Origin of the sequence: Micromonospora sp. NPDC048170 (assembly GCF_040652795.1) — a bacterium.
Classification (GTDB): domain Bacteria; phylum Actinomycetota; class Actinomycetes; order Mycobacteriales; family Micromonosporaceae; genus Micromonospora.
Genome location: NZ_JBEZMR010000011.1, coordinates 113,448 through 171,118, shown reverse-complemented (window position 1 = coordinate 171,118; position 57,671 = coordinate 113,448). Strand labels below are relative to the sequence as shown.

Genomic DNA, 57,671 nt, shown 5'->3' with positions numbered 1-57,671 from the left:
AGGACGACCCGGCGGCCGGTGGCGGCACCCTGGTCATGATGGGCCTGCACGGGGTGGAGCTGCTGGTCGCGCTGCTCGGCCCGGCGGTGCGACTGGTCGGGGCCGCCGCCACCGTGCGCCGGCACCGGGGGCTGCGCTCGGAGGACACCGGCCTGCTGGCCGTGCAGTGGGACGACGGGGTGCCCGGCACGGTGGAGGTGCTCGGAGTCAGCGAGGGCGAGGCGTACGAGGTGACCGTGCACACCGCGGCCGGGGAGAGCCGGGTGGTGCTGCGCGGCGGTGCCGACGAGCTGGGTTACCGGGCCACCATCGAGGCGTTCGTGGGCATGGTCCGGGGCGCGCCGAGCCCGGTGCCGTGGGCGCAGACCCGCGCCGTACTGGACGTTCTCGCCTCGGCCCGCGCCTCGGTCTGACCCTCGCCGGCCCGCCCGGGCCGATCCCGCCGCCCCGGACGCCTTGACGCCCCCCTAGCCGGAAGTTACGGTCATGACCGTTACTTCGGAAGGGGCTTGGTGGCATGCGTACGGTGGCGGAACTGGAGGAGCGGCTGTCGCGCCCGCGGGGCGTCCTGGTGGACGACCTGCGCAAGCTCGACGGCGACATCCTGATCCTCGGGGCGGGCGGCAAACTGGGGCCGAGCCTGGTCCGGCTGGCACTGCGGGGCGTGGCAGAGGCGGGCACCGGCGCCAGGGTCGTCGCCGTGTCCCGCTTCTCCGAGGCGGGGCTGGCCGACGCGCTGCGGGACGAGGGCGCGGTGGTGGTCGAGGCCGACGTCACCGACGACGCGGCGCTGGCAGCGCTGCCCGACGCGGCCAACGTGGTCTTCCTGGTCGGGGCCAAGTTCGGCACCTCCGGCCGGGAGCACGCCACCTGGGCCACGAACACCTACCTGCCCGGGCGCGTCGCACAGCGCTTCGCCGGGTCCCGCCTGGTCGCGCTGAGCACCGGCAACGTCTACCCGCTGGTCCCGGTGACCTCGGGCGGCTGCGTCGAGCAGACACCGGTCCAGCCGGTCGGCGAGTACGCCATGTCCTGCCTGGGCCGCGAGCGCATCCTCACCCACTTCGCGCTGCGTGACGACACCCCGCTGGCCCTGATCCGGCTCAACTACGCCGTCGAGATGCGCTACGGCGTCCTCGTCGACATCGCCCGCGCCGTGCACGCCGGCGAGTCCGTGGACCTCACGATGGGGCACGCCAACATCGTCTGGCAGGGCTACGCCAACGAGGTCACCCTGCGCGCTCTGCACCACACGCGGACACCGCCGTTCGTGTTGAACCTGACCGGGCCGGAGCTGGTCTCCGTCCGGCAGGCCGCCACCGCGCTCGCCGCCCGGCTGGGCCGTGAGCCGGTCCTCACCGGCACCGAGGCGCCGACCGCGCTGCTGTCCAACGCCCAGCTCTGCCACCGGCTCTTCGGCTATCCCGACGTGCCGGTCGCCGAGCTGATCGACCTGACGGCGGAGTGGGTCGCCAACGGCCAGCCCCTGCTCGGCAAGCCGACCGGATTCCAGCGCCGCGACGGCAACTTCTAGGAGAGACCGTGTTGACCGCATCGAGCACCCGTCAGACCTCGGCCCTGGCCCGGTTCCGGCACGGCTGCGTCATCCCCGCGCACCCGCTGGCCCTGGACGCCGACCGCAAGCTCGACGAGCGCCGGCAGCGGGCGTTGACCCGCTACTACCTCGCCTCCGGCGCGGGCGGCATCGCCGTCGGCGTGCACACCACCCAGTTCGCCATCCACGATCCGCAGGTCGGGCTACTCGCCCCGGTGCTGGAACTGGCGGCCGAGACCGCGGCCGGCTCGGACGCGATCCTGGTCGCCGGAGCCTGCGGGGACACCGCCCAGGCGGTCGCCGAGGCGGAACTCGCCGCCTCGCTCGGCTACCACATGGTGCTGCTCTCGCCGTACGCGCCGCTGGACGAGGACGCCCTGGTCGAGCGGGCCCGCGCCGTCGGCGAGGTGCTGCCGGTGATCGGTTTCTACCTGCAACCGGCGGTCGGCGGTCGGGAGTTGTCCCGGGGCTTCTGGGCCAGGCTGGCCGCCCTCGAATCGGTGGTCGGCATCAAGGTGGCACCCTTCGACCGCTACCGCACGCTCGACGTGCTGCACGGCGTGTGCGCGGCCGGCCGCAACGGTGACCTGGCCCTCTACACCGGCAACGACGACCACATCCTCGCCGACCTCGTGGCCCCGCACCGGGTCGTCGTGGACGGTCGGGAGGCCGAGGTCGAGTTCGTCGGCGGGCTGCTCGGGCAGTGGGCGGTCTGGGCGGGCACCGCGGTGGCGCTGCTCGACGACGCCCGCCGGGCCCGGGCCGGCGACGACGTGGCGCTGCGCCGGCTGCTCACCCTCGACGGTCACCTGACCGACGCGAACGCGGCCATCTTCGATGCCGCCAACGGCTACCACGGCTGCATCCCCGGCATCCACGAGGTGCTGCGCCGGCAGGGCCTGCTGGCCGGCCGCTGGTGCCTGGACCCGACGGAGGAACTGTCCCCGGGTCAACTGGCCGAACTCGACCGGGTGCACCAGGCCTACCCGCACCTGCGCGACGACGACTTCGTCGCCGAGCACCTGGACGAGTGGCTGGCCTGACGGTGGACGGTCCGGTCCGCGCCCACCGGGGCGCGGACCGGGACCGCGTCACAGGGTCAGGCGGTAGAGGGTCAGCGGGCGTCCGCTGCTGCCGGAGGCGAGGTTGCCGGTCCGCTCGGCCAGACCGGCCAACTCCAGGCGGTGCAGCATCCGCCGGGCGGTGCGCTGCTGGACCTTGAGCTGGTCGGCGACCTCCCGGCTGGTCAGCGGCTCGTCACCGACCGCGGCACGCACCTCCCGCAGCCGCAGCAGGGTGGGCACGGACAGGCCGACCCGCTGGGCGATGATCCCCAGGTTCACCTCCGCCGGCTGCGGCGTCGGCGTGGTCGACTCCAGCACGATGTCGGTCTCGCCGCGCAGCGACAGCACCGCCGTGGTGGGACCCACCCGGCGGGCCCGGCTCAGTGCCCGGCGGGCCAGGTTCTCCGCCTCCGCCGCGCTGCGTCCGAGGCCGAAGCCGATCTGCACGGTGTCGTGCCGGTCGGCGAGGCGGCGCAGCATCGGCAGCGCGGTGAACCCGCCGGTGGCGTCGTGCAGCGGGCCGCGGGTGGTGACGATGAGGTACGTGTCGGGGGCGAACCGCGCGAGCGTGCCGCCGAGCGTGGCCACCTCCTTGAGCAGCCCGTCGTCGCCGTCGGAGAGGTTGGCCAGCCCGAGCGCGATCTGGGCGTCCTCCTGGGCCTGGCTGCCGACGTGCAGCAGGAGCTGGCGCAGCGCGGTGCGCACCGAGTGGTTCGACGGGGCGAGGCGGTACGCCGGCATCTCGTGGTGCAGCACCTCGTACACCGAGCTGATGCAGGTGACGGCGACGTCCGCGCCGGCCCGGCGCTGCCGGCGGTGGAAGGCGACCACGTCGTCGGAGCCGAGCCCGCTGCGGTACGGCAGCGACCGGACCCGGTCCACGGGCAGGTCGGCCTCACCGAAGGTGCCGGCGACGTCGGCGCCGGTGACGGTGTCGATCGACATCCGGGTGACGTCACGCCCCTCACGCAGCAGCCGCACCGCGGCCTGGAGCAGGGTCGCGCCGGTGTAGTCGACGAAGACGGCCGGGCGGTTCAGGGCGTTCGCCTCCCTGGCCAGGGTGTACGGCACGACGCCGGTGAAGAGCCACGCCTCCACCTGGCCGGCGTGGGCCTCCACGATCGCCGGGGCCTGCGACTCGTGGTCGTAGTGCAGCCGCCTGGCGGTGACGCCGGGCTGCTCCTCGCAGGTGACGGCCACGTCGTCGACCAGGTCGTGCGGGCCGACGACCCCGATCTCGATGGTCACCGCTGCCTCCTGTCAGGGTTGCATTGCTCGCAGCACAAGATTACGGTCAGGCCCGGTATTATCGAAACCCTGGGAGGGTGCGTGTTCTTCCCCAGCATGGCCGACGCCAGTGGCCGGACGATCGGCGCGGAGGAGTTGGCCGCGGTCAGCCGGGTGCTCCAGTCGGGCATGCTCAGCTCGGTCTGGGGCACTGAGGTCCGCGCCCTGGAGCGCGAGATGGCCGACCACCATGGAGTGTCGCACGCCGTGGCCGCCAGTTCGGGCACGGCGGCCCTGCACCTGGCGGTCGCGGCCGTCGCGCCGGACCCGGGCGACGAGATCATCACGTCTCCGATCAGCGACTTCGGCACAGTCGCGCCCATTCTCGCGCAGAACGCCGTGCCGGTGTTCGCCGACGTCGATCCGTACACCGGCAATCTGGACCCCGCGGCCGTCGCCGCCGCGATCGGGCCCCGCACCCGGGCGATCCTCGCGGTGCACCTCTTCGGCGCCGCCGCCGACCTGCGCGCGGTCGCCGACTCCGCCGGGGTGCCCCTGATCGAGGACTGCGCCCAGGCGTGGCTCACCCGCTATCCGGACGGCACCCTCGCCGGCACGGCCGGCGCGATCGGCTGCTTCAGCCTCCAGCAGTGGAAGCACATCACCTGCGGTGACGGCGGCCTCGCCGTCACCGACGACGCGACCCTGGCCCGCCGGATGCGGCTCTTCGCCGACAAGGGCTGGCCGCGCGACGAGGCCCGCCGGCACGTCGGTCTCGGCCTGAACTACCGGATGACCGAACTGGCGGGCGCCGTCGCCCGGGCCCAACTGGCGAAGCTTCCCGGGGTGCTGGCCGACCGGCGGCGCACCGCACGGCGGCTGGCTGCGGCGCTCGCCGACCTGCCCGGCGTGCGCCTGCCGGCGGACGTCGACGCGCACGCCTGGTGGCTGTTCCCGATCGTGCTCGACCCGCCGCTGACCAACCACGAGGTGGCCGGCAGGCTCTCCGCCGCCGGGATCCCCGCGCGGGCCGGCTACCTCGACCAGCCGCTGCACTACGCCCCGGCGCTGACCGAGGCCCCCGTCTACGGCACCTCCCGCTTCCCGCTCACCGTGCCGCCCGCCGACCGGCTGCCGACCTACGGACCGGGCGCGTTCCCGGTCGCCGAGCGGCTCGTCGCGCAGACCCTGCTGGTGATCGACTGGAACGAGCGGTACACCGACGCGCACGTCGACGAGATCGCCCGGGCCGTCCGCGCGGCGGTGACACCGTGATCGCGCCGGCCGCCGCCGCGCTGCGCGACCGGCTGCGGTGGCGCCTCGTCGCGGCCACCGCCACCCCGATGGACGCGGACCGGACGGTCGACGCCGAGGTGCTCGACCGTTACCTGCGCGGCCTGGTCGCCGACGGCGCGGACGCCCTCGCCGTCTGCGCCCACACCGGCCGCGGCCCCTACCTCGACGCGGCGACCCGCGACCTGGTCACCCGGCACGCCGTCGGGACCGGGGTGCCGGTGGTCGTCGGCGTGGGCGGCCGGCCGGGGGAACACACCGACGACGTCGCCGCGCAGGCCGCCCGGGCGGCCACCCTCGGTGCGGCCGGCGTCCTGGTGTTCCCCGTCGACGGCGACGCGGTCGCCCACCACGACGTCGTGTGGCGCGCGGCCGGCCTGCCGATGCTCGCCTTCGACCTCTACACCCGGCCGTACTCCGCGTCGAGGCTGGCCGCCCTGCTGGAGCACCCCGGCGTCGCCGGGGTGAAGGTGGCCCGGCTGCACGACGCGCTCGCCTGCCAGGCCGCCCTGGCGACGGCGCACCGGAGCGACCGGCTGGCGGTCACCGGCGAGGACCGGATGTTCGGGCCGTCGCTGATGTGGGGCGCCCAGGCCGCCCTGGTCGGCCTCGCCGCCGCCGCCGTGCCGGTCACCGCCGCGGTCCTGCGGGCGTACGCCGACGGCAGGCACGGCGACTTCGTCGCCGCCTCCGCCCGGCTCGACCGGCTCGCCGAGGTCACCTTCACCGACCCGATGGAGGGGTACGTGCGCCGAATGCTCCAGATCGCCGCCGACGAGGGCCGGATTCCGGCGACCCACGCCGTCGACCCGTACGGCCCGGTGCTGCCCGACGGCGACCGGGACCGGGTGCTCACGGTGGCGAGGCAGCGGTGAGCGGCAACCCGTTCGTGGCGGCCGACCTGCCACCCGTCACCTTCGACGTCGACGTCCTCGTCGGCCGGTACGCCGACCGGCCTGGCCCCTCCGGAGACCCCCGGGCCGTCGCCGCCACCCTCGCCGCGAACGGCATTGCGCGGGCGGCCGTGGCCAGCCTGCGGGGGGCGCTGTTCGACGTGCCCAGCGGCAACGACGAGGCCGCCGCGCTGACCGGCCCCGCCGTGCTGCCGGTCGGCGCGCTCGACCTGCGCGACCCGCTCGGCGCCGAACGGGAGGTCGTCCGGCTGGCCGAGCGCGGTTTCCGGGCCGTGCGGCTCTTCCCCGACGAGCAGCGCGTCGAGCCCGACTTCCCGTCCGTGCGGCACGTCGCCCGCCGGGCCGCCGAGGCCGGTCTGGTCATCCTCACCGGCGGGGACGTCCGCCGGTTCTGGCGACCGCTGCGCGGCGCGACCGTGGTCTTCCTCGACACGCACTTCTACCACCTGGGGGACTTCGTGGTGGCGGCCCGCGACGAGCCCGGCTTCCACACCTCCACCCGGCTGCTCAACTCGCCCGACGCGCTGGAGACCGTCGCCGCGCACGTGGGCGTCGAGCGCCTGCTCTACGGCTCCCGAACCCCGTTCTACGAGCCGGTCGTGCCGCGGCTGCGGCTGGCCCGCGGCGGTCTCGGGCCGACCGAGGTGGCTGCCGTGGCGGGCGGCAACGCGCGCCGGATCCTGGAGGGCCAGGAATGATCATCGATGTGCACGCACACTGGGGACCGTGGTTCTTCAGCATGGACGTCGCGGCGGTCGCCACCAACCTCGCGGTGATGGACCGCTACGGCATCGACCTCGCCGTCGTCTCCGCCACCGAGGCGGTCATCTACGACGTGGCCGCCGGCAACCGGGCGATGGCCCGGGTGCTGGAGACCAACGACCGCCTGCTCGGCTACCTGACGATCAACCCGCGCCGGCTCGACGACGCCGAACGGGACCTGCGCGAACTGCTCCCCACCGGCCGGTTCGTCGGCGTCAAGATCCACACCGACTACACCGCCTCCCCGGCGACCTCCCCGCAGGCGCGGGCGGCGCTGGAGCTCGTCGCCGCGCACGACCTGCCCGCCCTCGTCCACACCTGGGGGCCGAGCCCGCTCGAGCTGGCCCAGGCGGTCGCGGACATCCCCGGGCTGCGGGCCATCGCCGGGCACATGGGCGCCGACGGCTGGCGACACGCCATCGAGGCGGCGAACGCGGTGGACCGGCTCTGGCTGGAGCCCTGCTTCTCGCACACGGAGGCAGGCCGGTTCGCCGCGGTGGCGGCGGCGGTGAACCCACGGCGGCTGCTGTTCGGCACCGACGCCACGCTGATCGACCCGGCCGCGGCCTTCGGGGCGGTGCTCGCCGCCGACCTCGAACCGGAGCTGGCCGAGCGGGTGGCCTGGCGCAACGCGGCCGAGCTGTTCGGCCTCGACGTGTCGTAGGAGCGCGGTCCGCCGTCCGGCGGCACCGGAGGCCGCCGCGCCCACGGCCCGCAGTCGGTGGTGGCTCGCCGAGATCGCACGCTCGAAGGTGCGGGGTCCGCGTACCCGGCCGACGATGTGAATCTCGTGCGTGCCGTGACCGTGGAGGGCGCTGGGATGAAGCCGTTCCGTATCGAGATTCCGCAAGCCGAGATCGACGACCTGCGCCGACGCCTGGCCGACACGCGGTGGCCGCCCGAGCCGGCGACGGACGGCTGGGAACGAGGCGTGCCGCAGTCGTACCTGCGGGAGTTGGCCGACTACTGGCGCTCCGGATACGACTGGCGGGCGGCCGAGGCGTGGCTGAACGAGTATCCCCAGTTCGTCACGGAGATCGACGGCGCCGTGCTGCACTTCCTGCACGTACGGTCCCCGGAACCCGACGCGACGCCGCTCGTCCTCACCCACGGCTGGCCGGGAAGCTTCCTGGAGTACGTCGACCTCATCGGGCCGTTGACCGATCCGCGCGCCCACGGGGGTGACCCCGCGGACGCCTTCCACGTGGTGGTCCCGTCCCTGCCCGGGTACGGCTTCTCCGGTCCGCTCACCGAGACCGGCTGGGGCGTGCCCCGCATCGCCGGGGCGTGGGCCGAGCTGATGAACCGGCTCGGCTACGACCGCTACCTGGCGCAGGGCACCGACTTCGGCTCCTGGGTGACGGTCGCCCTCGCCATGGTCGACGTCGGGAACGCGATGGGGGCGCACGTCAACTTCCTCATCACGCCACCGCCCGGCGACCCCCGCGAGCTGGGCGCGCTCGACGAGGACACCGGCCGGCGCCTCGCCCGGCTGGCCCGGTTCGTGGACGACGAGTCCGGCTACATGAAGATCCAGGCCACTCGCCCCGTGACGCTCTCGTACGCCCTCACCGACTCGCCCGTCGGGCAGCTCGCGTGGATCGTGGAGAAGTTCAAGGAGTGGACCGACTCCGGCAAGAGCCCCGAGGACGCCGTCGACCGGGACCGCCTGCTCACCAACGTGTCGCTCTACTGGTTCACCCGGACCGCGGGCTCCTCCGCCCAGCTCTACCACGAGACGGCGGACATGCTCCCGGTCAGCGCCGCGCCCCGACAGCAGCCCCCGGTGCCGGTGCCGCTCGGGGTGGCGGTCTTCCCGCACGACCCCTCGCAACCCGTCCGGGCCTGGGCCGACCAGGCCTTCCCGAACATCGTGCAGTGGACCGAGTACGACCGCGGCGGTCACTTCCCGGGGCTGGAACAGCCGGGTCTCCTGGTCGACGACATCCGCCGATTCGCCCGGACCCTCGGCAGGGCCTGAGCGCAGGGCCGGTGACCTGCGAGCCGCCCCGGTCCTTCGGGGCGGCGACGCCGGCCTTCGCCGGTCCGACGCCGGCCCGGCCCCGGTGCCGGCGGTGAACTACCCCGTGGGCGACGCGGCGAGCCCGGTGCAGGCGCGCAGGTCCGCGTACTCGCGGAGGATGCGGGTCGCGTCCTGCCCATCCGCGAGCCGGGGCTGGCCGGTGCGCCGGGAGATCAGGGCCGGCACCAGCTCCGTCTCCACGATCTCCGAACCGCGCAGGGTCACCCGGAGCACGCCCGTGTCGTTGCTGTACGCGTCGTCCCGCCACCACACGAAGTTGCCCAGTCCGTACTGGACGAACGTCCTGCCGATCCAGCCGTCGCCGAGCAGCAGGTGGGCGTGGGTGCCGACGACGAGGTCAGCGCCCGCCCGGGCCATCTCGTCGGCGAAGGCGCGCGCCTCGCGGGGCGGGCACGCGTCACCCTCCGTGCCCCAGTGGACGTAGGCGACGACCACGTCGGCCCGCTGCCGCGCGGCTCGCACCGCCGCGACCGCGCGGGGCAGGTCCCGCGTCATCGCGATGCCGGCCCGGTTCTCCGTGGCCCGCCACTCCGACCACAACTCGTCGACCTGGCTGAAGGCGAGGAACGCGATCCGCGTACCGCTGACCCGGGTGATCCACGGCGCGTACGCCGCCGCCGCGTCGGCACCCGCGCCGACGGCCGGCACCCCGGCGGCCCTCGCCGCGTCCACGGTGTCGGCGAGTCCCTCCCGCCCGTAGTCAAGCGTGTGGTTGTTCGCGATCGACACGACGTCGACCCCGGCCGCCTTCACCGCGTCGTACGCGCTCGCCGGTGCCCGGAACAGGAACTGCTTCGGCTCGGCGGTGCCGCGGGTGGTGACCGCGGTCTCCAGGTTGACCATCGTGAGGTCGGCGGCCGACAGCGTCGACGAGATCGGCCCGAACGCGGTCGTCGGGGCGTCCAGCAGTCCCGTCGTACGGCCGGCGAAGTGCACGTCGCCCGCGAAGGCCAACGTGATCTCGGCGGGCCCGGCCTGCGACGAGGGGGCCGCCGCCTCGGCGGAGCGGGCGGGTGCTCCGGCCGGCGGGTCCGGCTCGGCCGGGCACGCGGTCAGTGCCAGGGCCAGGGTCGCCGCCGGCGCGACGAGGAGTCGTGACCACCTCACCTCAGGCAGCGTACGGCGTGCCGCCCGTCGCCGAGCCCTCTTGGCCGAGTTGGTCGGCGCCGTCCTTTCTCGCCGGTAGTTCGGCGCGCGGGTCCGTCGCACGTCGACTCGTCGACGGGCGGGGGGACACCTGACAGGATGTGCCCATGCGGGGCTGGCGGAAGCATGCGTTCGTCGTCGTCTGGGCGGTCCTGTCGGTGACCGCGTGCACGTCGTCACGGGACGCGGGCCATGCTCCCCGACCCTCGCCGGAAGCCACCGCCACGGTCGGCGCCGCCACCGGTGCGCCGGACTCGACACCTGGTGTGCCGGGCCAGGTGTCGTGTGGGGACTCGATCGATGCCGCGCCGCAGCCCCCGGACGGCTACCGGGTCGTCGCGGGGGACGTGGCGGTACCCACCCGGGCGGTTCTCCAGGCGGCGGAGTCGGGGGAGGCTGACCCCGCTGCGCGTCTGTTCGCCAAGTGGGGGCTGGTGGTGCGGTCCGGCGCGGTGGTCGATCTTCGGGTGGCAGCCGGCTGGGAGGACAGGGCGCGCATCGGTTGGGGTCATTCGGTCGTGCCCGTGGTGAGCACGCGCGTGGGCGCCTGCCCGCCGGCCGCCGGTCGGACGCAGTGGCTTGCCTTCGCCGGCGGGACCTGGGTCGCGCAGCCGGGCTGCGTGCCGATGGTGGTCAGTACGGGCGGGCGGCAGGCCCAGGTGCGGCTGGGCATCGGTGTGCCCTGCGACGACGGTCAGGTGCCGAGGCGCTGAGGCCTTCTTGTCGGCGACACGACCGGGCGCGTCGGCGTGGCGACCGGGGATCGGGCTCCCCGGGGCCGCCGCTGGTGCGGTGGCTCCGCTGGCCGTCGGCCGAGCGGGGCCAGCTCGGCTGATCCGGGCCGGCCCCGCTGTCCATCGGCGTGCCGGCCTACTTCTTCGGCAGCGGGAAGCGGGCCAGGTCGGTGCCGTGCATCCCCCAGGTCGCCTTGCCGTTCGGGGTGAAGTGGAACGACGGGTTGTTGTACCAGCCGCGCGGCACGTTGTCGTACAGCGTGCTCGTCGCACCGCCCGGGGCCGTCGGCAGCTCGCTGATGTCGTTGGTCCAGTGCACCCAGGAGAACACCCGGCCGTCGACCCCGTTGAACTGGCCGTACCCGCCGAGATCGCCTTCCATCACGATCGTGCGGGTGTGCAGGTCGTAGGCGAACCAGGCGCCGCGCGGGCGCCGACCCATGGCGTAGAGCAGGTTGCCCACCACGTGCAGGCTCTCGTACGACTGCCAGTCCGGCTTGATCTCCTCTCGCCACAGCAGCCTGCGGGTGACGATGTCCACCGCCGCCACCTGCGCGACCTTGCGGATCGGGCCGGTGGTGCCCTCGCCGTAGGTGTCGCCCGCGATGTAGGCGGTGGTGCCCTGTACCACCACGTCCATCACACTCTGCTCGGGCAGGAACTCGCGGTGCGCCTCGAAGCTGTTGGTGGCAAGGTCGACGAAGGTCAGCGCGCCCGTGTGTTTGGTGGTCTGCGGGCTGGATGCCACGATGAGCTGGTTGCGTCGCCGGTCGACGACGATCCGCTTGGTCCGTAGCTGCTCGTTGCCGAGCAGGCCGAGCACGCTGATCCGGTGGTTGTTCGGGTCGACGGCCACGATCTGGGTGCTCGGGTAGAGGCCTGCGTAGACCACGCCGGCCCTGCCCTCGGCCATCGCCTTGACCTCGCCGTTGATGTCGAACCGGTCGTTGGTGCCGGCCTCGGTGCGGTGCACCGTCATCGCGTAGTGGCCGCCGACCCAGATCGTGCCCCGGGTGTGCCGCATCATCGACTGGATGGTCTCCGGGTAGCCGAATCCCCGGGTGGCGGTCTGCCACACCTGGGCCGCGCCGCCCGGCGTCGCCTTCCACAGGTGCCCCAGCCCGCTGACGCCGAGCAGCGCGCCGCCGGGGAGCGGGGCGAGGAGTTGGTTCTCCACGTCGGCGAGGGGCTGCCCGACCTTGAGCAGGCCGTCGGCGGTCACCTCGTACAGGTTGGTGGTGAGTCGGGTGAGCGCGTAGACCTTGCCGTCGCTGCCGACGGTGACCTGGTCGACGTAGCGGTCCTCGGCGGGGATCTCCCGGGACACCCGGTCGGAGCCGTCCCGGCGGAAGGAGATCAGCTGCCGGCCGCTGGCGACGTAGACGACGCCGTCGGAGACGGCCATGTCGAGGATGCCGACCGGCGACGAGCTGAGGTGCGCGGTCAGGTCGGTTGCCGCGCCGCCGGCCTTCGGCCACGCCAGCAGGGTGCCGGGCGCGGCCGAGCCGCCGTAGACGTACTCGTCGTCGACCGCGACGGCCGCCGCGTACTGGGAGGTGGAGATGCGACCGTACGTCTCGATCGTCGCGTCGGCCAGGCGGATCCGCTTGACGGTGCAGTCCGGGTACGTGCCGATGTAGAGGTGCTCGCCGTGCACGACCATGTCGTAGTACCAGGTGGTGCTGCCCCCGGCCCGGGCCCAGGCCACCAGCTCCCTGGTCTGCGGGTCGAACCGGTAGACGTACGCGCTGCCCGCCGGCCCGATGTAGACGTACCGGCCGTCGGCGGCGAGCTTCTGCCCGCCGTTGCTCGCGATGGCGAGGTCGTCGATGCCGCGCATCTCGCCGGTGTTGACGTCGAACTCGCCCAGCCGCATCTTCCCGTCCGGTGTGTTGAACCGGGAGGTGATGAAGACGCGGTCGTCGATGACGGCGGCGCCGCGGACGGCTGCGGTCAAAGACGCCGGACCGAAACTGGTCGGGGCGAGCGCCTCATCGTCTTGCGCGAACGCCGGGGCTGCGAGCGTCGCCTGGCCAACTGCCAGGGCCGCGCCAGTGATGCAGGTACCGGCCAGGATTGATCGACGGCTGAGGGGCATCGTTGTCTCCGTTCGTCCGCGTCATTACGGTCGGGACCTTAATAACGGTCGAAGTGTGCCGTCAAGGGTTTGCCCCACTCGTCGGATCGACCTCCTGGCGCCCGGCGGGGCAGCCGGAGCGTCAGGAGGTCGACCCGGGCGGCACAGCCGGGACCGGCAGCCTGCCCGGGTTCGGGCATCCGCTGTTCCGCAGGGCGACCCGCGTGGCGCGACGCTGCTCGACCTCGTCGCGGACCTGCCGATCGGGGGCGACCTGCGGCGGGCCGTGGACGACCTGACCGCCACGGCGGCGCGGCAGGGCGCCCTGCCCAACGTCGACTTCGCGCTCGCCGTGCTGGCGCACGCGACCGGCATGGGGCCGGGCGCCGCCGAGGTGGTCTTCGCGGTCGCCCGGACGGCGGGCTGGATCGCGCACGTCAACGAGGAGTACGCCCAGCCGGCCAACCGGTTCCGCTGGAACAGCGGCTACACCGGGCCACCTCCCACCTCGCCGTGAACCCCGGCGCGGCCTGTCCTCGCGGGCCGGGCGGTCAGGTGGCGCGACGGCAGCGGTCAGCGAGGGCGCGGATCGCGTCGACGAGCTCCGGCGGGTCGGTCACGGTGAAGTCCACCCCGACTGACGTGACCATCCAGGCGAGGTCGGCAGCCGAACCGGCGCCGAGGTGCAGCAGACAGGTGTCGTCGTCGACGGGCTCCACGGCGCCCATCCCCGGCCACACCAGGTCGGCCACCGTCGCGGCCGGCCCGTGCACGGTGACTGTCGCCCGTACGGCCCAGGGGCCGGTGGCCAGCTGCCGCGACAGGTACGCGGTCACGTCGCCGTCGGGTGGCTCCCTCGGGGCGAAGCGTGGCCCGTTCGGGGTGCGGGCGCGCAGCCGGTCCACGCGGAACGTGCGCCAGTCGTCCCGGTCGGTGTCCCAGGCGACGAGATACCAGTGCCGGCCCCAGTTGACCAGGGTGTGCGGCTCGACGTCGCGTACCGTCGCGACGCCCTGGTGGTTGGTGTAGTCGAACCGCAGGCGCTCGCGGCGCGCCGTGGCCTCCGAGATGGCGAGCAGCACGTTCGGCTCGACCCCCGGGCCTCCGTCGGCGACCCGGACGGTGGCCTGTTGCAGGGTGGTGACCCGGTGACGCAGGCGGGACGGCAGCACCCGTTCCAGCTTGGCCAGCGCGCGCAGCGCGGTCTCCTCGATGCCGGTCACCGAGCTGGCCGTGGCGGTGCGCAGGCCGATGGCGACCGCGACCGCCTCGTCGTCGTCGAGCAGCAGCGGCGGCAGGGCGCCGCCGGCACCCAGCCGATATCCGGAGAGCCCCCGGGCGGCGTGCACCGGATAGCCCAGCTCGCGCAGCCGGTCCACGTCCCGGCGCACGGTGCGGGTGGTCACCCCGAGCCGGTCGGCGAGGTCGGCGCCGGACCGGTCCCGGTGCGTCTGCAACAACGACAGCAGCTTCAGCAGGCGGGCCGAGGTCTCCGACATGGGTACCAGGATGCCAGGCAGGTTAGGAACGTTACTGACCTAACCGGCTCCTAGCGTGATGGTCGTGACGAATTCCGATTCCGCGATCCGCCCCTTCCGCATCGCCATCCCGCAGGAACAATGGGACGACCTGACCGCCCGGCTGGCGAACACCCGCTGGCCGGTGCTGCCCGACGTCGGCTGGAGCCGCGGCGTGCCCGTGGCGTACCTGAAGGATCTGGCCGAGCACTGGCGCACCGGCTACGACTGGCGGGCCCACGAGGCGGAGCTGAACAGGATCCCGCAGTTCGTCACCGGGATCGACGGGCAGCGCGTCCACTTCCTGCACGTACGCTCGCCCGAGCCGGACGCGACGCCGCTGATGCTCCTGCACGGGTGGCCGGGCTCGATCCTGGAGTTCCTCGATGTCATCGGCCCGCTGACCGACCCGCGCGCACACGGCGGCGACCCGGCCGACGCGTTCCACCTCGTCGTCCCGTCCCTGCCCGGGTTCGGGTTCTCCACGCCGCTGGCCGGGCCGGGCTGGGGGAGCGAGACGATGGCCACGGCTATGGTGCGGCTGATGAGCCGGCTCGGCTACGAGCGCTACGGGGTGCAGGGCGGGGACACCGGCTCCTACGTCGCCCCGGCCATGGGCCGACAGGCCCCGGAGCACGTGCTCGGGGTCCACGTCAACGCGCTGGTCACCTACCCGATCGGCGTCGAGGGCGAACTCGACGGGCTCACCGACGCCGAGCAGCGGCGCCTGGCGGCGATGGAGAGCTACAACGACGGCTACCTGCAGATCCAGGCCAAGTCGCCGCACACGTTGGCGTACGGGCTGCACGACTCGCCGACCGGGCAGCTCGCCTGGATCGTCGAGATGTTCCACCGCCTGACCGATCGCCCCGCCGACGAGCCCCTCGACACCGTGGTCGACTCCGACCGGCTGCTGACCAACGTCAGCCTCTACTGGCTGGCGGGGGCGGGCGGATCGGCCGCGCAGGTCTACTACGAGGACATCACCGCGAACGCGTGGAGCGCCGGGGCGGGCGAGTGGGGAGACACCGGCGCGGACGGCGACGCCGCCGGCTGGGCGGCCCCCGCCGGCACGGTGCCCACCGGCGTGCTGGTGTCGACCGCGAAGGACGTCACGATCCGGCGGTTCGCCGAGCGCGAGCACCACGTGGTGCACTGGACGGAGTACGACCGGGGCGGGCATTTCTTCGCCCTGGAACAGCCCCGGCTGTTCACCGAGGACGTGCGCGACTTCTTCCGGAAGGTTCGCTGAGATGGACGCCCGCCGGCAGGATGCGTCTGCGAGGACGGAGGTGCTCGGCCGGCGGGCCCTCAACCGGTCCACGCTGCACCGGCAGCAGCTGCTGCGACGCGGCACGGACGGGGTGGTCGAGACGGTCGAGCGGATCGGCGGCCTCAACGCCCAGCAGCCGAACGACCCCTACCTCGCCCTCCACTCGCGGCTGGCCGGATTCGAGCTCGGCGACCTGACCCGGGCCGTCGAGGACGGCCGCCTGGTGCGCTCGTGCCTGCTGCGCGCCACCCAGCACCTGACGAGCTCCGGCGACTTCCGGTGGCTACGTTCGGTGCTGGACCCGATGCTGGCCCGGGTGCAGCGCAACACGTTCGGTCGGCGTACCGCCGGTGTCGACCTGGCCGAGCTCGTCGCCGACGCTCGGGCGATCCTGGCCGGCCGCACCCTGACCCGCGCCGAGCTCGGCCGGCGACTCGCCGAACGTCGCCCGGACGCCGACCGCACCGCGCTCGCGTGGTCCGCGCAGTACCTGCTCCCGTTGCTGCACCCCGCCCCGAGCGGCACCTGGGACACGCGTGGCGCGACCCCGCTCGTCCTGGCCCAGGAGCACCTCGGCCCGCTGGAGCGCCCCGACCCCCGGCGGCTGGTGTCGCGGTATCTGGCCGCGTTCGGGCCCGCGACGACCGCGGACCTGCGGGCCTGGTCGGGTGTCAGCGGGCTGCCGCAGGTCGTCGCCGGCATGGCCGGCGAGCTGCGCGGCTTCCGCGACGAATCGGGCCGCCGGCTGTACGACCTTCCCGATGCGCCCCGGCCCGACCCGGACACGCCGGCGCCCGTACGGCTGCTCGCCGGCTTCGACAACCTCCTGCTCGCGTACGCCGACCGGACCCGGATCATGACCGACGAGATCCGGCGCCGGGTGTGCGTGGGCGACCTGATCATGCCCACCGTGCTGGTCGACGGGGTCGTGGCCGGCACCTGGGAGCTGGACCGCGGCGCCGGGCTTGTCACCGTCGTGCCCTTCGCCCGGCTGCGACCGAACGACGCGGACGCGGTCACCGCCGAGGCGCACCGGGTGCTCCGGCTCGCCGCACCCGACACGACGCCGTACGAGGTGCGGATCGGGCCGGCCTGACCCGTGCGGGCGGCGGCCCGTCTAGAGCCGGTGCCTGACCCAGACGTTGGGCTCGACGTAGACGGCGTGGTCGTGCGTCACGTCGCAATGCACCGGCACGAGGGCCCCCGGCACGTGGACCGGCCCGCTGGTGTCGAACGGGAGGCCCGTCCAGCGACGCCAGTCCGCGAGGGTTCCGGTGATCGTCATCGACCGGGCGGCGACGCGCTCGATGCGTCCACCCGCGCGGACGTGCACCCGCAGCCACGGGTCGACCGGCAGGCCGTCCTCGCGGACCTGCGCCGCGTACCGCGTCATCGGCAGCTCGGGCCGGGTGTGCTTGCCGCTCGGGCGGACCGGCGCGACCAGCGTGTCGTAGCCCAGTTTCGCGACAGCCTCCCGCATGGCGGCGAGCATCAGGGCGGACAGCCCGGTGCCGCGCCGGTCGGGCCGGACACAGATCTCCAGCGCCGAGACCATGTTGGTGGCGGCGCCGGTGAGGCGGTTGACGGTGGCCCGCTGGATCGCCCGGTTCCAGCCACCGTCGGGAAGCTCCGGCTCCGTCCAACGCAACGGCACCGCGTACGCCCGGGCGACCACGCGCCCGGGATCGCCGGAGTCGACGGCCGCGAACACGAACTCGGGATACAGGTCGTGGGCGACGGTGTAGTAGACCGTACCCATCGGGTCCCACAGCATGAACGGCGGCCACGCCCCGTCGAAGTCCTCGTCGAGCGGAGCGGCGAGGTCGGGACGGTCGGCCAGGCTGACGATGTCGAGGGTCACGGCGGAAACGTAGGGGTTCGGTCGGTCACACGCACGCCATTTTCTGGGGCCTGTGGGCCGGGTCACGGGGGCCCTGATCGCCGAGACGGCGCCGCGACGAGGCCACCCGGGCTCCGGGAACTGGCCGGTACGCCGACGTTCGGACTATGGTGACGCCGTGATCGCCCCCGGCCCCTCCTGGCAGCCCCGCACCGCTGTTGAGCAGGGCATTCCCTCCCAGCCGCGGACGGCTGCGGGGGTCGGGGCGCGGACCCACCGCGCCGCGGGCGTGGTCACCCGTCGTGTCGTCGCCTGCCCGCGCCCGCCGGGGCGCCGTCGCGCCGATCGTCGAGCCGCCGACCCGGCGGGTGCCGCTCCGGCGCCGCCCGCCGCCACCCGGCCGAGATCCACGGGACCGGCACCGGCGGGCGGAGCGCACCAGCGCTCCGCCCCTTCTTTTCGTTGCGAGCAGGGAGAAGAACCGATCGTGTACGTCGTGAACAGGCAGAACGAGCTGGGTGTGCTGCGGATCGTCCTGGAGGAGCAGTACGAGCGGCACAGCACCCAGCTGGCGCTGCTGGACCGGCAGGCCCGCCGGATGCGTTCCGACGGCGGCGATCTCGGGGCCGCCTCCGCGTTGACCGCCGCCACCCGACGGGCGCTGGGTGACATCGCCCGGGCGCTGCACTATCTGGAACAGGGCCACTACGGCAGCTGCGAAGGGTGCGACCGCGACATCCCGATCGAAGAACTGGCGCACCGCCCGGCGACCCGGTTCTGCGTCACCTGCCAGCCCGCGGCTTTTCCGCGCGCCGCCCACAGCCGGCGCACGACGCCCACCACCGGCGGCGCCCCGCGCGAGGGCATGTGGCCGAAGGCCGGAGCACCCTCACGAAGCGATCGCTGTCGCCACCGGACCGGCCCCGCGGCGTAGGTGCCCGGGACACCGCGATCACGCGTGGCGCGCCGGCCGTCGGGCCGGATCGGTGACCGGCGCCGTCCGCGGCCTCTGGTCCGAGGTGGGCTCGGGCCAGAAGCCGCGGGTCGTTCCGCGGGCGGTGCCCGTCAGCGCAGCGGGTCGAAGGGGCGCAGCTGCACGGGCTGCCCGCCGCCGGTGATCTGCGCGGCGAGCAGCTCGCCGGTGAGCGGGCCGAGGGTGATGCCCCACATGCCGTGGCCGCCGGCGGCGAAGACGCGCGGTGACCTGGTCCGGCCGATCAGGGGAAGCCCGTCGGGGGTGCAGGGCCGGGAGCCGACCCACTCGTCGGTGCGGGCATCCAGGTCGGCGCCCCGCAGCAGCGGTCGCGCGGCCTCGGCGATGGCCGAGATGCGGCGCCGGTCCAGCGGCGCCTCGGCGCTGCGGAACTCCATCATCCCGGCGACGCGCAGCCGGTCGCCCAGCGGCGTGCAGGCCACCCGCTGCGCGGGGAAGTAGACCGGACCGGACGGCAGGTGCTCGATCGCGACGCTGAAGCTGTATCCGCGGCCGGCCTGCACGATGGTCCGGACGCCGAACCGCCGGGCCAGTTGACCGAGCCAGGTGCCGGTCGCCAGCACCACCGCGTCGTAGCGCTCGTCGGTGCCCTTGGCGGTCACCACCCGGACGCCGGTTCCCTCGTCGCGGACGTCCACGACGTCCACCCCGTCCACGATCGCCCCGCCCCGCGCCCGGACGGAGTCGGCCAGCGCGTGCACGTACTGCCCCGGGTTGATGTAGCGCTGGTCGTGCAGGCGGATGGCGGCACCGACGGTGTCCGACAGCGAGGGCTCCACCTCGCGTGCCTCGGCCCCGGTCAGGACGTCGAACTCGATTCCCTGGCCCGCGGCGTGGATGTGCGCCAGCTCGTCGAGCAGGACCGAGCGTTCGGCCTCGGTCCGGTACGCCGCCATGAACGACTTCGCCTCGTGCGTCGGCGCCGCGACCCCGCCGGCCGCCAGCGTGTCGAACGCCTCCAGAGCCTGCCGGTTCATCGGGATGAAGGCCCGCATCGCGGTCTGCCACTTCGACGGCGTGCTGTGTCGCGCGAAGCCCACCAGGAAGCGCAGCAGCCGGGGATCCGCACGCGGCGGCACGTAGACCGGCGAGGACGGGCTCAGCACGGCGCGCACCCCGTAGCGCAGCACCGCCGGCTCCGGCAGGGGAGTGGTGATGCCGGGGGTGAGCCAGCCCGCGTTGCCCCACGACGCGCCCGCCGCGACCCCCGTACGGTCGAGCACGGTGACCCGGACCCCCCGTTCCTGCAGGAACCAGGCGGTGGCCAGCCCGACCATCCCCGCGCCGACGACGGCGACGTGCTGGGGGGCGGGCACTGACTCGACGGGGGACATGTCTTCTTCTCCTTCAGGGGCAACCGGGATCGGCCAATCCTGTCCCCGCCAGGCCGGGAGGTCATTGTTCTCCCCGGCCAAGGATTTCCCTGGTGGTTGGCCGGAGCGGACAAGGCCGAGGCACAATCACGTCATGCTCACCGTGGCTGGCGTCGTGGAGGCGGCCGGCGCCGCCTTGCTCAAGATCGTCGTCCCCGCCGACGAGGCGGAGGTCCGCGACGTGACCCTCGCCGAACTCGACGATGCCACGACCGGCCAGAGCGGCGACCTCGTCCTCGGTGTGGGCATCTCGACACCGGAGCAGGCACTCACCGTCGTCGCCCGCTGCCGGGAGGCGGGCGCCGCCGGCCTCGTCCTCAAGCCGCCGCTGGCCGTGCACCCCGACGTGACGTCGGCCGCCGCCGAACGGCGCCTGACCCTGGTCGAGCTGCAGAGCCACGGCTCCTGGGCCCAGCTCGTCTGGCTGCTCCGCGGGGTGATCGACCGGGCCGTCGCGCCGGGCTCGCCGGAGACCGGGGAGCCCGGCGTGTACGACGAACTGTTCGCCCTCGCCGACGCGACCGCCGCGGTCGTCGACGCGCCGGTGACGATCGAGGACGCCCAGTCGCGGGTGCTCGCCTACTCGTCGCGGCAGGATCGTGCCGATCCGGCCCGCGTGTCGACGATCGTCGGACGCCGTGCCCCCGGCAACGTGATCGCCCACTTCCGTTCCCGTGGCGTCTTCCGCAAGCTCGCGACGGGCAGCGAGCTGATCTTCGTACCGCAGGGCCCGGACGGCACGTTGCCCCGGCTCATCATTCCGATCCGTGCCGGAGGCGAGCTGCTCGGCTCGATCTGGGCCGTCGTCGAGGGCCGGGTGCCGGACGGGCGGTTGCGCGATCTCCAGGGCACGGCGTCCGTGCTGGCCCTGCACCTGCTCCGCCTGCGCGTGCAGGCCGACGTCGCACGCCGGGTGTCGGCCGACCGCCTGCGGGCCGCCCTGCGGGCCCCCGGCAGGATCGGTCGGGAGGAGTTGGCCCTCCCCGAGGGGCCGTGGCGGGTCGTCGCGCTCGGCGGCACGGGGGAGATGGTCGACAACGTCGCCCTCTGGGAGTCGATCGCCCGCCGGCACGGCTGGCGCCAGCCGCTGCTCGCGGACGTCGGAGACGTCCTGTTCGCCGTCCTGGTCGACGAGGGCGGGTCGCCCGGGTCCCGGCGGTGGATGGAGAAGCTGATCCACGACGTCGCCGCGCACGACCCCGGGCTGCACGCCGCGTCCGGCGGGGTCGCCCGTGACCTGACGGACCTGCCGCGCTCGCGCGCCGAGGCGGCGGAGCTGCTCGCGTTGCGCGGTCCAACCGGGCAGCGGGGCCCGATGCTGCGGTTCGAGGACCAGTGGGCGGAGGTGGTCGTGCACCGGGTGGTCGGCGCGGTGCCCGGCGCCGACCTGCTGGTCGGTGGGCCGCTGCCCGATCTCGTGGCCCACGACCGGGAGCACGGCACCGACTACGTCGCCACGGTCGCCGCCTGGCTCGACCAGCAGGGCGACCCGAAGAGGGCCGCCCGGCAGTTGCACGTGCATCCCAACACGCTGCGGTATCGGCTGCGCCGGCTCACCGAGGTCGTCGCCGTCGATCTCGAGTCGCCGCGTACGCGGCTGGCGTTGCAGATCCAGCTCGCGGCGTTGGACCCCGTGCGGACCGCGCCCCGCCCGCCCGGGTAGGGACGCCGGTCGGCCGTGCCGGGGTCATCGCGGGGCCGGACCTCGCGTCGCTCAGGCGAGGCGGTGGTCGAGGGCGGTGTGGCGGCGCCCGGCGCCGACGGTACGGACGGCGGCGGCCAGGGCACGGCGGGACCCGACCAGGACGACCAGCTTCTTGGCCCGGGTGACGGCCGTGTAGAGCAGGTTGCGTTGCAGCATCATCCAGGCGCTCGTGGTCAGCGGAATGACGACGGCGGGGTACTCGGAGCCCTGCGAACGGTGGATGGTCATGGCGTACGCGTGGGCGAGTTCGTCGAGTTCGTCGAAGTCGTAGTCGATGTTCTCGTCCTCGTCGGTGCGTACGGTCAGGCTCTGCTCCTCGGTGCTGAGGGCGGTGACGATGCCGACGGTGCCGTTGAAGACGCCGGCCTGGCCCTTGTCGTAGTTGTTGCGGATCTGGGTGACCTTGTCGCCGACGCGGAACACCCGCCCACCCAGGCGGCGCTCGGGTTGCCCGTCACGTGCCGGGGTGAGCCGCTGCTGGAGCAGCGTGTTCAGGGCCGCCGCGCCGGCGGGGCCGCGGTGCATGGGGGCGAGGACCTGGACGTCGCGGCGCGGGTCGAGGCCGAAGCGGGCGGGGACCCGGGTGCAGGCGACGTCGACGGTCAGGGCGGCGGTGGCCTCGGTGTCGTCGCTGGCGAACAGGAAGAAGTCGCTGAGGCCCTGGAACAGGGGCGACCTGCCGGCGTTGATGCGGTGGGCGTTGGTGACGACCCCGGACTCCGCAGCCTGGCGGAAGACCTGCGTCAGCCGGACCCGGGGGATGGCCGGGGCGGCGAGCAGGTCCCGCAGGACCTCGCCGGCACCGACGGAGGGAAGCTGGTCGACGTCGCCGACGAGCAGCAGGTGCGCGCCGGGCGGTACGGCCTTGACGAGCTTGTTCGCGAGGATGAGGTCGAGCATGGAGGCCTCGTCGACGACGAGGAGGTCGACGTCGAGGGGGTTGTCCCGGTCGTGGCTGGCGTCTCCGCCGGGGCGTAGCTGCAACAGCCGGTGCACCGTGGCCGCCGGATGCCCGGTCAGCTCCGACAGCCGTTTCGCGGCGCGGCCCGTCGGCGCGACGAGGGTGACCTTGGCCCGCTTCGCGGCGGCGAGTTCGACGATCGAGCGGACGGTGAAGCTCTTGCCGCAGCCGGGACCACCGGTCAGCACGGCGACCCTGGAGGTGAGGGCGAGGCGGACCGCCTGTTCCTGCTCGGGGGCGAGGTCGGTGCCGGTACGGGCCTTCAGCCAGGCCAACGCCCGGCCCCAGTCGACGTCGGCGAAGTGGGGCAGCCGGTCGGCGCGGTCGCGCAGCAGCCGCAGCAGGGAGCCGGCCAGGGACTGCTCGGCGCGGTGGAACGGCACCAGGTAGACCGCCGCCGTCGGCTCGCCGTCCGGTCCGGGCAGCGTCTCGCGCACCACGCCCTCCTCGCCGACGAGTTCGTCGAGGCAGGCGGTGACGAGGTCGCCCGCCACGTCGAGGATCTTGGTGGCGTCGGCGACCAGTTGCGAGTCGGGCAGGTAGCAGTGCCCGCTGTCGGTGGCCTCGGAGAGGGTGTACTGGAGGCCCGCCTTGACCCGCTGCGGGCTGTCGTGCGGGATGCCGACGGCCTGGGCGATGGTGTCCGCGGTCTTGAACCCGATGCCCCACACGTCGGCCGCCAGCCGGTACGGCTCGTCGCGGACCACGGTGATGGAGGCCTCGCCGTACTGCTTGTAGATCCGTACGGCCAGGGAGGTGGACACGCCGACGCCCTGGAGGAAGACCATCACCTCCTTGATGGCCTTCTGCTCCTCCCACGCCGCGGTGATCTTCGCGGTGCGTTTCGGCCCCAGGCCGGGCACCTCGACCAAGCGGGCGGGCTCCTCCTCGATGACCCGAAGGGTGTCGAGTCCGAAGTGGGCGACGATCCGCTCGGCGAACACCGGACCGATGCCCTTGACCAGCCCGGAACCGAGGTACCGGCGGAGACCCTGGATCGTGGCCGGCAGGACCGTGCGGTACGAGTGCACCTCGAACTGCCGGCCGTACTGCGGATGCGACGACCACCACCCGGACAGCCGCAGGCTCTCCCCGGGTTGGGCTCCCAGCAGTGCGCCGACCACCGTGAGCAGGTCGGTGCCGCGGTCGGTGGACACCCGGGCGACGGTGTAGCCGGTCTCCTCGTTGACGTAGGTCAACCGCTCGAGTACCGCGTCCAGCACGGCCGACGGCGGGCGGGTGGGGGCAGTCACCCGCCCATACTGCCCTCTGCCGATGCGGGGGTGCCGTCGGCCCGGGCTCTGGCCGGCGCGGTCGGCTGACCGCCCCCTCAAAGCGGCCGTCCGGCGGCGGATTCCTTCGGACGCGGAACTGCCCAAGTCAGGCAGCCGTCATGACCCGCTGACCTTCGGCTGTTGGTGGTCCGTCAGCCGGAACCCGACGCCGCGCACCGCGTCGATGGCCACACCGGTGCCGAGCTCGTGGAGCTTACGGCGCAGCCGCTTCACCAGGGACTGCACGTCCGCCCTGCGTTCCCGCCCCTCGTCGCGCCAGACCGAGCGGTGCAGCTCCGCATAGCTCCACACCCGGACGGGCTCGGTGGTCAGGCAGGCCAGCAGGTCGTGCTCGAGCCGGGTCAGGCCGATCTCGCGGCCCCGGCTGCGGGCCGTCGAACGGGCCGAGTCGATCAGCAGCGTGTCGTCGTCGCCGGCGGTGGGCGTGCCGACGGTCCCCGCCGCGGCGGGCTCCGGGGCAAGTCGCGGCGGGGCCGCGATCAGCCTGCGCAGCTCGTCGAGGTCGGCGACCAGCAGCAGCGGCGCGACGCCGTCCAGGCGTTCCGCGAGTCGGATCCGTTCGGCCGGTGACGGCGTCACCGCGATCACCAGCGGAAACGGTTCGTCGGTCGGCTCTGGTCCGCCCGACGTCGTGCTTTCGTCGCGTGCCCCCACAGCACCCACCCGGAAACTAGGGACAGCTTCTGCCCATTCTCGTCAGGACCGTGACAATCATTGGCAAGCTCTCCGATCGCTGGCCAACGGTTAGTGACAAATTGCTTACGGCAAGTTCTTGATCGTCCTTTCTTGTCGATCATAGTGTCCAGACGGGCAGCCGGCGCGACCCGCGCGGTGCCTGGGGGGCATGCAGGGGTCGATTCCGGTTCAACCGAACGGAGACGAGTTCCTGCACCCTCCACCATGGCTCGTTCCACTCTGGGTCGTTCTGGAGGTGGCACCACCGATGTTCACACGTCCACCCACGAGGCGCTTGGCAAGGTCTCTGATCAGCGCCGGTGCGGCGCTGGTCCTCGCCGCGACAGGCCTGGCCGCGACCGGTACAGGCGCACAGGCCGCTCCGTCCGACAAGATCCGGCCGGAGCTCACCAAGGAACTCCAGGGCAAGACCGAGGGCGACTTCTGGATCCGCTTCAAGGACCGGGCGGATCTCGGCAAGGCCGCCGCGATCAAGGACTGGGCCAAGCGTGGCACCGCCGTCGCCGACGCGCTGAAGAAGACCGCCGCCGGCAGCCAGGCCAAGATCCGCGCTGAGCTCGACAGCTCGGGGACGAAGTACCAGACCTTCTGGGCGTCCAACGCGATCAGGGTCAGCGGCGGCTCCCTGGCGATGGCGCAGAGCTTCGCCGCGCACGCCGAGGTCGAGGGCCTGTACGCCCCGATCGCGTACGAGGTGCCCGAAGTCACCAAGGGCACCGACGAGAAGACGGTGAACGCCCTCGAATGGGGCATCGCGAACATCAACGCCGACGACGTCTGGTCCCAGTACGGCGTCAAGGGCGCCGGCATCACGGTGGCGAACATCGACACCGGGGTCCAGTTCAACCACCCGGCGCTGGTGAACTCCTACCGGGGCAACAACGGCGACGGCACGTTCGACCACAACTACAACTGGTTCGACGCCGCCGGGACCTGCGCCACCGCGCCCTGTGACACCAACGGCCACGGCACGCACACCATGGGCACGATGGCCGGCTCCGACGGCGCGAACCAGATCGGTGTCGCCCCCGAGGTCCGGTGGATCGCGGCGAACGGCTGCTGCCCCAGTGACGCGGCGCTGGTCACCTCCGGCGAGTGGATGCTCGAGCCGACCGACCTCAACGGTCAGAACCCGGACGCCAGCAAGCGGCCGAACATCATCAACAACTCGTGGGGGACGCGGCTGCCCTCCAACGACCCGTTCATGGAGGACGTGACGCTGGCCTGGGCCGCGTCGGGCATCTTCGGCGTCTGGTCCAACGGCAACAGCGGATCGGCGTGCCAGACCAGCGGCTCCCCGGGCAGCCTGGTCAGCAACTACTCGGCCGGTGCCTACGACGTCAACAACAACATCGCCAGCTTCTCCGCCCGAGGCGCCGGCCAGAACGGCGAGATCAAGCCCAACATCGCGGCGCCCGGCGTGAACGTCCGGTCGAGCATTCCGGGCAGCGGCTACGCCAGCTACAACGGCACCTCGATGGCCGCCCCGCACCTCGCGGGCGCGATCGCGCTGCTGTGGTCCGCCGCACCGGCGCTGGCCGGCGACGTCACCGCGACCCGGGCACTGCTCGACAACTCGGCGATCGACAAGGCCGACGCCCAGTGCGGCGGCACCGCCGACGACAACAACGTCTTCGGCGAGGGCCGGCTCGACGCGCTCGCGCTGCTCAGCGCCGCCCCGATCGGCGACACCGGCACCCTGGCCGGCAAGGTCACGGACGCGGCCACCGGCGGCCCGATCGCCGGCGCCACGGTGACCCTGACCGGCCCGGCTGACCGCGAGCTGGTCACCGGGGCCGACGGGACGTACTCGTCCCTGCTTCCGGTCGGCGACTACCAGGTCGCCGTGGCGGCGTTCGGCTACCAGGCCAAGACCACGCCGGCGGCGGTCGCCCGCAACGCGACCACGACGGTCGACGTGGCGCTGGCGGCGGTGCCGAGCGTCACCGTCAGCGGATCCGTCACCGACGGCTCCGGGCACGGCTGGCCGCTCTACGCGAAGGTGACCGTGGAGGGCCCCTCGGGCGTGTCCGACTACACCACGCCCGTCAACGGCCGCTACAGCCTCAAGCTGCCGGCCGGGAGCACGTACAACCTGAAGGTCGAGTCGCAGTACCCGGGCTACCAGACGGTGACCAAGCAGGTCGTGGTCGGCACGGGCAACGCCACGGCGAACGTGGCCGTGCCGGTGCAGACCAACGCCTGCACGACCGCGCCCGGCTACACGTTCGGATCGGACGGTGAGTACGAGACCTTCGACGGCAGCACCGTGCCGGCCGGCTGGTCCGTGGTGGACCACGCGGCCAGCGGCCAGGTCTGGAAGTTCACGGACGACGGCGCCCGCGGCAACCTGACCGGTGGCACCGGCAACTTCGCGATCATCGACAGCGACGAGTACGGCTCCGGTGGGAAGCAGGACACCTCCCTCGTCAGCCCCGTCGTCGACCTGACGGGCGTCGCGGCGCCGGTGATCCGGTTCAACCAGGACTACAACTGGCTGGGCAGCGACCGCGCCGACGTCGACCTCAGCCTCGACGGCGGGACCACGTGGACCAACGTGCTCCGGCAGGCGGCCGACGTCCGCGGTCCGAAGGTGACCGAGGTCGCGATCCCGCAGGCCGCCGGCCAGGCCCAGGCCCGGGTCCGGTTCCGCTACTACGACGCCTCGTACGAGTGGTGGTGGGCGGTCGACAACGTGCTGATCGGCAGCCAGCTCGTCTGCCAGCCGATCGACGGCGGCCTGGTGCTCGGCCACGTCCGCGACAAGAACGACAACGGCTACGTCAACGGCGCCACCGTCACCAGCGACGACCGGCCGACCGAGAAGGCCACCACCGTGGCGACCCCGGACGACCCGGGGCTGGCCGACGGCTTCTACTGGCTGTTCTCGTCGCTGACGGACACCCACAAGTTCACCGCCCGGGCCGGCAACTACGTCAGCCAGAGCAAGCAGGTCAACGTCCAGGCCGACTGGGCGACCGCGACGAACTTCCAGCTCGCGGCCGGGCGCCTGTCGATCAAGCCGGCGCAGGTCACCGGTACGGTCCGGATGCCCACCGGCAAGGTCACCAAGGCGTTCACGGTGACCAACACCGGCGGCGCCCCGGTCGAGGTCGAGTTCAGTGAGCGCGACGGCGGGTTCGAGCTGCTCCGGGCCGACGGGTCCCGGATGGGCAAGCAGGAGGTGCTCGGCTCCCGCGGCGCGCCAGAGCAGCGGCTCGAGGTCCCGACCTCGTTCGCCGCGAAGACGTCCGGCAAGTCGACGGCGGCGGCGTCGCCCGAGGTGGGTCCGCAGGCCGACCCCTGGACCGACATCGCCGACTACCCGGCGGTCGTGATGGACAACCGGGTGGTGAACCTGGGCGGCAAGGTGTACTCGATCGCCGGCGGCACCGGCTCGGTGTCCAGCGCGAAGAACTACGCCTACGACCCGATCGCGCAGACCTGGGCGCCGATCGCCGATCTGCCCGGCGCGCGTACCGCCATGACGGTGGGCGTCGTGGACGGGAAGATCATCGCGACCGGTGGCTGGGCGGCGGCCGGCCCCGACGGCACCACCTGGTCGTACGACCCGGCGGCCAACACCTGGACGGAGAAGGCCGACAACCCCGCGCCGCGCTCCGCCGCCGGTCAGGCGGTCGTGGGCGGCAAGCTGTACGCCATCGGTGGCTGCACCACGTCGTCCTGCACGCCGATGTCGAACGACGTCGTGCGGTACGACCCGGCCAGCGACAGCTGGGAGACCATGGCCGACTACCCGAAGTCGGTGGCCTTCGCCTCCTGCGGCGGGATCGACGGCATCGTCTACTGCACCGGAGGCAACGACGGCTCCGCGGCGCAGAAGGCCAGCTACGCCTTCGATCCGGGTGCCAACACCTGGACCGCCATCGCCGACGCGCCGGCCGACAACTGGGCCAGCTCGTTCGCCGTGGCCAACGGCAAGTTCCTCGTGGTCGGTGGCTCGCAGGGCGGCGCCATCACCAACGCAGGCTTCGCCTACGACCCGGCGACCAGCTCGTGGTCCAGCCTGCCGAACGCCAACACGGCGCGGTACCGCGGTGGCGCGGCGTGCGGCTTCTACAAGGTCGGTGGCTCGTCCGGCGGCTTCACCGCGACCCCCGACAGCGAGGCGCTGCCCGGGTTCGAGGAGTGCGCCGTCAGCACCGCCGACGTCAGCTGGATGACGATCGACAAGACGGCGGCCACCCTGGCGCCGGGCCAGGCTGTCACGGTCAACGTCGGCATGACGGCGAGCGTGGACCAGCCCGGCACCTACTCCGCCTCGGTCGCCATCAAGGAGAACACCCCGTACACGGTGGAGCCCGTGGCGGTGACGATGAACGTGCTGCAGCCGACGACGTGGGGCAAGCTGATGGGCACGGTCACCGGGACGAGCTGTCAGGGTGCCAGCTCGCCGATCTCCGGGGCCATCGTCCAGGTCGACTCGTGGGCGATGTCCTTCACCTTCGCCACCGACGCCGAGGGCAAGTACGCCTACTGGATGGACCGTCGGAACAACCCGTTGACGATGATCGTCGCCAAGGACGGCTGGAAGCCCCAGACCCGTCAGGCGAGGATCAACACCGCCACCCCCACGGTGGAGGACTTCGCGTTGTCTCCCGTGCGCTGCTGACACCAAGCGTCAACTGACAGGTACGGCCCGCCTGGTCTCCGACCAGGCGGGCCGTACCGCGTCCTAAGGACGATCAAAGAGGCAACGGGCACAGGGCCGCGGCCCTGTGCCGCCGGTCAGACGCTGTGGTGCCGGTGGGACTGCGGTGCTGCCCGTCAGAGCGGCGCGAGGCGGAAGCCGACCCCGCGGACCGCGTGGATCGTCGCCGAGGCGTCCAGCCGGGCCAGCTTGTGCCGCACCCTCCGCACGACCGAGTGCATGTCGGAGCCGCGGCCGAGGTGCACGTTGCCCCAGACCTCGAGGTGCAGCCGCTCGTAGGTCCAGACCTGGCCGGGCGCGCCGACCAGGCACCGCAGGAAGTCGTGCTCCAGCCGGGTCAGCTCGATCTCGCGGTCCAACCAGCGCAGCACGCGTCGGTCGGAGTCGACGCTCAGGACGGCCGGCGGCGGCGTCACGGCGCCCTGCGCGGGCTCGACTGTCAGGGGCCCTGTGGGCGGAGGTACCGGTGTGGGGCGGGGGGTTCCGGACTCGTCGAGGAACTTCCGTGCCTGATCGACGCTCGAGACGATCAGAAACGCCTCCGTCCCGCCGAGCAGACGCGCGAGCTGCCTGCGTTCGGCCGGCGAGGAAGCGATGCCGATGACCAACGGCGCGACTCCCCTCATTCCCACCCCTTCCGGTTTCCCACCCACTCCGGACGAATTCCGACACGACGCTGATCAATCAGCGCCCTGACCCTAGTGGTGTCTCGTCCCGCTTCGGTTAAAAACAGTGACACTTTGTCGTGGCTAAATTGCTTGCAATTCACGGGCGGAGTCGAGGTGTGGCCCTTCATGATGGCTTGACCTCATTCGACGGGATGTGTTCGGCCGGTCCACCGACCGACGATGTCCGGCAGGAGCGGTCGGGCTCGCGTCACGTGCGGTGAACCGTCGCTGCCGGCAGGCGCCGACGGTGGTTCGGGCATCGTCCCGATGCTCTTGGAGCGCTGCCGGACGAGGGCAGGGTCGGAAGCGTCGGGCCCAGGACGGCCACGGCCGGGCCGGGCGCGAGGGGACGGCGTGCGGGTGGGCGGAGCTGGCGGAACGACGACATGCCGGGTTGCCTCCTGCCAGCTCATGCCGAGGCTGTGGGGAAGGAGCAGGGGTGCCCGCACCCTCGGCCGTGGGATCGTGACGGGAAGCCGTTCATCGATGACGGCCTCAGTTCGGATTGCTGGAACTTAGCTACACGTCGATGAATCGTCAAGAAGGTTTGCTACATGGCCGGGATCCGGGACGACCGGTGTCGGGCGGCGCGGTGCTGTGCCCCGACGGCTGTGCCCTCGTGGGTGGAACCCCCGGGGCGCGGGCGGTGTCATGTGTACGTCCCCACCGGAGGTATCCCTGAACGACGAAGAGTTGGTCGCCCGCGCCGGGGCGGGTGACCTGGAGGCCTACGAGCTCCTGGTCTCCCGGCACACCGCATCCGCGTACCGGACGGCGGTGCTGCTCGGCGCGGGCCCGGACGCGGAGGACGTCGTCCAGGAGGCGTTCGTGAAGGGACACCGCAAGCTCTCGCGTTACCGGGGGGAGTCGTCGTTCCGGTCGTGGCTGATGGCGATCGTGGCGAACGAGACCCGCAACCTGCACCGGTCGCGCAGCCGGCGCGACGGGCTCGCCCTGCGCGCGGAGACGGCAAGGCCGGATTCGGAGATCGGCGAGGATGCCGCCGTCGAGGCCGTCCTCGCCGGGGAACGCCGCGCCACGTTGGTGCGGGCGCTGCGCCTGCTGCCGGTGAAGGACCGTGAGGTGATCGTGTGCCGGTTCTTCCTCGACCTCAGCGAGGACGAGACCGTGACCATGCTGGGCTGGCCGCGCGGCACGGTGAAGTCGCGGACCTCCCGGGCACTTGCGAAGCTTCGCGGCCTGCTCGACGTCGCGGAGGTGCACCGTGGATGACCTCGAACGCGAACTGCGTGATCTCTCCGCCTGGCTGGAGACGCCCGATCCGCCCGACGTGACCGCCCGGGTACGCGTACGGCTCGCCGCACCCGTGCGGAGGCGACGCCGGTGGCGCTACCTCCTCGCCGCGGCGCTCACCGCCGTGGTCGTGGCGGTGTTGCCGCCGGGACGAGCCGCTCTCGCCGACGCCGCGGCCGGGCTGCTGCGCTTCGCAGGCATCACGATCGCCACGACGCCCGAGCCGGCGCTTCCCACCGGCGCCGCCTCGCCGCTACCGACGCAGCGGTCCGTCGCCGTGGCCGAGGCGCAGCGGAAGGTGCGTTTTCCCGTCCGCACGCCGACGAAGCTGGGCCCGCCCGAGCAGGTGCTGGTCGCCGATCCGGACGACGCGGGTGCCTGCCGGGTGGTGACGCTGCTCTACCACGGGGGCGCGCTGCGCATCGACGCCTTCGACGGTGGTCTCGACACGGCCTTCCACAAGCAGGCGGCCGGACCGGGAACCACCCTGGTCCAGGTCAACGGTGGCTTCGCTGTCTGGATCGACGCCCCGCACCCGGTGGCCTACGTGGATCGCGCGGGCACCGTACGGGTGGAGACCGCACGGCTCGCCGCCGCGACCCTGATCTGGCAGCAGGCCGGCGTGAGCTACCGGATCGAGGGCGACCTCACCAGGCTCGAGGCGATCGAGATCGCCAGATCCCTGAGTTGAGGGCGGGTTCGCGCCGACCACCCGGAGGGCTCGGGTCGGGAACCCGGGGGAGCCGGCCGGTGTCCTGACAGTGGAGACGCACGATCCGGTCGTCGGGAGGGCATGAGATGGGTTCATGGCGCAGGGTGTCGCTGGGAGCGGTGGTGCTGTTGGCGGGGTGCACGACAGCCGGCCCGTCGGCCCCGCAGGTCGACGCCCGGGCCGTCACGGCGTCGGCGGGCGCGCCGACGGATGCCACGACGGGCTGCGGCTCCCGGGTCGAGACAGGGCCGCTGCCCGACTGGGCGGACGCCGGGTTCAGCGGGAGCACCCGGATGCCGCACGTCTTCGGCGCGAACGGCGAGATCGTCGCGGTGCTGTTCGGGCACCCGCTGGGGCTGGACGGGAAGAACAGGTCGAACAACAAGATCCTCTGGGTCGCCCGTCCCACCGCGACACCCTCCGACGCGGCCTCCCGGGCCGCCCTGGGGATCACCGCGACCCTGGACGGCACCGGAACGCGGGTGATCCGGGAGGTCGCCGGCGGTCCGGGCCCGTCGATCATCGACATGCCGCAGGCCGGCTGCTGGCGCCTCGAACTCCGCTGGTCCGGGCGTACCGACACGATGGAACTCGTCTACGGCGAGAGCTAGGCATCCCGTGACCGCCCCGCCCGGACCCGGTGGTGGACCTGGGGGAACACGTCGCTCTTCGCGGACGTCGTCACCGGGTGCGGGCGGCGGCGGGCGGAGTCACTGTCAGGGGGCGCAGCCGGCGAGGTCGGGGCTGGACGGGGTGCCGGTGGAGGGTCCGAAGAAGAGCAACGCGCAGGCGCTGAAGAAGGTCGGGTTCTCCTCGGCGATCCAGTGGCCCGTGTCGGGGGCCACGACGGTGCGGACATCGCTGGCCACCTGCTGGTACGAGGCGGCGACGGCCGGCCCGAAGACGGACTGCGCGCCCATGGCCATCACGGGAATGGTCAGTCGCTTCGTCTGGGCGTGGGCCTGGTTGTCGGCGGCGTCGGCCTTGAACGCCCGGTAGTACTCGTATCCCGCCGTCCGCCTGGCCGGGTCGGCATACGCGCGGTGGTAGACGTTGCGGTCGATCGCCTCCGGATGCTGCGCGCGGTCGAACAGCATTCCGAGATAGGTGGGGACGTCCTCGTTGTCCATGATGCGTTCCGGGACGGGCGCGGGTGCGGCGTTGAAGAGGAAGTGCCAGCTGATCCCGTAGAAGTTCTCCAACCCGAATCCGGGCAGCGGGCTTTCCACGACGCCGATCCGGGTGACCTCGGTGGGGAAGTCGCGGGCGTAGTTGTAGGCGACCATCGCGCCGAGGTCGTGACCGATCAGGGCCACCTGGGTGAAGCCGAGCTGGTTGACCGCCTGCCGGATCCGTCGTGCCGTGGTGGCCTTGTCGTAGCCGCCGGTCGGGACCGTGGAGGCGCCCAGGCCGGGCAGGTCGAACGTGATCACGGTGTGCTGTCGGGCGAGGGTGGGCAGCACCTTGTGCCACACCCACGACGTCTGCGGCCAGCCGTGCAGCAGCACCAGTGGTGAGCCGCTGCCGGTGGTGGAGTAGCGCAGGGTCGCGCCGTCGACGGTGACGTTGCCCTGTCGTACGGCATGACCGGCGGTGGTCGCGTCGGCCGGCTCCTGCGGCGGCGCGGGGGCGACGGCCGCGGCGCCGGCACCCGCCCCGCCCACGAGTGCCACACCGAGCGCGACCGCGACGACGATCCGCCTGCCCCGACGACGCGAATCGCGGCCGAGAGCCGTCTTCACCGCGGAACCCAACGCAGATAATTGCATGGACACTTCGCTTTCCGTGAGTTGGCGACCGCTTCGGACGGTCGGATCAAACAAAGCGGAAACGGCGGCGTTCACAAGCGCGCCCCGGAAGCCGGTCGAGCGGCTTGGGAAATGCTACAACGGATGTCAAGATGTCGATCGATTGTGGCGTTCCGGCGAAACTCGTCGGTCCGTACCGTCGGCACGGACGTCGATAGCCCGGCCCGAGGCGGACACGCTGCGGTGACGACCGCGAACCACCCGTGTCTCGGGGGCGCTTCAAGGGCCCCGGCCGAGGGCTCTCGCAGCTTTGCCGAGGCTCCACGGCGCATGGCAGGATATCGACCATGACAAGCGACGAGCAGGTGAAAGCGAGCCACCGCAACACCCCGACGAGCGACCAATTCCGCGCTTTCATCGCCTCCGGCTGGGCCCGTCCGGATGCGGCACCTGTCCCGCGCGCGGAGGTCGCCGACCACGCGGCCCGCCGCCGGGCGGCCTTGTCACGGCGGTTCCCGGGCGAGCGGCTCATCATCCCCGCCGGCGGCCTCAAGGTGCGCAGCAACGACACCGACTACACCTTCCGGCCGCACACGGCCTTCGCCTGGCTGACCGGGCTCGGCTTCGACAGCGAGCCCGACAGCGTCCTGGTGCTGGATCCGAAGCCCGAGGGCCACGAGGCCATCCTGTTCTTCCGGCCGCTCGCCCCGCGCGACAGCGAGGAGTTCTTCGCGGACTCCCGGTTCGGCGAGTTCTGGGTCGGGCCCCGCCCCACGATGGGCGAGGTCGAGCAGCGGTTGGGCATCGGCACCCGGCACATCGACGCGCTGCCGGACGTCCTGGCCAAGGACGCCGGCGCGACCGTCGTGCGTGTCGTGCGCGGGGCCGACGGCGAGCTCGCCCGGCTCGTCGACGAGACCCGGGCACAGGCGGAGACGTCCACGTCGGTCACCCAGCAGCACGAGGCGGACGAGGAACTGGCCCGCCACCTTTCGGGGATGCGACTGCTCAAGGACGAGTGGGAGGTGGGCGAGATGCGCAAGGCGATCGCCGCCACCCACCGGGGCTTCGAGGCGATCATCGCCGGGCTGCCCGAGGCCGTCGGCAAGGAGCGCGGCGAGCGGTGGGTCGAGGGGCTCTTCGGCCTGTACGCCCGGCACGACGGCAACGGGGTCGGCTACGAGACGATCTGCGCGTCCGGCGACCACGCCAACACCATCCACTGGACGAAGAACACCGGGCCGGTCCGCGACGGCGACCTCATCCTGGTCGACGCCGGTGTCGAGGTCGACTCCCTCTACACCGCCGACATCACGCGCACCCTCCCGGTGACCGGTCGCTTCACGGACGTGCAGCGCAAGATCTACGAGGCGGTCCTGGAGGCGCAGGAGGCCGGCATGGCGGCGGTGAAGCCGGGCAACAGGTTCAGCGACATCCACGCCGCCGCGAACGTGGTCATCGCCCGGCGGCTGCACGAGTGGGGGCTGCTGCCGGAGGGGGTGACCCTCGAGCAGACGCTGGACCGCGAGCGTGGCGGCTGGCACCGGCGGTGGATGGTCCACGGCACGTCCCACCACCTCGGCATGGACGTGCACGACTGCCAGATGCTGCTGCGTGAGGAGTACATGGACGGCGAGCTGAAGCCCGGGATGATCCTCACCGTCGAGCCCGGTCTGTACTTCAAGGCGGACGACCTGCTGGCGCCGGAGGAGTTCCGCGGCATCGGCGTCCGCATCGAGGACAACGTGCTGGTCACCGAGGACGGTCACGAGAACCTGTCGTCGGCCATGCCGCGTACCGCCGACGACGTCGAGGCCTGGATCGACCGGGTGCGCGCGGGTGCGTGAGCCCGTCCGCGGGACGCCGGCCGGCACGTACGGGCGCTGAACGCCCGACCGTGCCGGCCCCTGCTGCCGGCGTGGACCGCTGACACCTGTCGGGCACCGGGATCCGGTGCCCGACAGGCGGCGGTACGGGCGCGGCGACCCACACCTGGTCGGTGCCGCAGGCCGATGTCCCCGTCGCCGCCCGCCCGGTCGGCGGCGGGCGCTCAGCCGCCGTGGAAGGTGCAGCCGATCCTCGCGCCGCCGGCCATGCTGACCACCCCGACCCCCGGGTCGGTGCTGCCGCGCACGAGGCAGCCGGCGTACCCGTCCTCGTCCACGACATCGCGGTCGGCCAGATAGACCCCCCAGTTGAGATAGAGGTCCTGCACGCCACCGGCACCGTCGGGAAACGGTTCGGCGGCGGGCTGGACCCGGCGTTGCAGCACGAACGGGCCGCCCACCGCGGAGTCGAGCCGGGACTGCCACTCGGCCCCGCTCACCGCCCAGCCGGCGAGGACGCCGTTGCCGCCGTGCAGCAGCGTCGGCTTCAGGATCAGCTCGCCCTGCCGGGCCCGGGCGTAGGCGAGCAGGTCGACCTCGGCACCCTCGGGATCGGTGCCGCGCGGGCGTACGTGCCGGGTCCACGGCAGGATCCGGTCGATGCAGGCCAGCTCGTCGTCGTCGAACAGGCCCCGGTGCCGGTCGTCGGAGAGCATGGCCAGGGTGCCCTTGTTGCCGTAGAGCTCGGCGTCCAGGCGGCTGAGCAGGCCGACCTTCTCCTGCTCCACGGCGACCAGCAGCGGCTCCACCTGGGCCGCCACCGCCGCGTCGGTCAGGTCCTCGGGCAGGAAGTACCGCAGGACGACGTCGACGGCGCGCCCTGCCACCGTCGGCCGGCCGTGCGGGTACGTGAACTGGCCGAGGTGGCAGGCGATCCCCTCGATCCCGTACCCGGTCAGCATCTCGGCGAGTGCCTCGAGGCGGGACCCGACGACCGAGAAGTTCTCCGTCGTGTCCACCACGGCGACGACCGGCGGCCGGTCCGTGGGGATCGTCGCGGCGCACTCCGCGTACATCGTCCGCACGATGCAGCCCAGCGTGTCCCGGTACCGCAGCCGGTGTCGCCGCACGAACTCCCGCAGCGGCGGGTACGCCAGCATCGCCCGGTTGATGTCGGCGCACTCGAAGCCGCCGAGCGCGCTGGTGACGTTGAATTCGAGCAGGCGGAATCCCGCGCCGTCGTGGTAGAGGTCGGCGCGACCCAGCGGGACGAGCGACCCGGTGCGGGCGCCGCGCGTGATCAGCGCCGTCTGCCGGGGATCCATGCCGACCGCCCGGGCCAGTGCGGTGAGGTCTCCGTCGAAGACCCGCTCCGGTAGGGCGCGCAGCAGGTCGTAGACGGTGCGGAGGTCCCGGGCGACGGTCCGGCTCTCGGTCTCGCTGAGGAAGGCGGGGCCGGTCATGAACCGGTCCTGGTACGGCTCGAGGGTGGCCGACTCCCGGGCGGCGGCGGTCGGGTCGTCGGGCGACGCGCTCCGGGCGAGGTGCTCGACGTACGCGCGGCCCAGGGGCGACCTGCTCAGTGCGGGCGGGTGGGTGGTCGTCATGGAGTGTCCTTTCGGGCGGGTGGCGCGTCCGGTCCGGTCGGGCGGGGGCGCGGCGGCGGTGGCCACCGTCGCCGATCGATTCGTCGCCGGCACGGCCGACGAATCATTCCGTTCCTCTTTCGCCCCTGTCGAACCGACGCCGCCGACAATTCGACCGGACCGTCTGAAATTGCCGGCACGATGGAACCGACGACGATAGTCGCAAATGGCCGCGACGGAGTCGACGGCGCAGTGCCGCCGGTGCGGCACGCCGGATCCGTGCCCTGACCTGGGCGGGCCCGGGTCGCGGGGGAGCGGTCGGGACGCGGCGGCGGACGACCTGCCCCAAGGGGTGGCAAAGCGCCACAACCGGTCCGAACAGTGGCGCCGTACGTTCCATCGCCGGCAGTTCTGTGACGACGTCCACTCCAGCGTGGACTGTCGTGAGAGTGACGTAACAGCCTGGTCCACCGAGCGTGTCCATCTGATAGCTTCGATGCCGGCGGCCGCTGCGGCTGACGGGAGCGCAACGGCGGCATTGGTTGTCGCGCATGTAGACGGGGGCTTCTTCGGTTATTACGTGGAGACTTCTGAGATCAAGCTATATGTCCGTTTGTTGCTCGACGGTGCGGCAATTCCAGCCGAACGGAGTCCGCCGAACAGTTCCCGGTCGCGACGTGTCCCGACACCTGCCCGGCACACCCCCATCCCGGCGACCCACCGACCGCGACGTCCCGAGGGCGGTCGCGTCGCAGTGGGCGTCGCGCGTGCCGTCCGGGCATCTCGGCCCAGGGCCTGCGCAGCCGAGCGGGCCGGCGGCGGTGCCCGGGACCCCGCCCCCGCGCACCCGGCCACGGTGTGCCGGCACGCCGTCGCGCACGGGCCGCCGCCGGGCCGCCGCGCACATCGAATGGTGAGGACGACGTACATGAGAACCTACGATCCGGATACCGCGAGCCGCGCGACCCGCACCGGCCGGTCCCTCGCCCGGCGGTCGCGGACCGACCGGCTCCGGCGCCGTGGAGGCACGCCTTGAGTCTCACCGCGGACGTGACCGACGCCGGGGCCCGCGTCGTCGAGCCCGCCTCCGTCGCCGTCATCGGCACCGGGGCCATCGGCCAGGACCTGATCAGCAAGATCCACCGTTCTCCCGTGCTGGACTGCCGCCTGGTGGCCGGGCGCAACCCGGGCTCGGCGGGGCTGCGGCACGCCGAGCAGTTCGGCTACCCCGTCACCGCCGCCGGAATCGACGCCGTGCTGGCGGCGGGCACCGCGTTCGACGTCGTGTTCGACGCCACCAACGCGGCATCCCACCTGCGCCACTGGGCGCTGCTGGAGCCGCTGGGCACGCTGGTGGTCGACCTGACGCCCAGCAGGGTGGGGCGGATGGTGGTGCCGACCGTGACCGGGGTGGAGGCGACGACCGGGCGCAACATCAACCTGATCAGCTGCGGAGGTCAGGCGTCCATCCCGGTCGCGCACGCGCTCGCGACCCGCTTCCCGGTGACCTACGTCGAGGTCGTCTCCACGGTGGCCAGCGACGTCGCGGGCCGTGGCACCCGGTTGAACCTCGACGAGTACGTGGCGACCACCCGGCACGCCATTACGACGTTCTCCGGCGTACCCGACGTCAAGGCGATCCTCAACATCAGTCCGGCGGTGCCGCCGGCGACCTTCCGCACGGCCGTGCACGCCCGGATTCCCGGCGCCGACGTCGCCGCCGTGCGCGCGGCGGTCGACGGGGCGGCCGAGCAGGTGCGCTCCTTCGCCCCCGGCTACGCGGTGACCGCCTGCACCGTGGTCGACGACCGGGTGACCGTAGCCCTCCAGGTCACCGCCCACAGCGACGTCCTGCCCCGGTACGCCGGCAACCTCGACATCATCAACTCGGCCGCCATCCTGGTCGCCGAGCAGCACGCGGCCCGGCTGGGCCGGACCGCCCGGACGGAGGCGGCCCGATGAGAAGCGTCGTGATCCACGACCCGACACTGCGCGACGGCCAGCACGCGGTGCGCCACCAGCTCGGGGCCCTCGCCCTGCGCCGGTACGCGGAAGCGGCCGACGCGGCGCGGATCCCGGTGGTGGAGGTCGGTCACGGCAACGGGCTCGGCGCGTCGTCCCTCCAGGTCGGCCAGGCCGCGGTCAGCGACGACGAGATGCTGTCGACGGTCCGGCAGGCGCTGCGGCACAGCCGGATGGGCGTGTTCATGCTGCCGGGTTGGGGCACCTCCGACGACCTGCGGCGGGCCATCGACCACGGCGCCGACGTCGTCCGCATCGGTGTGCACGCCACCGAGACGTCGCTGGCCGAGCGCCACCTGGACGTCCTGCGTGCGGCCGGAGCCGAGGCGCACTGCGTGCTGATGATGAGTCACATGGCGTCCCCCGGCGAGCTGGCCGAGCACGCGGCGCAGGCCGTCGGGTACGGCGCGCAGGCCGTGGGGATCATGGACTCGGCGGGCCACTTCCTGCCCGCCGACGTCACCGCCCGCATCGGTGCGATCGTCGCGGCGGTTGACACGCCGGTGATCTTCCACGGCCACGACAACCTCGGCATGGCCGTCGCCAACTCGGTGGCCGCGGCGGAGGCCGGCGCCCTGATCATCGACGGTTGCGCACGGGGCTTCGGCGCCGGAGCGGGCAACACCCAGCTAGAGGTGCTCGTGCCGGTGCTGGAACGCAGCGGGTTCGCGACCGGCATCGACCTGTACGCGCTCCTCGACGCCGCCGACCTCGCGGAGCGCGAGCTCATGCCCGCACCACCGGTGACCGCCTCGATGACCATCGTGAGCGGCCTGGCCGGGGTGTTCTCGGGATTCAAGCACCGGGTGCTCGAGCTCTCCACCCGCGCCGGCGTCGACGCGCGTGACGTGTTCTTCGAACTGGGCCGGCGGCAGGCCATCGCCGGCCAGGAGGACCTGATCGTGGACGTGGTGGCGGAGCTGAGCGCCCGCAGGGCCACCACGTGACCGGCCGCGCACCGCGGCCTCCAGCAGTGAGGAAAGGCGACATGGGAGTTTCGGACGCAGTGTCCAAGGCGGACGGGTCGGCGGGGGTTCCCGTGGCCCGCATGACGTTCGACGAGTTCATGGCCGCCGGCCCCGGCGGCCTCTTCAAGGCCGACGTGCCCGTGGTGATCGCGCTGCCGGGTGACGTGCAGGGCCTCGGCCGCGACGGCGTGGCGGCCCGGCTGGCCGACATGACCGTCACCCTGTTCACCGAGCCGGGCGACAAGAACCACCCGGGGCGCTGGGAGACCCGGGACATCAAGCTCCGCGACTTCTTCGCCGACGAGCGCCACCTGACCAGCCCGGACACCTGGCACCGGGTGGTGTCGAACATCCGCAACAGCCCGGCCGACGTGAACGCCGTCGTCGGCTTCGACGCGGACAGGTTCTTCGGCTACGGCGACACGTTGTACGCGGCGAACCTGTGGATCAGCCACCGTGGCGTGTTCACCAAGAACCACTTCGACGAGTTCGAGAACTTCAACATCGCGTTGGAGGGCCGCAAGCGGTTCATCATCGCCCCGCCCGGCTCCCGCGAGTACTACCCGCGCTCGGTGCTGCGCGGGTTCGGGGACAAGTCCCAGGTGTTCGACCTGGACAACGTCGACCTGGCGCGCTTCCCGAAACTGGCGCCCAAGCTCGCCCAGCGCCGTGACTTCGTCCTCGAACCGGGCCACATGCTCTACCTGCCGCTGGGCTGGTGGCATCAGGCCGAGTCGCTGGACGAGATGAACATCAACGTCAACTTCTGGCTGAAGTCGAAGAAGCTCCTCCGTAGGCCGCACGCGCTCGGCGTCGCCATGTACACGTACGCCTACCGGAGGGTCAAGGGTGTCTACAGCTACAAGCCCACCGAGGTGAACTCCTGATGAGCGAGCGCAAGACCATCACCCCCACCCACCGCTACCGCAACAACGACAAGCTCATCGGCGTGGGGAACGCCTTCTGGAACATGTCCGAGGAGCACGGGGTCGCCGGCATCGTCGGCGACCTCTCCGACGGCGTGTTCCGGATGGCCGACGGCCACGAGTTCGTCAACTTCACCGTCTGCTCCTACCTGGACCTGGACACCCACCCCAAGGTGATCGACGGGGCCGTCGCCGCGCTGCGCCGCTTCGGCGTCCTGGACCACTGCATCCCGCGCACCCGCGTCCAGACGTCGGTGCTGCTGGAGTTGGAGGAGTCGCTGGGTGAACTGTTCGACGCGATGGTGGTCAGCGCGATCTCCACGGCGGCGGCCAGTACCGGTCTGCTGCCGCTGATCGCGTCGGGGCACCTCGGCAACGGCACCCGGCCGCTGATGGTGTTCGACAAGAACGCCCACGTGTCGATGGCGAACGCCAAGCCGAACTGTGCCGACGAGACCGAGGTCGTCACCTGCCGCCACCACGACCTCGACTACCTCGAGGACATGTGCCGCACCTACGAGCGCGTCTGCTACGTGGTGGACGGCTCGGACAGCCTCGGCGGCTACGCGCCGGTCGAGGAGCTGGCCGAGTTGCAGGACAGGTACAACCTCATGGTCTTCTACGACGACTCGCACTCGCTGTCCGCGTACGGCGAGCGCGGCATCGGCTACGTCCGCTCGCACTGCCCGGTACGCGACGACCGGACCATCACCGTCGCGACCCTGAGCAAGGGGTTCGGGGCGGGCGGCACGGCGATCCTGCTCGACGGCTTCCCCAAGGAGACGCGGCGGATCATCGAACGCTTCGCGGGCCCCCTGGGCTACTCGCAGAAGATGAACGCCGCCGCGGTGGGCGCCGCGCTCGCCTCGGCCGAGATCCACCGCACCGAGGAACTCACCCGGCTACAGGGGCGGCTGCGGTCCAACATCGCGTTGTTCGACTCGCTGCTCGCCACCGAGCAGTCGGGCAGCACGTACCCGATCCGGGTGGTGCCGATGACCGACGAGACCGTCGTCGAGGCGGCCCAGCGGGTCTTCGCGGCCGGGTTCTACACCTCGCCGGTGTTCTTCCCGATCGTCGCCCGCGGCACCGCCGGTCTGCGGGTGATGCTGCGCGCGGGCCAGACCGAGGAGCAGATCACCAGGCTGTGTTCCGTGCTGGTCGAGGCGGGCGCCCGCCCGGCCGCCGCGCTGGCCGAGCCGGTGAGCCCGTGAACGGCGCCGCGCGGGCGATCCCGCGCAGCATCCTCTACACCCCGGCGCTGTCGCTGGACCGGGTCGTCAAGGCCTGGTCCTACGACGCGGACGTGCACCTGATCGACCTGGAGGATTCCGTACCGGCGGCCGAGAAGCCGGCCGCGCGCACCGTGTGTGGGGCCGCCCTGGAGAAGGCGCCACGGCCGGAGAACGTCGCGGTACGCATCAACGAGCTGGGCAGCGTCGCGGCGGTGCAGGACCTGCTGGCCCTCACGGAATGTGCGGTGCGGCCCGGCATCGTCATGATGACGATGGTGACCTCGGCGGCCGAGGTGGCCCTGCTGCGGCAGATCCTGGCCTCGGCGGACGCGCATCCGGAGATCTACGTGACCGTGGAGACCGTGGAGGCGGTCGCGGAGATCGACGCGATCGCCGCGGCGAGTGACGGGCTGGTCCTCGGTTCGGCGGATCTGGCCGCCACCCTCGGGGTCGAGATCACCTGGGAGGCCATGCTCGCGGCCCGGCAGGCGATGGCACTGGCCTGCGCGCGGCACGGCACCGCCTGCATCGACACCGCCAACTTCCGGCTCGCCGAGCCGACGGTCCTGGCGCAGGAGACCGCCCGGGTGCGGGCGCTCGGCTTCCACGGCAAGGCGACGGTGCACCCGGGCGAGCTCGACGAGATCAACCGGGTGCTCCGCCCCCAGGCTGACGACCTGCGACTGGCGCGCAGGGTGGCCGAGGCCGTACGGGCGGCCAACGGCGGGATCGCCGTGCTGGACGGGAACATGGTCGGCCCGCCGTTCGCCCGGATGGCCCGCGCCACGGTGGCCCGCGAGGACGCCTGGGCCGCCCGGTTCGGCACCGACGGAGCTGCCGGATGACCGGGGCGGTGACGGTCGGCGCCGCGCAGATGGCGGGCACCCCTCAGCTGGTGCGGGTGATCGACGCGCTGGGCGAGATGTTCGCGGACCTGGCCGCCGGCCGGACCGCCTCCCCGGCACGCACCGTCATCGAGCACGGCCCCCAGCGGGTCCTGCTGGTCAGCCCCGCGATCTGGGAGCGGCGCGGGGTGGGCAGCGTCAAGATCACGACGCTGACCCCCGACAACCCCGGCCGCGGCCTGCCGCTGATCCACGGGGTCGTCGCGCTCACGGACCTGACCACCGGGCAGATCACGGCCCTGCTGGACGGCGCCGAGCTGACCGCCGTGCGCACCGGCGCGGTCGCCGCCCTGGCGACCCGCTGGTGCACCGCCGACGACGCCGGGGACCTCGCGGTCATCGGCGCGGGGGTGCAGGCGCGGGCCCTGGTGCGCGCGGTGGCGGCGGTGCGCCGGATCCGTACCGTCCGGGTGTATTCGCGGACCCGGACCAGGGCCGAGCAGTTCGCCGACTGGGTGCGCGACGCCGTGCCCCACCCGGTGCAGGCGGGCGTCTGCGACAGCGCGAAGGCCGCCGTCGCCGACGCGGCGATCATCTGCACGGCGACCTCGACCAGCGACAACACGCCGCTGGTCGAAGCGGACTGGGTGGCCCCTGGGGCGCACGTCAACGTCATCGGCGGCACCCACCCGGACGCGATCGAACTCGACCCCGCCCTCCTGGCCAACGCCGTGGCGGTCGTCGAGGACCGGACCGCGGCGCTGGAGGGCGCCGGCGAGGTGCGGGCCGCCCTGGCCGCCGGGCTGGTCGGCGTGGACGACCTGTACGAGCTGGGTGCGCTGGTCACCGGCGAGGTCCGCGTGGGCGGCCGGACCTCCGTCCTGCGTACCGTCGGCATGGCCATCGAGGACACGGCCGCCGCGGTGGCGCTGCACGAGGGGGCGGCCGTGGCGTAGGTCAGGAGGAGCTCTCCCGGCAGCGGACCATGAAGGAACGCTCGAAGACGATGACGGTCTCGCCGGTGGACTTCGTGCCCGTCGTCTCCACCGTGACGATGCCCTGGCCGGGCCGGGAGCGGCTCAGGCGCCGGTCGAGGATCCGGCTGGTGGCGTACAGCGTGTCCCCGACGAACACGGGCTCCCGCAGGCGGACCCTGTCCCAGCCCAAGTTGGCCACCGCCCGGGCCGACAGGGCCTGCACCGTCATGCCGCCGACCAGGCACAGGGTGATGCCACTGTTGACGAGTACGCGGCCGTACTCGCTGCCGGCCCCGTAGTGCTCGTCGAAGTGCAGCGGGTGCTGGTTCATGGTGAGCAGGGTCAGCCAGGTGTTGTCGGTCTCGGAGATGGTGCGGCCCGGCCAGTGCCGGATCACCATGCCGGGCTCGAAGTCCTCGTAGTCGCCGCCGTGTTCCTCGCGGTACTCGTTGCCCTGGACATGACGCAGTGCCATCGACGACCCTCCCGTGCCACGTGTGGACGAACCGGCGCGGTCCGCGTCGGACGTGAATGTTAGTCTATGTCGATCATCGTTTCGGAGATGCCGGCCCGCGGCGAGCACGCTGGCGGCGGCCGGCCCGACGTGTGACTCCGGGGAGCGTCAGATGACCGTGCGCGAGGGTGTCGACACCGCCGGGTCGACCGGGCATCCGTGGTTCGGTGCCCATCACCTGACGCCGGTCGCGCCGGCCGAGACGATCCGCCACATGCTCCGCCACGAGCTGCGGGACACCGGCTGGCCCTATCAGCGGCTGCTGCCCGCGGCGCCGATAGCCGTCCCCCGCGCCTCCTACGCCGAGATCTTCCGGGCGGCGGCCGCGCTGGTCGACCTGCTCCGCCGCACCGCCCTCGAAACGGCGCCCACCACGGCGGGCCGGCTGGCGGCCTACCGGATGCCGCAGAGCGAGAACCAGCTGTTCGTGCGGGACCCGTTCGTCGAGGAACGCTACCCGGACTGCGTCGTGCGGCCGGACGTCGTCATCGGGCCGGGCGGGCCCCAGTTCCTGGAGTTCAACGTCAGCGGCGCCCTCGGTGGCGTGGTCGAGACGCACTGCCGCCTCGAGGTGTGGCGCCGGCTGCACGCCGACGCCGAGGGCCGGACCCCGTTCAGCTCGCCCGACCCGTTCGCCGTGCGCGCCGAGATGTACCGCTCGCTCTGCGCCGAGCTGGGGCTGGCGCCCCGGGTGGCCATCGCCGGCAGCGCCCGGGTCGACGGCGTGCGCAGCCGCTACTTCCAGCTGGAGGCCGACTACCTCAACAACCACGGCCTGACCGCGCGGTTCTTCGAGCCGGAGGAGCTGCCGGAGGCGTGGGACTGCCCGCCCCACCTGCGCTACCCGATCGGGTTGCGCAACTTCACCATCCCGGACTGGCTCGACGCCGGCCTCGACACCTCGTACGTGCAGGACGCGCTGGACAACGGCTGCCTGCTCGTGGGCACCCAGACGTCGACCTTCATGCACAGCAAGCTGACCGTGGGCCTGCTGTCGGAGGGCCGGCCGTGGATGAGCGCGGCCGACCGGAGCCTGGTCGACAGGTACGTGCCGTGGACGCGGATCCTCACGGATCGCAGGACCGGTCGCGAGGGTCGCGAGGTCGAGCTGCTCCCGTTCGTGGTGGCGAACCGGGATCTGCTGGTGCTCAAGGCGGGCCTGGGCGAGAGCGGCAAACAGGTGGTCATCGGCCGCGACGTCGACCAGGCGAGGTGGGAGTCCGCCGTCGACGAGGCCGCCGCCGAGGGCACCAGCGTGGTGCAGGACTTCGTGGCGCCCCGGACGTGCCGGGTCGCGCTCGTCGCCGACGACGCCGACGAACCCCACGACGCCGAGGTCGCCCCGGTGATCGGGCCGCTGCTGTTCGGCGGACGCCCGGCGGGCCTCTTCTGTCGCTACTACGGCGACGGCTCCGCCGGCATCGTCAGCGCCCGGGGCAGCGACAGCAGCTCCGACAACTGCATGGTGGCGGTCTGACGCACAGGGGCGCGTCGTCGTCCGGCGGTGGCCACGACGACGGGGGTTCGCGCGACGAACGAGGTGTCGTCGCGATCCGAGACGCTGTCGCCCGCGCCGCCCCGTGATGCCTGCTCCCCTCCGGCCGGCGAGCGACGGGCTTGTGCGGGCCCGTGGTCTGACAGGATGGGCCCATGCGCGGACGACTGGAGGGCGCGGGCTCACCGCGGGAGTCCCGTCGCGACTACTGGGGCGCGGTGCTGGACGCGCCCGACGCCGTGGCGCTGGCACGGTTCTACACCGAGCTGCTCGGCTGGGAGACCACGAAGGAGGAACCGGACTGGGTCACCATCGGGCCGCCCGACGGCGTGGCCTATCTGGGCTTCCAGACCGCCGTCGGATACGTGCCGCCGATGTGGCCACCGGCCGAGGGCCGGCAACAGATGATGATGCATCTCGACTTCGAGGTCACCGACCTCGACGCGGCCGTGGCACACGCGCTCGACCTCGGGGCGCGGGAGGCCGGGCACCAGCCCCAGGACGACGTGCGGGTGATGCTGGATCCGGCCGGGCACCCGTTCTGCCTCTACGTGGGCGACGATCCCGCTTCGCAGGCCCACGGGGGCGGCTAGATCGGGAAACGGCCGCGGCGGACGTGCCAGTGGCGGCCGGCCTTCAGGTGGTCGACGACCGCGCGTTGGAGCACGGTGCGGCGCGGCAGCTGGTCGAGCGGCGTGGTCAGGGTGCGGAACACGAACCGCAGCACCTCGACGTCGGCGTCCAACCCTTCCGGCTTCGTGTAGGGCTCCAGCTCGAACATCCGCTGGAACCGGACGATGTTGGAGTCCTCGGGCAGGTATTCCAGCAACTGCGGGTCGAGCAGCCAGGAGCCGCAGGAGAACGCCGTGTAGCGTTCGTCGGGAAAGTGGCGCGGGAAGAACGCGCGGGCCTCGTCGAGCGACGACGCGACCGCCTCGGGGGTCATCGGGCCCGACTCGGGGATGTGCAGTTCGATGGCGGTACCGCCGCGCTGGTGCTGTAGCCGGCCCAGCTCGTAGATGCCGCCGCGCGCGTGCAGCGTCAGCCAGTTCTGCATGACCGGCCAGCCCTCGCGGTGCATCCGCCGGTCGATCGCGAGGTTGCGGCCCAGGTCCGCGAGGGTCGCCCACGACACGGCGTCGGCGATGCCGTGGTCGCGGTGGTATCCGGTGACGACGTCGACCAGGGCCAGGTACGCGTACACGTAGAGATGCCGCCAGGCGGGGCCTCGTTCGCGCGGCAGCGCCGGCCCGGGCGACAGCCAGCCGTGGCCCCCGAGATCGGCGCGGACCAGGGCGGTCGAGCGATCGAGCAGCCAGCGCAGCTCCGGGGTCCACAGCGGAGAGCCGGGGTCGGGCCAGCCTGCCATGATCTCGGCGGCGTCGTCCGGCCGTACCGCGAGGCGGTCGAGGATCTCGGGTGCGTCGGCCTTGGCTGGCAGCGGCGCCGACGGCCGGTCGCCGGCGAGCCGGTGCAGGCGGTCGACGTCTTCGACGGGTACCCCGAGCCGGGCGGCGGTGTCGTCCAGATCCACGCGGACGACCCTACCGGAGCTCCGTCGTGGCGATCTCCCGCTGCGTGGACGGGCGGTGCCGGGCTGCGGGAGGTCCTTGACCATGATGCGCCGGATGCTGCCAGCGCACGGTCCCACCGTCGATGGAATCGGGCCGCCGGTCCGGTGCGGCCTCCTGTCGTCGTAGGCAACCTTCATTCTCTGCGCCCGCCGGTGTAGACAAATGCCGGCCCGGCGGATCAGGATTGCTCGATAGATCAATAGACATGCGTAGGTGTCTGGCGGCAGGAGGCGCGCGGTGGCGCTGCGTAGCAAGCTCGCTCACGCTCTGATCGCGGCGATGGTGTGGGGAGCACTCGGCGTCCCCGACCTGGCAGTCGCGGCGCCGAGCAGCGCCTCGACGGACGGCCGGGTCTCGTTGCGGGACGGCATCCCGGCCGGGCAACGGGCCACGGCCGCGATCGGCACCAGGACCGGGCCGGCCGCCGCGCTGGTCGGCGAGAAGCCGCAGCGCCCGAAGCTCGCCCCGGAGGTGACCGAAGCCGCCACCGACGGCAGGGTCGACGTCATCATCCGGCTGCGCGACCAGGTGAACCTGTCCACGGTGGCCGACCAGGCGCGCGACGCGGTCACCGCGTCCGGCGAGGCGGAGTCGCGCGGACGCACCGTCGTCAAGGCGTTGCAGGCCAAGGCGGCCACCACCCAGGGCGGGGTCCGCAACCTGCTGGCCCGTGCCGGCGCGACCGGGGTGCGGCCGTACTGGGTGTTCAACGGCTTCTCGGCGACCGTGCCGGCGTCCGCGCTGGAGCAACTCGCCGCGAGTCCCGACGTCGAGAGCGTCGCGCTGGACGAGCAGTACACGCTGCCGGAGACGACGGCGGGCACGCCGCGCCTGCCGACCTGGGGCCTGGAGAAGGTCCGCGCCACCGACGTGTGGGCCGACCACGGCTTCACCGGCAAGGGCGTGGTCGTCGGCATCATGGACGGCGGCGTGGACGGTGGGCACCCGGCGCTGGCCGGCAGCTACCGGGGCCGCGACGGCGACCACGCGGACAGCTGGTTCGTCGCCACCGGCGAGAACTACCCGACGCCGGGCGACGGCGGAGGACACGGTACGCACGTGGCCGGCACCATCGTCGGTGCGCCGCCGGGCGAGGTGACCGGGGTGGCTCCCGGGGCGGAATGGATCGCTGCCAAGATCTTCAACGACGCCGGGCGGGCCAGCACCTCCGGCATCCACGCCGCGTTCGAGTGGATGCTCGCCCCCGGCGGCGACCCGGGCAAGGCACCCGACGTGGTGAACAACTCGTGGGGCGCGGACGACGCCTACGTCACCGAGTTCTGGGAGGACGTCAACGCCTGGGTGGCGGCCGGCATCTTTCCGAACTTCGCCGCCGGCAACAACGGGCCCGGGCCACTGACCGTCGGCTCGCCCGCGAGCTTCCCCCAGTCCTTCGCGGTCGGCGCCACCGACGTCAACGACCAGATCGCCTCGTTCAGCAGCCGCGGATCAGCCACCTGGGACGGTGTCGCGCACGTCAAGCCCCAGGTGAGCGCGCCCGGCCAGGACATCTACTCGACCTGGCCGCGGGCCTTGGATCCCGACGGCTACCACACCATCAGCGGCACCAGCATGGCCACGCCGCACGTCACCGGCGTCATCGCGCTGCTGCTCTCGGCCAAGCCGGGCCTGTCCGTGGACGCCATCCGCGAGCTGCTGACCTCCACGGCGCGGACCGAACCGCACATGGGCACGTTGCCCAACAACGACTACGGCGTCGGGATCGCCGACGCGCGCGCGGCCGTCGTCGCGGCCCGCCTCAGCGGCACCGTCAGCGGCACGGTCCGCGGCCCCCGGGGCCCGCTCGGGGCCACCGTCAGCGTTCCCGAACTGGGCGTGAGCACCACCGCCGACCCGGTGACCGGCTTCTACGACCTGCGGGTCAGGGCCGGCACGTGGACCGTCCGGTTCGCCGACTACGGCTCGGTGCCGCAGGAGTCGCGCGTCACCGTGACCGTGGACAGTCGGCACGAACTGGACGTGAGTCTCGCCGCCGCGGCCGTACACGACGTCTCCGGCACCGTGCGCGCCGCCGACGGCTCGCCGCTCGCCGACGCGGAGATCCGGTTCGGCGACACGCCGGTGGCACCCGTCTACACGGGCCTCGACGGACGGTTCGCGGCGCGGATCGCGGCCGGCACGTACCCGGTGTCGGCGCAGCTGACCGGCTACGCCCGGCAGTCGGCCGAGAGGACCATCTCCGACGGCACCACGATCGACTTCTCGCTGACCCCGCTGAACGTGGACTCGGCACCCGAGTGGCGGGAGTACCAGAACAACCCGCGGCGTACCGGGCAGTCGGCCGAGCCGCTGACGCCCGAGGCGCTGACCCGCCGATGGCAGGTCGACCTGCCGGGCGGGCAGGCCGTGTTCAGCTCACCGGTGCTCGCCGGCGAGCGGATCTTCCTGGTCACCGCGGACGGTCAACTGCACTCCCGTGCCGTCGGCAACGGTGTCGAGCTGTGGCGGTTCAAGGGCGGCGGCGCGATGCGCGGCACCCCGGCGGTCGCCGGTGGCAAGGTGTACGTCGGCGGGGGCGACGACCAGGTGTTCTACGCGCTCGACGCGGGCACCGGAGCGCCGGTCTGGACGTACCCGACCGGTGACCGGCTGACCTACACCACGCCGACGGTCGTCGGTGACACCGTCTACTTCGGCACGGGCTGGGGCGAGGGCAACGGCGGCTGGGTGTACGCCCTGGACGCGCAGACCGGCGCGCTGCGCTGGCGCTCGTTCATCGGCGCGCAGATCTACTTCGCCCCGACGGTCGCGAACGGCACCGTCTTCGCCGCCAGCTACGACGCGCGGCGACTGGTCGCGTTGGACGCCGCCACCGGCGCGGAGAAGTGGGCGCTGACCCGCACCGCCGACTCGTTCGCGGCGATGCCGACCCACGCCAACGGCACGCTCTACGTGGGCACCGCCAACTTCGACACGGGCGGGGGCAGCCTACTCGCCGTCGACGCGGCCACGGGCGCCGTGCGCTGGGAGGTCAGCGGGCACGGCGACGCCTCCGGCAGCGCCCCGAACGTCCACGGCGACCTGGTCATCGCCGGCTCGCACGGCAGGTCGTCGGTCGCGGCGTACGACCGGGGCACCGGCGCCCGGCGGTGGATCACGGGCGCCGGTTCGGCGGTGAGCAACGCGATGGTGCTCGCTGACGGCGTCGTCATCGGCGGATCGCAGTTGGACCGGCGGGCCTGGGCGCTGGACGCCTACACCGGGAAACTGCGCTGGGAGGTGACGCTGTCGGACAACGTGCTCGCCGCGCCGGCGTTCGCCGACGGAAAGCTCGTCATCGCCGCCCGCAACGGGCAGCTCTCGATGTTCGAGTCGCCCGGCACCGTCACCGGCACGGTCACCGGCCCCGACGGGGCCGGGCTGGCCGCCACCGTACGGATCGGGCAGACGGGTGCGTCGAGCCAGACCGACCCGGCCACCGGCGGGTTCACGCTGCCGCACCGGGCCGGTAACTGGCGGCTGGACGTCTCGGCGTACGGGTATGCCGCGACCAGCAGGAACGTGGCGGTCCGGCCCGGTCGTACCGTCACCGTCGACACCACCCTCCAGCCGATCGGCGCCGGCTCGCTCGCCGGCACGGTGCGCGACGAGGCCGGCGCGCCCCTGGCCGGCGTCACCGTCGCGCTCACCGGCACCCCGCTGCCCACCACGGTCACCGACGACTCCGGGCGGTACGAGTTCGCGACCGTGGCCGCGGGCACCCACGAGCTGCGGATGACGCGCAACGGGTACGCGCCGTTCCAGACGTCCCTCGCCGTGGCCCCCGGTGAGCGCACCGTCGCCGACGCCACCGTGCAGCGGTACCAGATCGCGGTCACCGGGGACTACCAGGGCATCCTGACCGGACTGCTCACCTCGAAGGGCTACCGGGTCGAGGCGACCACGGTGGCGGCGATCGCCGACCGGGCGGGCGACTACCGGCTCGTGGTGGCGAACGGGGCGAACGACGACCCGGGCCCGGAGGTGTTCAAGCGGTTCCTGGCGAGCGCGGACGCGGCCGGCACCAGCGTCGTCTTCCTGGACACCTGGGCGGGCGCCTACGGCTCACTGACGCACCTGTCCCAGCACACGGGCGATCCGCGGACCGTCGGCTCGGGAGACAACGACGGCGAGGTGAGCGTCATCGCCCGGGCCGGGCACCCGCTCACCACGGGCCTGCCGGTCGGCGCGCAGACCGCGCTGCTCGACAAGAACCGCGAGTACGCCTGGTTCTCCGGCTACGCGGGCCGGTCGGTCGCGGATCTGCACGTCGGGGCGCTGGAGGTGGCCGGGTCCACCATCGGCTACCAGCCACGGACCCACGACAGCGTGCACGTGCTGCTCTCGGCCAACGGCGTGAGCCCGTGGGCCGGGCCGGGCAACGGCTGGCAGCCGGCCGCGTACACGATCTTCGACAACGCGGTCTCGTACGCCCTGGGCGCGACCTTCGGCACGGCGGCCGGCCGGGTCACCGACGCGAGCGGGGCGCCGGTGCCGGCCACGGTGACCGTTGTCGGGACCGGGGACAGGGCCAGCACCACGACGGACGGCTCGTACTCGCTGCTGCTGCCGGCGGGCGCGCACACCCTGCGGGTCGAGGCGCCCGGCTTCACGACCCGCGAGGTCACCGTCCGGGTCGTGGAGCGCGGCACCACCACCACCGAGCTGAGCCTGCTCACCTCGGGGTCGGGCACGATCACCGGTGTGGTGCGCAGCGGTGGCAGCCCGATCGCCGGCGCCACCGTCAGCGTGGTCGGCGTCGACCGGTCCGCGACCAGCGACGACGACGGGCGGTTCACCGTCGCCGACGTCCCCGGCGGCACGTACGCGCTGCGGGCGACCGCGGCCGGCCACGTCCCGGCCTCGGTGGCCGGCACGGTGGTCGTCGACGGTCAGGTGACGACGGCCGACGTCGAACTGACCCGTTCGACCCGGGTCGCGGTCGTCGGTGACGGCCGGGACGCGGTCGCCGCCGAGCTGACCACGTTCCTGAACGCCAACCACATGACGGCCACCGCCACCGGCTGGGAGGCGCTGGACCAGCTCGACCGCTACGACGTCGTGGTCTTCAACACCCCGAGCAACCCGGGCAGGGCCGCGTTCCTGGCCGCGCTCGGCAAGCTGGACGCGGCCGGGGTGTCGGGCGTCTTCATCGAGGGCGCGACCAGCACCACCAGCGGGGCCGGGCTGCTCCGTACCCACCTGGGCAATCCGACCGGCCGGTCGTCCGAGTCGACGGACGGCTACCCGATGCTGTATCCGGTCGACGCGGCGCACCCGGTGTTCGCCGGCGTCAGCACGCCGCTGCGCATCCTGGTCGCCGACGAGTGGGCCGGCTACTACACCGGACACACCGGCTTCAACCTGGCCGACTTCGGCACCAGCGCCAGCGGTGTGCTCGGCGGTGGCGTCTCGTACGAGCCGCGCACGGCGACCAGCGTCCGGCTGCTGCTCTCCGGGCTGTCGGCCAGCAGTTTCGCCAGCCCGTCGAACGGCTGGAGCGTCGACGGCAAGCGGGTGTTCCTCAACGCCGTCGGATGGGCCGCCGCGCCCGGAATGGCCGGCTACGACGCCCGGATCACCGGCACCGGCGGTCAGGGCGTGGCCGGGCTCAGCGCCCGGATCGTCGAGACCGGCACCGCCGCCCAGGTCAGCGACACCGACCGGATCTCCCTCGCGCATCCGGCCGGCACCTACACCCTCGAGGTGAAGGCGTTCGGCTACCAGACCCACACCCGGCAGGTGACATTGACCGCCGGCAAGGTCGAGGACGTCCAGATCGCCCTCACTCCGGGAGAGGTCGGCACGATCACCGGCACGGTCACCGACCGGCGGACCGGAGCGCCACTGGCCGACGCCACGGTCCAGTTGGACGGTACGCCGCGCAGCGCGGTCACCGGCCCCGACGGCCGGTTCCGCCTGACGGAGGTGGAGGCCGGACGGTACGCGGTGCGGGTCAGCGCGGCCGGCCACGTACGCCAGGTCTTCCCGGACGTCGTGGTGGAGAAGGACGCGAGCACCGCCCTGGCCCTCGCGCTGCTGCCCTCGCCCAGGGTCGCCGTGATCGGCGACCACGAGGGCCGGGCGAAGGCGCACCTGACCGAATGGGGCTACCGGGCCACGGACCTGGCCTGGACGGACGTCTCGGCGGTCGGCAACCACGACCTGATCGTGGCCAACCTGGCGGCGAGTTCGGGTACCGACCCCGGCGCCGCCGGCTGGGCCGCGTTCGAGGACGCCGTCGTCCGCGCCGACGTGCCCGTCGTCTGGCTGGACCAGTACGGCCGTGGCGCGATCAGGTACCTGAGCATGTACGACGGCGACCCGCAGGTGCGGGCCGAGGACCGGCTCGACGGCCCGACGCAGGCGAAGGTGCTCGCCGACCACCCCCTCACGGCCGGGTTCCCGGTCGGGTCCACGGTGCCGCTGACCGCCGACAACGCCGAGTACGGCTACTTCACCGGCTTCTCCGGGGTGACGGTGGCGAACCTGGTCACCGGGGCCCAGGGCGAGCGCGGTGGCACGATCGGCTACCGTGGCCGCTCCGCCGGCTCGGTGGACGTGCTGCTCTCCACCATGTCGATCAGCACCTACGGCTACCCGGCCACCGCCGACCAGCCGGCCAGGAACTGGACCCCACAGACGGAACTGCTGTTCCACAACGCCCTGCGGTACGCGCTGGACGCGCCGCCGCTGGCGGCGACCGTGCGCGGCACGGTCCGGTCCGGCGCGACGGGCGAACCGGCCGCGAGCACCGTCACGGTGGTCGAGACCGGTGCGACGGTCACGTCCCGGGCCGGCGACGGCAGCTACGCGGCGCCGTTGCAGCCGGGCACCTGGACGCTGCGGGTGGGCGCCTTCGGCCACCAGGACGTCGAGCGCACCGTGACCGTCGTCGCGGGCGACACCCCGACCGTGGACGTCACGCTGCCGGTCGCGGCCAGTGGCACGATCGAGGGCACCGTGCGCACCGCCGAGGGCGCCCCGATCGCCGGGGCGGCGGTGACCGTGGCGGGCACCCCGCTCGCCGCGGCGACCGGGGCGGACGGCACCTACCGGATCGCGGGGGTGCCGGCCGGCAGCCACTCGCTGCGCGTCAGGGCCGAGGGGTACGGCATCGCGCAGCGGCCGGTGACCGTCCAGTCCGAGCAGCGCGTGGTGGTGGACGTGGAACTCGCGGCGGCCCGGGTGCTGGCCGTGGCCGGCGACTCGGCAAAGGGCGAGATCGCCGAGTTGCTCTCCGCCGACGGGTACCTCGTCCGGAAGTGGAACTGGGCCGACATCCACCTGCACGTCCCGGAGCTGAGCCAGGTCGAGGCGGTGGTCCTGAACGGACAGTCCTCGGCGCCGACCGCGGCGGAGCTGAACGCGTTCCTGACGGCCGCGGCCGAGGCCGGGGTGTCCGTCGTCATGGCCGGGCAGTGGGGCTCCGGCGCGATCCGGGCGGCCCGGACGGCCCGCAACGATCCGAGCGGCGTCACCGACGGCTTCACCGACGACGGGATGGCCATCACCTACACGCCGTCGGCACCGCACCCCATCTTCGCCGGATTCGAGGCCGGCAGGCCGATCCCGTTGATGCGCAACCCGCAGGGCAACGCGCAGCAGTGGCAGTGGTTCTCCGGCTACTCGGGCGAGACCATCGCCAGCATCGGCGAGGAGAACACCGGCGACCTCGGCGGCGGGGTGGGCGTCAGGTTCACCTCCCCGTCGAGCGTGGAGATCCTGCTCGCGGGGTTGTCCTCGGGCTCGTACGGCAGGCCGGGTGACCGGTGGACGCCGGAGGCCGTCCGGATCTACCAGAACGCGGTGCGGTGGGCGCTGGACGCGAGCCAGGGTGGGCTCGCCGGCACCGTGACCGGCGACGGCGCGCCGCTGGCCGGAGCCGAGGTACGCGTCGTCGAGGCCGACCTCACCGCCAAGACCGGCGTGGACGGCACGTTCCGGCTCGGCATGCCGGGCGGGACCTACACGGTCCAGGTCAGCGCGCTCGGATTCGTCCGGCACGAGGCCACGGTGACGGTGCGGACGGGTGAGACGCTCACGCTGCCGGTCACGATGGTCCCGGTGCCACGCGGGAGCATCTCGGGCACCGTCACCGACACCGGCGGCAAGCCGATCGCCGGGGCGCGGCTGGTGACGAGCGGCCCGACCACCGGCGAGGCGGTCTCGGGCGCCGACGGGCGGTACACGCTCGCCGGCCTGATCCCCGGCGACTACCAGCTCACCGCCGACGCCAGGCACCACCTGACGGGGTCTGCCAGGGCCACGGTGGTGGCCGACCAGGTCGCCACGGTGGCGGTGCGACTGAAGCCCACCGACGTCGCGGTGCTCGGTGACGTCGGTGGGGCACTGACCGGTCTCCTGCGCGGCGAGGGCATCGCCGCGGAGGCGAACGACTGGTCGGGGACGCTGGCCAGGCTGCCGGCGCACCGGGTGGTCGTGGTGAACGGGGGAGACCCGACGCGGCAGGAGTTCGACGCGTTGGTCTCGGCCGCGGACGCCGCCGAGGTGAGCCTGGTCTTCACCGGCACCTGGGGCGCGGCCAACGGCGGCATCCGGCTGCTGGAGCGGTACGGCGACGGCGCGGTCACGGTCGGCGGGCAGGGCTACCGCGACGGGCCCGTGGGGCTGGTCGGATTCGACCCGAGGCATCCGGTGTTCGCCGGCATCACCGATCCGGCCGCGATCGTGGCCCCGGACGGCTACTGGAGCGATCTGGCCAGCTACTCCGGCACGTACTTGGCGAAGCTGTCGGTCGGCGGCGCGGAGGGCGACTCCGGCAAGGGGGTCGCGGTGGCGTACGACTTCCGTACCGCCCGGAGCATGCACCTGCTGGTCAGCGTCGGCGCGGTGAGCCCGCTGATGGGCCCCGGCCACGGCTGGACGGAGGACACCGGACGGCTGGTGCGCAACGCGGTCACCTGGGCCGGGGACGCGGTGCAGGCGGTGCCGGCGCGGCCCGTGCTGACCGCCCCGGTGCCGAAGGTGTCGGCGGAAACCGTCACCCTCACCGGCTCGGCCGAGTTCCGGTCCACGGTCGACATCCGGCGCGACGGTGTCTCGGTGGGCACGGCGGCGCCCGGCCGCGACGGGCGATACGCCGTCGAGGTGCCGTTGCGGCCCGGCGCCAACCGGTTCACCGCGGTGGCGACCAACCACGCCGGGGCGTCGGCGCCGTCGAGGCAGGTCACGGTGGTCCGCTACACGGGCCGGTTCGCGTTCGCCGGCCTGAACGGAAACGGGACCACGGTCGCCTTCGTCGAGTTTCTCGACGGCGCCCGAGGGCCGGTCCGGGTGGATGACGGGGTGACCCTGGTGCTGCGGGACAACAGCGGTGCGGTGGTCGGCGAGCAGCCGATGGAATGGGACCGCGAGAGGGAGCGGTACGAGACGCGGCTCAGGAAGCTGCCGAAGGGGGAGTACACCGTGCAGGTACGGGCCACCGCCGACGGCTGGCCGATCCCGCTGGACGGGGGGAGGATCACCCGGGGTTAGCGCCGCGGGAGCACCCACCACGATCGGCCGGGTGGGCAGCCGGCTGTCCGGTTGCTCACCCGGAGAGGCGGTCGACGACCTCGGCGGTGCTGAGCACCTCGCCGAGCTGCCCCAACGTCTCCAGGCTCGCCCGGTGCGCCTCGTCGGTCGCGGCGGTGCAGGCGTCGGAGACGACCACCGTCCGGTAGCCGTGGTTGACCGCCTCGAAGAGGGTGCCGGTGACGGAGAGGTTGGTGGCGACACCGGTGAACAGGACGGTGTCCACGCCTCTGCCTCGCAGCACCGTGTCGAGTTCGCTGCCGAAGAAGCCGGTGAGCCTGACGTGGGTGATGACGACGTCGTCGGCCTCCGGCGTGAGCTCGTCGACGATCCGGGACTTCGGCGCGCCTTCGAGGAAGGCCTGCTGCTCCCGGACCATGGCGAAGCTCGGCGTGTTGGGGATGAGGTCCGGGTAGCCGGGGCGGTAGGCGACCCGCGTGTGCACGACGAGGCCGCCGGCGGCCCGCACCGCCGTGGCGACCCGCGCCGCGTACGAGGTGACGCGGTGTCGGGACACCTGCTCGGCGAAGAACGGACCGAACAACCCGTCGGGACTGACGACCTCGTGCTGCCAGTGCACGCCGACGACGGCGGTCCGCACCGGGTCCGGTTCTCGCATCGTTCCTCCCGTCACGGGGCGGA

General features: G+C 72.8%; 43 protein-coding genes (2 of these 43 cut by a window edge). 28 read left to right on the top strand and 15 right to left on the bottom strand.

Features of this window, described 5'->3' with window-relative positions; translation table 11 throughout:
* The 3 genes from AB0D32_RS17230 to AB0D32_RS17220 form a co-directional block, all read left to right on the top strand.
* On the top strand, window positions 1-413 hold the end of the coding sequence (locus AB0D32_RS17230; protein WP_357090689.1) for a Gfo/Idh/MocA family oxidoreductase. The gene continues 469 nt to the left of window position 1, outside the view; 413 of the gene's 882 nt are visible here — the last part of the coding sequence; the start codon falls outside the window, past its left edge; the stop codon is at window positions 411-413.
* A 104-nt stretch (window positions 414-517) separates the two neighbouring features.
* Complete coding sequence (locus AB0D32_RS17225; RefSeq protein WP_357090687.1) at window positions 518-1,534, top strand: NAD-dependent epimerase/dehydratase family protein; 1,017 nt, start codon at window positions 518-520, stop codon at window positions 1,532-1,534.
* 8 nt (window positions 1,535-1,542) lie between these two features.
* Window positions 1,543-2,598: a dihydrodipicolinate synthase family protein gene (locus AB0D32_RS17220; RefSeq protein WP_357090685.1), complete on the top strand. Its 1,056-nt coding sequence runs from the start codon at window positions 1,543-1,545 to the stop codon at window positions 2,596-2,598.
* A 48-nt stretch (window positions 2,599-2,646) separates the two neighbouring features.
* Here AB0D32_RS17220 and AB0D32_RS17215 read toward each other — a convergent pair whose 3' ends face one another.
* On the bottom strand, window positions 2,647-3,867 hold the full coding sequence (locus AB0D32_RS17215; RefSeq protein WP_357090682.1) for a hypothetical protein: 1,221 nt from the start codon (window positions 3,865-3,867) through the stop codon (window positions 2,647-2,649).
* An 81-nt stretch (window positions 3,868-3,948) separates the two neighbouring features.
* Here AB0D32_RS17215 and AB0D32_RS17210 point away from each other — a divergent pair, with 81 nt between their 5' ends.
* The 5 genes from AB0D32_RS17210 (at window position 3,949) to AB0D32_RS17190 (ending at window position 8,796) form a co-directional block, all read left to right on the top strand.
* Window positions 3,949-5,121 carry a DegT/DnrJ/EryC1/StrS family aminotransferase gene (locus AB0D32_RS17210; RefSeq protein WP_357090680.1) on the top strand — a complete coding sequence of 391 codons (1,173 nt, stop codon included), beginning with the start codon at window positions 3,949-3,951 and terminating at the stop codon, window positions 5,119-5,121.
* Complete coding sequence (locus AB0D32_RS17205) at window positions 5,118-6,014, top strand: dihydrodipicolinate synthase family protein (RefSeq protein ID WP_357090678.1); 897 nt, start codon at window positions 5,118-5,120, stop codon at window positions 6,012-6,014. The genes AB0D32_RS17210 and AB0D32_RS17205 overlap by 4 nt, the downstream gene beginning before the upstream one ends.
* Window positions 6,011-6,751: a hypothetical protein gene (locus AB0D32_RS17200; RefSeq protein WP_357090676.1), complete on the top strand. Its 741-nt coding sequence runs from the start codon at window positions 6,011-6,013 to the stop codon at window positions 6,749-6,751. Before AB0D32_RS17205 ends, AB0D32_RS17200 begins: the two co-directional genes overlap by 4 nt.
* On the top strand, window positions 6,748-7,479 hold the full coding sequence (locus AB0D32_RS17195) for an amidohydrolase family protein (RefSeq protein ID WP_357090674.1): 732 nt from the start codon (window positions 6,748-6,750) through the stop codon (window positions 7,477-7,479). Before AB0D32_RS17200 ends, AB0D32_RS17195 begins: the two co-directional genes overlap by 4 nt.
* A gap of 156 nt (window positions 7,480-7,635) precedes the next feature.
* Window positions 7,636-8,796, top strand: a complete 1,161-nt coding sequence (locus AB0D32_RS17190) for an epoxide hydrolase family protein (RefSeq protein ID WP_357090672.1) — start codon at window positions 7,636-7,638, stop codon at window positions 8,794-8,796.
* Between the two features lie 99 nt (window positions 8,797-8,895).
* Here AB0D32_RS17190 and AB0D32_RS17185 read toward each other — a convergent pair whose 3' ends face one another.
* Entirely contained in the window at window positions 8,896-9,966 is a 1,071-nt protein-coding gene (locus AB0D32_RS17185; protein ID WP_357090669.1) for a CapA family protein, read from the bottom strand.
* A 146-nt stretch (window positions 9,967-10,112) separates the two neighbouring features.
* Between AB0D32_RS17185 and AB0D32_RS17180 the strand changes: the two genes are divergently transcribed.
* Window positions 10,113-10,718, top strand: a complete 606-nt coding sequence (locus AB0D32_RS17180) for a hypothetical protein (protein ID WP_357090667.1) — start codon at window positions 10,113-10,115, stop codon at window positions 10,716-10,718.
* A 157-nt stretch (window positions 10,719-10,875) separates the two neighbouring features.
* Here AB0D32_RS17180 and AB0D32_RS17175 read toward each other — a convergent pair whose 3' ends face one another.
* Window positions 10,876-12,696: a hypothetical protein gene (locus AB0D32_RS17175; protein WP_357090748.1), complete on the bottom strand. Its 1,821-nt coding sequence runs from the start codon at window positions 12,694-12,696 to the stop codon at window positions 10,876-10,878.
* Between AB0D32_RS17175 and AB0D32_RS17170 the strand changes: the two genes are divergently transcribed.
* Window positions 12,647-13,333: a citrate/2-methylcitrate synthase gene (locus AB0D32_RS17170; RefSeq protein ID WP_357090742.1), complete on the top strand. Its 687-nt coding sequence runs from the start codon at window positions 12,647-12,649 to the stop codon at window positions 13,331-13,333. The two genes, AB0D32_RS17175 and AB0D32_RS17170, sit on opposite strands and share 50 nt — an antisense overlap.
* Window positions 13,334-13,367: 34 nt before the next feature.
* On the opposite strand, the gene AB0D32_RS17165 is transcribed toward AB0D32_RS17170, so the two are convergent.
* Complete coding sequence (locus AB0D32_RS17165; RefSeq protein WP_357090665.1) at window positions 13,368-14,315, bottom strand: YafY family protein; 948 nt, start codon at window positions 14,313-14,315, stop codon at window positions 13,368-13,370.
* A 58-nt stretch (window positions 14,316-14,373) separates the two neighbouring features.
* On the opposite strand from AB0D32_RS17165, the gene AB0D32_RS17160 reads away from it, so the two are divergent.
* Together AB0D32_RS17160 and AB0D32_RS17155 are read left to right on the top strand one after the other, a co-directional pair.
* Window positions 14,374-15,585, top strand: coding sequence for an epoxide hydrolase family protein (locus tag AB0D32_RS17160; RefSeq protein ID WP_357090663.1), 1,212 nt, complete (start codon window positions 14,374-14,376; stop codon window positions 15,583-15,585).
* A gap of 1 nt (window position 15,586) precedes the next feature.
* Window positions 15,587-16,702 carry a winged helix DNA-binding domain-containing protein gene (locus tag AB0D32_RS17155; protein WP_357090661.1) on the top strand — a complete coding sequence of 372 codons (1,116 nt, stop codon included), beginning with the start codon at window positions 15,587-15,589 and terminating at the stop codon, window positions 16,700-16,702.
* A gap of 21 nt (window positions 16,703-16,723) precedes the next feature.
* Here AB0D32_RS17155 and AB0D32_RS17150 read toward each other — a convergent pair whose 3' ends face one another.
* Window positions 16,724-17,467 (bottom strand): N-acetyltransferase, encoded by a 744-nt coding sequence (locus AB0D32_RS17150; protein ID WP_357090659.1) that lies wholly within the window; start codon window positions 17,465-17,467, stop codon window positions 16,724-16,726.
* A 475-nt stretch (window positions 17,468-17,942) separates the two neighbouring features.
* On the opposite strand from AB0D32_RS17150, the gene AB0D32_RS17145 reads away from it, so the two are divergent.
* Window positions 17,943-18,380, top strand: coding sequence for a TraR/DksA C4-type zinc finger protein (locus AB0D32_RS17145; RefSeq protein ID WP_357090657.1), 438 nt, complete (start codon window positions 17,943-17,945; stop codon window positions 18,378-18,380).
* A 131-nt stretch (window positions 18,381-18,511) separates the two neighbouring features.
* On the opposite strand, the gene AB0D32_RS17140 is transcribed toward AB0D32_RS17145, so the two are convergent.
* Window positions 18,512-19,774 (bottom strand): FAD-dependent oxidoreductase, encoded by a 1,263-nt coding sequence (locus tag AB0D32_RS17140; protein ID WP_357090655.1) that lies wholly within the window; start codon window positions 19,772-19,774, stop codon window positions 18,512-18,514.
* Window positions 19,775-19,907: 133 nt separating this feature from the next.
* Here AB0D32_RS17140 and AB0D32_RS17135 point away from each other — a divergent pair, with 133 nt between their 5' ends.
* Complete coding sequence (locus tag AB0D32_RS17135; protein ID WP_357090653.1) at window positions 19,908-21,476, top strand: helix-turn-helix domain-containing protein; 1,569 nt, start codon at window positions 19,908-19,910, stop codon at window positions 21,474-21,476.
* A 51-nt stretch (window positions 21,477-21,527) separates the two neighbouring features.
* On the opposite strand, the gene AB0D32_RS17130 is transcribed toward AB0D32_RS17135, so the two are convergent.
* Entirely contained in the window at window positions 21,528-23,732 is a 2,205-nt protein-coding gene (locus AB0D32_RS17130) for an ATP-dependent RecD-like DNA helicase (protein ID WP_357090650.1), read from the bottom strand.
* A gap of 138 nt (window positions 23,733-23,870) precedes the next feature.
* Window positions 23,871-24,362: a winged helix-turn-helix domain-containing protein gene (locus AB0D32_RS17125; RefSeq protein ID WP_357090648.1), complete on the bottom strand. Its 492-nt coding sequence runs from the start codon at window positions 24,360-24,362 to the stop codon at window positions 23,871-23,873.
* Window positions 24,363-24,744: 382 nt separating this feature from the next.
* Here AB0D32_RS17125 and AB0D32_RS17120 point away from each other — a divergent pair, with 382 nt between their 5' ends.
* Entirely contained in the window at window positions 24,745-29,103 is a 4,359-nt protein-coding gene (locus AB0D32_RS17120; RefSeq protein ID WP_357090646.1) for a S8 family serine peptidase, read from the top strand.
* A gap of 155 nt (window positions 29,104-29,258) precedes the next feature.
* On the opposite strand, the gene AB0D32_RS17115 is transcribed toward AB0D32_RS17120, so the two are convergent.
* Window positions 29,259-29,558 carry a winged helix-turn-helix domain-containing protein gene (locus AB0D32_RS17115; protein ID WP_357090644.1) on the bottom strand — a complete coding sequence of 100 codons (300 nt, stop codon included), beginning with the start codon at window positions 29,556-29,558 and terminating at the stop codon, window positions 29,259-29,261.
* 903 nt (window positions 29,559-30,461) lie between these two features.
* Between AB0D32_RS17115 and AB0D32_RS17110 the strand changes: the two genes are divergently transcribed.
* The 3 genes from AB0D32_RS17110 (at window position 30,462) to AB0D32_RS17100 (ending at window position 32,387) form a co-directional block, all read left to right on the top strand.
* The gene (locus AB0D32_RS17110) at window positions 30,462-31,043 is read left to right on the top strand and encodes an RNA polymerase sigma factor (RefSeq protein WP_357090642.1); all 582 of its coding nucleotides are present in this window, start codon (window positions 30,462-30,464) and stop codon (window positions 31,041-31,043) included.
* The gene (locus AB0D32_RS17105; protein WP_357090640.1) at window positions 31,036-31,755 is read left to right on the top strand and encodes a hypothetical protein; all 720 of its coding nucleotides are present in this window, start codon (window positions 31,036-31,038) and stop codon (window positions 31,753-31,755) included. The genes AB0D32_RS17110 and AB0D32_RS17105 overlap by 8 nt, the downstream gene beginning before the upstream one ends.
* 107 nt (window positions 31,756-31,862) lie before the next feature.
* Entirely contained in the window at window positions 31,863-32,387 is a 525-nt protein-coding gene (locus AB0D32_RS17100; RefSeq protein ID WP_357090638.1) for a hypothetical protein, read from the top strand.
* 105 nt (window positions 32,388-32,492) lie between these two features.
* Here AB0D32_RS17100 and AB0D32_RS17095 read toward each other — a convergent pair whose 3' ends face one another.
* Window positions 32,493-33,518: an alpha/beta hydrolase gene (locus AB0D32_RS17095; RefSeq protein WP_357090635.1), complete on the bottom strand. Its 1,026-nt coding sequence runs from the start codon at window positions 33,516-33,518 to the stop codon at window positions 32,493-32,495.
* Window positions 33,519-33,871: 353 nt separating this feature from the next.
* Between AB0D32_RS17095 and AB0D32_RS17090 the strand changes: the two genes are divergently transcribed.
* Window positions 33,872-35,371, top strand: coding sequence for an aminopeptidase P family protein (locus AB0D32_RS17090; RefSeq protein ID WP_357090633.1), 1,500 nt, complete (start codon window positions 33,872-33,874; stop codon window positions 35,369-35,371).
* Between the two features lie 203 nt (window positions 35,372-35,574).
* Here the strand turns inward: AB0D32_RS17090 and AB0D32_RS17085 are convergent, their stop codons facing one another.
* Window positions 35,575-36,957, bottom strand: a complete 1,383-nt coding sequence (locus AB0D32_RS17085; protein ID WP_357090631.1) for a hypothetical protein — start codon at window positions 36,955-36,957, stop codon at window positions 35,575-35,577.
* A 1,011-nt stretch (window positions 36,958-37,968) separates the two neighbouring features.
* Here AB0D32_RS17085 and AB0D32_RS17080 point away from each other — a divergent pair.
* The 6 genes from AB0D32_RS17080 to AB0D32_RS17055 all read left to right on the top strand — a co-directional run bounded on the left by AB0D32_RS17080 (window position 37,969) and on the right by AB0D32_RS17055 (window position 43,888).
* Window positions 37,969-38,898 (top strand): acetaldehyde dehydrogenase (acetylating), encoded by a 930-nt coding sequence (locus AB0D32_RS17080; protein WP_357090629.1) that lies wholly within the window; start codon window positions 37,969-37,971, stop codon window positions 38,896-38,898.
* Window positions 38,895-39,905 carry a 4-hydroxy-2-oxovalerate aldolase gene (dmpG, locus tag AB0D32_RS17075; protein WP_357090626.1) on the top strand — a complete coding sequence of 337 codons (1,011 nt, stop codon included), beginning with the start codon at window positions 38,895-38,897 and terminating at the stop codon, window positions 39,903-39,905. The genes AB0D32_RS17080 and dmpG overlap by 4 nt, the downstream gene beginning before the upstream one ends.
* Before the next feature lie 101 nt (window positions 39,906-40,006).
* Entirely contained in the window at window positions 40,007-40,813 is an 807-nt protein-coding gene (locus AB0D32_RS17070; RefSeq protein ID WP_357090624.1) for a cupin-like domain-containing protein, read from the top strand.
* Window positions 40,813-42,066 carry an aminotransferase class I/II-fold pyridoxal phosphate-dependent enzyme gene (locus AB0D32_RS17065; protein ID WP_357090622.1) on the top strand — a complete coding sequence of 418 codons (1,254 nt, stop codon included), beginning with the start codon at window positions 40,813-40,815 and terminating at the stop codon, window positions 42,064-42,066. The genes AB0D32_RS17070 and AB0D32_RS17065 overlap by 1 nt, the downstream gene beginning before the upstream one ends.
* Window positions 42,063-42,932 (top strand): aldolase/citrate lyase family protein, encoded by an 870-nt coding sequence (locus AB0D32_RS17060; RefSeq protein WP_357090620.1) that lies wholly within the window; start codon window positions 42,063-42,065, stop codon window positions 42,930-42,932. Before AB0D32_RS17065 ends, AB0D32_RS17060 begins: the two co-directional genes overlap by 4 nt.
* Window positions 42,929-43,888, top strand: a complete 960-nt coding sequence (locus AB0D32_RS17055; protein ID WP_357090617.1) for an ornithine cyclodeaminase family protein — start codon at window positions 42,929-42,931, stop codon at window positions 43,886-43,888. Before AB0D32_RS17060 ends, AB0D32_RS17055 begins: the two co-directional genes overlap by 4 nt.
* A gap of 1 nt (window position 43,889) precedes the next feature.
* Here the strand turns inward: AB0D32_RS17055 and AB0D32_RS17050 are convergent, their stop codons facing one another.
* Complete coding sequence (locus tag AB0D32_RS17050; RefSeq protein ID WP_357090615.1) at window positions 43,890-44,384, bottom strand: MaoC family dehydratase; 495 nt, start codon at window positions 44,382-44,384, stop codon at window positions 43,890-43,892.
* A 151-nt stretch (window positions 44,385-44,535) separates the two neighbouring features.
* Between AB0D32_RS17050 and AB0D32_RS17045 the strand changes: the two genes are divergently transcribed.
* On the top strand, window positions 44,536-45,900 hold the full coding sequence (locus AB0D32_RS17045) for a hypothetical protein (protein WP_357090613.1): 1,365 nt from the start codon (window positions 44,536-44,538) through the stop codon (window positions 45,898-45,900).
* Between the two features lie 173 nt (window positions 45,901-46,073).
* Window positions 46,074-46,511, top strand: coding sequence for a VOC family protein (locus AB0D32_RS17040; protein WP_357090611.1), 438 nt, complete (start codon window positions 46,074-46,076; stop codon window positions 46,509-46,511).
* Here the strand turns inward: AB0D32_RS17040 and AB0D32_RS17035 are convergent.
* The gene (locus AB0D32_RS17035) at window positions 46,508-47,452 is read right to left on the bottom strand and encodes an acyltransferase domain-containing protein (RefSeq protein ID WP_357090608.1); all 945 of its coding nucleotides are present in this window, start codon (window positions 47,450-47,452) and stop codon (window positions 46,508-46,510) included. The genes AB0D32_RS17040 and AB0D32_RS17035 overlap by 4 nt on opposite strands.
* A gap of 277 nt (window positions 47,453-47,729) precedes the next feature.
* On the opposite strand from AB0D32_RS17035, the gene AB0D32_RS17030 reads away from it, so the two are divergent.
* Window positions 47,730-56,990 carry a carboxypeptidase regulatory-like domain-containing protein gene (locus tag AB0D32_RS17030; RefSeq protein ID WP_357090605.1) on the top strand — a complete coding sequence of 3,087 codons (9,261 nt, stop codon included), beginning with the start codon at window positions 47,730-47,732 and terminating at the stop codon, window positions 56,988-56,990.
* 55 nt (window positions 56,991-57,045) lie between these two features.
* Here AB0D32_RS17030 and AB0D32_RS17025 read toward each other — a convergent pair whose 3' ends face one another.
* Window positions 57,046-57,648, bottom strand: a complete 603-nt coding sequence (locus AB0D32_RS17025) for a cysteine hydrolase (protein WP_357090603.1) — start codon at window positions 57,646-57,648, stop codon at window positions 57,046-57,048.
* A gap of 11 nt (window positions 57,649-57,659) precedes the next feature.
* A protein-coding gene (locus AB0D32_RS17020; RefSeq protein WP_357090601.1) for a glycogen debranching N-terminal domain-containing protein crosses the window boundary here: on the bottom strand, window positions 57,660-57,671 show its end. It continues 2,073 nt past the right edge of the window; only the last 12 of its 2,085 coding nucleotides appear in the window; its start codon lies off the right edge, out of view; the stop codon is at window positions 57,660-57,662.

Excerpts from the sequence above, each read along its gene's own strand:
- AB0D32_RS17225 (WP_357090687.1), top strand. The coding sequence starts at position 518 with ATGCGTACGGTGGCGGAACTGGAGGAGCGGCTGTCGCGCCCGCGGGGC.
- AB0D32_RS17195 (WP_357090674.1), top strand. The coding sequence starts at position 6,748 with ATGATCATCGATGTGCACGCACACTGGGGACCGTGGTTCTTCAGCATG.
- AB0D32_RS17190 (WP_357090672.1), top strand. The coding sequence starts at position 7,636 with ATGAAGCCGTTCCGTATCGAGATTCCGCAAGCCGAGATCGACGACCTG.
- AB0D32_RS17180 (WP_357090667.1), top strand. The coding sequence starts at position 10,113 with ATGCGGGGCTGGCGGAAGCATGCGTTCGTCGTCGTCTGGGCGGTCCTG.
- AB0D32_RS17170 (WP_357090742.1), top strand. The coding sequence starts at position 12,647 with ATGAAGACGCGGTCGTCGATGACGGCGGCGCCGCGGACGGCTGCGGTC.
- AB0D32_RS17165 (WP_357090665.1), bottom strand. The coding sequence starts at position 14,315 with ATGTCGGAGACCTCGGCCCGCCTGCTGAAGCTGCTGTCGTTGTTGCAG.
- AB0D32_RS17160 (WP_357090663.1), top strand. The coding sequence starts at position 14,374 with ATGGTCGTGACGAATTCCGATTCCGCGATCCGCCCCTTCCGCATCGCC.
- AB0D32_RS17155 (WP_357090661.1), top strand. The coding sequence starts at position 15,587 with ATGGACGCCCGCCGGCAGGATGCGTCTGCGAGGACGGAGGTGCTCGGC.
- AB0D32_RS17140 (WP_357090655.1), bottom strand. The coding sequence starts at position 19,774 with ATGTCCCCCGTCGAGTCAGTGCCCGCCCCCCAGCACGTCGCCGTCGTC.
- AB0D32_RS17135 (WP_357090653.1), top strand. The coding sequence starts at position 19,908 with ATGCTCACCGTGGCTGGCGTCGTGGAGGCGGCCGGCGCCGCCTTGCTC.
- AB0D32_RS17110 (WP_357090642.1), top strand. The coding sequence starts at position 30,462 with ATGTGTACGTCCCCACCGGAGGTATCCCTGAACGACGAAGAGTTGGTC.
- AB0D32_RS17100 (WP_357090638.1), top strand. The coding sequence starts at position 31,863 with ATGGGTTCATGGCGCAGGGTGTCGCTGGGAGCGGTGGTGCTGTTGGCG.
- AB0D32_RS17090 (WP_357090633.1), top strand. The coding sequence starts at position 33,872 with ATGACAAGCGACGAGCAGGTGAAAGCGAGCCACCGCAACACCCCGACG.
- AB0D32_RS17085 (WP_357090631.1), bottom strand. The coding sequence starts at position 36,957 with ATGACGACCACCCACCCGCCCGCACTGAGCAGGTCGCCCCTGGGCCGC.
- dmpG (WP_357090626.1), top strand. The coding sequence starts at position 38,895 with ATGAGAAGCGTCGTGATCCACGACCCGACACTGCGCGACGGCCAGCAC.
- AB0D32_RS17070 (WP_357090624.1), top strand. The coding sequence starts at position 40,007 with ATGACGTTCGACGAGTTCATGGCCGCCGGCCCCGGCGGCCTCTTCAAG.
- AB0D32_RS17065 (WP_357090622.1), top strand. The coding sequence starts at position 40,813 with ATGAGCGAGCGCAAGACCATCACCCCCACCCACCGCTACCGCAACAAC.
- AB0D32_RS17055 (WP_357090617.1), top strand. The coding sequence starts at position 42,929 with ATGACCGGGGCGGTGACGGTCGGCGCCGCGCAGATGGCGGGCACCCCT.
- AB0D32_RS17050 (WP_357090615.1), bottom strand. The coding sequence starts at position 44,384 with ATGGCACTGCGTCATGTCCAGGGCAACGAGTACCGCGAGGAACACGGC.
- AB0D32_RS17045 (WP_357090613.1), top strand. The coding sequence starts at position 44,536 with ATGACCGTGCGCGAGGGTGTCGACACCGCCGGGTCGACCGGGCATCCG.
- AB0D32_RS17040 (WP_357090611.1), top strand. The coding sequence starts at position 46,074 with ATGCGCGGACGACTGGAGGGCGCGGGCTCACCGCGGGAGTCCCGTCGC.
- AB0D32_RS17025 (WP_357090603.1), bottom strand. The coding sequence starts at position 57,648 with ATGCGAGAACCGGACCCGGTGCGGACCGCCGTCGTCGGCGTGCACTGG.